This window comes from Streptococcus suis (genome assembly GCF_046032535.1).
Taxonomy (GTDB): Bacteria; Bacillota; Bacilli; order Lactobacillales; family Streptococcaceae; genus Streptococcus; species Streptococcus suis_AK.
Genome location: NZ_JARQPL010000001.1, coordinates 139,952 through 187,557, shown reverse-complemented (window position 1 = coordinate 187,557; position 47,606 = coordinate 139,952). Strand labels below are relative to the sequence as shown.

The 47,606-nt window shown below is 38.4% G+C and carries 36 protein-coding genes and 1 other annotated feature; of the genes, 2 read left to right on the top strand and 34 right to left on the bottom strand.

The genetic code is table 11. From position 1 onward, the window contains the following. From P7J58_RS00850 to P7J58_RS00810, 9 genes are all read right to left on the bottom strand, one after another. A partial coding sequence (locus tag P7J58_RS00850; RefSeq protein ID WP_408556360.1) for an isopeptide-forming domain-containing fimbrial protein occupies nt 1-1,946 on the bottom strand: 1,946 nt, incomplete at its 3' end. A gap of 124 nt (nt 1,947-2,070) precedes the next feature. Next, a complete protein-coding gene (locus P7J58_RS00845; RefSeq protein ID WP_408572531.1) occupies nt 2,071-10,692 on the bottom strand; it encodes a SpaA isopeptide-forming pilin-related protein in 8,622 nt (2,873 codons plus the stop codon). 812 nt (nt 10,693-11,504) lie between these two features. Beyond that, nucleotides 11,505-12,506, bottom strand: coding sequence for a tagatose-bisphosphate aldolase (lacD, locus tag P7J58_RS00840; RefSeq protein ID WP_408555289.1), 1,002 nt, complete (start codon nt 12,504-12,506; stop codon nt 11,505-11,507). Nucleotides 12,507-12,529: 23 nt separating this feature from the next. After that, entirely contained in the window at nt 12,530-13,675 is a 1,146-nt protein-coding gene (gene nagA, locus P7J58_RS00835) for an N-acetylglucosamine-6-phosphate deacetylase (protein ID WP_024395469.1), read from the bottom strand. A gap of 263 nt (nt 13,676-13,938) precedes the next feature. Next, nucleotides 13,939-14,277 carry a YlbF/YmcA family competence regulator gene (locus P7J58_RS00830; protein WP_024401417.1) on the bottom strand — a complete coding sequence of 113 codons (339 nt, stop codon included), beginning with the start codon at nt 14,275-14,277 and terminating at the stop codon, nt 13,939-13,941. A gap of 9 nt (nt 14,278-14,286) precedes the next feature. After that, nucleotides 14,287-15,390: a prephenate dehydrogenase gene (locus P7J58_RS00825; RefSeq protein ID WP_408555290.1), complete on the bottom strand. Its 1,104-nt coding sequence runs from the start codon at nt 15,388-15,390 to the stop codon at nt 14,287-14,289. 7 nt (nt 15,391-15,397) lie between these two features. Beyond that, complete coding sequence (aroC, locus tag P7J58_RS00820) at nt 15,398-16,564, bottom strand: chorismate synthase (RefSeq protein WP_408555291.1); 1,167 nt, start codon at nt 16,562-16,564, stop codon at nt 15,398-15,400. Between the two features lie 2 nt (nt 16,565-16,566). Then, on the bottom strand, nt 16,567-17,241 hold the full coding sequence (gene aroD / locus P7J58_RS00815) for a type I 3-dehydroquinate dehydratase (RefSeq protein WP_002940621.1): 675 nt from the start codon (nt 17,239-17,241) through the stop codon (nt 16,567-16,569). Further along, entirely contained in the window at nt 17,238-18,401 is a 1,164-nt protein-coding gene (locus tag P7J58_RS00810) for a class I SAM-dependent rRNA methyltransferase (protein WP_408555292.1), read from the bottom strand. Before P7J58_RS00810 ends, aroD begins: the two co-directional genes overlap by 4 nt. A gap of 116 nt (nt 18,402-18,517) precedes the next feature. Between P7J58_RS00810 and P7J58_RS00805 the strand changes: the two genes are divergently transcribed. Beyond that, nucleotides 18,518-20,692 carry an LTA synthase family protein gene (locus P7J58_RS00805; protein WP_408555293.1) on the top strand — a complete coding sequence of 725 codons (2,175 nt, stop codon included), beginning with the start codon at nt 18,518-18,520 and terminating at the stop codon, nt 20,690-20,692. 296 nt (nt 20,693-20,988) lie between these two features. Here the strand turns inward: P7J58_RS00805 and P7J58_RS00800 are convergent, their stop codons facing one another. The 6 genes from P7J58_RS00800 to P7J58_RS00775 form a co-directional block, all read right to left on the bottom strand. Continuing rightward, complete coding sequence (locus P7J58_RS00800; RefSeq protein WP_408555294.1) at nt 20,989-23,502, bottom strand: pneumococcal-type histidine triad protein; 2,514 nt, start codon at nt 23,500-23,502, stop codon at nt 20,989-20,991. 228 nt (nt 23,503-23,730) lie between these two features. Then, nucleotides 23,731-24,090: a 50S ribosomal protein L20 gene (rplT, locus tag P7J58_RS00795; RefSeq protein ID WP_044690226.1), complete on the bottom strand. Its 360-nt coding sequence runs from the start codon at nt 24,088-24,090 to the stop codon at nt 23,731-23,733. A gap of 49 nt (nt 24,091-24,139) precedes the next feature. Beyond that, nucleotides 24,140-24,340 (bottom strand): 50S ribosomal protein L35, encoded by a 201-nt coding sequence (rpmI, locus tag P7J58_RS00790; RefSeq protein WP_024375714.1) that lies wholly within the window; start codon nt 24,338-24,340, stop codon nt 24,140-24,142. 26 nt (nt 24,341-24,366) lie between these two features. Then, nucleotides 24,367-24,873 carry a translation initiation factor IF-3 gene (gene infC, locus P7J58_RS00785; protein ID WP_002940606.1) on the bottom strand — a complete coding sequence of 169 codons (507 nt, stop codon included), beginning with the start codon at nt 24,871-24,873 and terminating at the stop codon, nt 24,367-24,369. A 40-nt stretch (nt 24,874-24,913) separates the two neighbouring features. Beyond that, nucleotides 24,914-25,042: a sequence feature (ribosomal protein L20 leader region), on the bottom strand. 26 nt (nt 25,043-25,068) lie between these two features. Then, nucleotides 25,069-25,746 (bottom strand): (d)CMP kinase, encoded by a 678-nt coding sequence (cmk, locus tag P7J58_RS00780; protein WP_014637749.1) that lies wholly within the window; start codon nt 25,744-25,746, stop codon nt 25,069-25,071. Nucleotides 25,747-25,755: 9 nt separating this feature from the next. Further along, on the bottom strand, nt 25,756-26,232 hold the full coding sequence (locus P7J58_RS00775; RefSeq protein ID WP_029177964.1) for an SAG1386/EF1546 family surface-associated protein: 477 nt from the start codon (nt 26,230-26,232) through the stop codon (nt 25,756-25,758). A gap of 50 nt (nt 26,233-26,282) precedes the next feature. Between P7J58_RS00775 and P7J58_RS00770 the strand changes: the two genes are divergently transcribed. After that, complete coding sequence (locus tag P7J58_RS00770) at nt 26,283-26,477, top strand: ferredoxin (protein WP_014637747.1); 195 nt, start codon at nt 26,283-26,285, stop codon at nt 26,475-26,477. On the opposite strand, the gene P7J58_RS00765 is transcribed toward P7J58_RS00770, so the two are convergent. The 19 genes from P7J58_RS00765 to P7J58_RS00675 form a co-directional block, all read right to left on the bottom strand. Then, complete coding sequence (locus P7J58_RS00765) at nt 26,466-26,954, bottom strand: EbsA family protein (RefSeq protein ID WP_408555295.1); 489 nt, start codon at nt 26,952-26,954, stop codon at nt 26,466-26,468. The genes P7J58_RS00770 and P7J58_RS00765 overlap by 12 nt on opposite strands. 179 nt (nt 26,955-27,133) lie before the next feature. Next, the gene (locus P7J58_RS00760) at nt 27,134-28,339 is read right to left on the bottom strand and encodes a glycerophosphodiester phosphodiesterase family protein (protein WP_408555296.1); all 1,206 of its coding nucleotides are present in this window, start codon (nt 28,337-28,339) and stop codon (nt 27,134-27,136) included. Further along, a complete protein-coding gene (locus P7J58_RS00755; protein WP_408555297.1) occupies nt 28,326-29,114 on the bottom strand; it encodes a glycosyltransferase family 2 protein in 789 nt (262 codons plus the stop codon). The genes P7J58_RS00760 and P7J58_RS00755 overlap by 14 nt, the downstream gene beginning before the upstream one ends. After that, a complete protein-coding gene (locus P7J58_RS00750; RefSeq protein WP_024375708.1) occupies nt 29,104-29,460 on the bottom strand; it encodes a DUF2304 domain-containing protein in 357 nt (118 codons plus the stop codon). Before P7J58_RS00750 ends, P7J58_RS00755 begins: the two co-directional genes overlap by 11 nt. Then, a complete protein-coding gene (locus tag P7J58_RS00745) occupies nt 29,460-30,176 on the bottom strand; it encodes a glycosyltransferase family 2 protein (RefSeq protein WP_024375707.1) in 717 nt (238 codons plus the stop codon). The genes P7J58_RS00750 and P7J58_RS00745 overlap by 1 nt, the downstream gene beginning before the upstream one ends. Nucleotides 30,177-30,184: 8 nt before the next feature. Then, nucleotides 30,185-31,174, bottom strand: coding sequence for a glycosyltransferase family 8 protein (locus P7J58_RS00740; RefSeq protein WP_408555298.1), 990 nt, complete (start codon nt 31,172-31,174; stop codon nt 30,185-30,187). A gap of 26 nt (nt 31,175-31,200) precedes the next feature. Then, nucleotides 31,201-32,310 carry a UDP-galactopyranose mutase gene (gene glf / locus P7J58_RS00735; protein WP_408555299.1) on the bottom strand — a complete coding sequence of 370 codons (1,110 nt, stop codon included), beginning with the start codon at nt 32,308-32,310 and terminating at the stop codon, nt 31,201-31,203. Continuing rightward, on the bottom strand, nt 32,310-33,773 hold the full coding sequence (locus tag P7J58_RS00730) for a flippase (protein WP_024375704.1): 1,464 nt from the start codon (nt 33,771-33,773) through the stop codon (nt 32,310-32,312). The genes glf and P7J58_RS00730 overlap by 1 nt, the downstream gene beginning before the upstream one ends. Beyond that, nucleotides 33,774-34,532 (bottom strand): DUF4422 domain-containing protein, encoded by a 759-nt coding sequence (locus tag P7J58_RS00725; protein ID WP_024382925.1) that lies wholly within the window; start codon nt 34,530-34,532, stop codon nt 33,774-33,776. A gap of 51 nt (nt 34,533-34,583) precedes the next feature. Then, a complete protein-coding gene (locus P7J58_RS00720; RefSeq protein ID WP_408555300.1) occupies nt 34,584-35,882 on the bottom strand; it encodes a DUF2142 domain-containing protein in 1,299 nt (432 codons plus the stop codon). Between the two features lie 9 nt (nt 35,883-35,891). After that, nucleotides 35,892-38,381, bottom strand: coding sequence for an LTA synthase family protein (locus P7J58_RS00715; RefSeq protein WP_408555301.1), 2,490 nt, complete (start codon nt 38,379-38,381; stop codon nt 35,892-35,894). After that, a complete protein-coding gene (locus P7J58_RS00710; protein WP_408555302.1) occupies nt 38,381-40,126 on the bottom strand; it encodes a rhamnan synthesis F family protein in 1,746 nt (581 codons plus the stop codon). Before P7J58_RS00710 ends, P7J58_RS00715 begins: the two co-directional genes overlap by 1 nt. Further along, entirely contained in the window at nt 40,126-41,850 is a 1,725-nt protein-coding gene (locus P7J58_RS00705) for a glycosyltransferase family 4 protein (protein ID WP_408555303.1), read from the bottom strand. Before P7J58_RS00705 ends, P7J58_RS00710 begins: the two co-directional genes overlap by 1 nt. Nucleotides 41,851-41,867: 17 nt before the next feature. Further along, on the bottom strand, nt 41,868-43,094 hold the full coding sequence (locus P7J58_RS00700; protein WP_408547878.1) for an ABC transporter ATP-binding protein: 1,227 nt from the start codon (nt 43,092-43,094) through the stop codon (nt 41,868-41,870). Then, entirely contained in the window at nt 43,094-43,897 is an 804-nt protein-coding gene (locus tag P7J58_RS00695) for an ABC transporter permease (RefSeq protein WP_024375697.1), read from the bottom strand. The genes P7J58_RS00700 and P7J58_RS00695 overlap by 1 nt, the downstream gene beginning before the upstream one ends. 2 nt (nt 43,898-43,899) lie before the next feature. Next, nucleotides 43,900-44,832, bottom strand: a complete 933-nt coding sequence (locus P7J58_RS00690; protein WP_408555304.1) for a glycosyltransferase family 2 protein — start codon at nt 44,830-44,832, stop codon at nt 43,900-43,902. Then, the gene (gene cps2T / locus P7J58_RS00685; RefSeq protein ID WP_408555305.1) at nt 44,829-45,977 is read right to left on the bottom strand and encodes a beta 1-4 rhamnosyltransferase Cps2T; all 1,149 of its coding nucleotides are present in this window, start codon (nt 45,975-45,977) and stop codon (nt 44,829-44,831) included. The genes P7J58_RS00690 and cps2T overlap by 4 nt, the downstream gene beginning before the upstream one ends. Nucleotides 45,978-46,304: 327 nt before the next feature. Further along, nucleotides 46,305-46,733 carry a glycoside hydrolase family 73 protein gene (locus P7J58_RS00680; RefSeq protein WP_079267464.1) on the bottom strand — a complete coding sequence of 143 codons (429 nt, stop codon included), beginning with the start codon at nt 46,731-46,733 and terminating at the stop codon, nt 46,305-46,307. A gap of 77 nt (nt 46,734-46,810) precedes the next feature. Next, a partial coding sequence (locus P7J58_RS00675) for an N-acetylmuramoyl-L-alanine amidase (protein WP_398588749.1) occupies nt 46,811-47,606 on the bottom strand: 796 nt, incomplete at its 5' end.

The following is a 47,606-nucleotide window of genomic DNA, read 5'->3' as shown; positions in this document are numbered from 1 at the left end:
ATTGCACTCAAACCGACAACTGTGAAGACAAGGGTACCAATGCCACCAGTTTGTGGAATGGTAATCTTTTTGTTTTTGATTTGTTTGTGTCCATTAATTGATTGTTTCAAAGTAGTGTCTGTCCAGGTGTTTTCTCCAACTTCAAATTGAATTAAATTGGACGGTAGAGCGTAACCTTCTGGAGCTTTTGTTTCAATTAAGTCATAACGTCCAGCAGTTAAGCCTTTAACTTCAAAATTACCATCAGTACTTGAAATGAATACAAATGCTTCTTCTTTATTGGATACCCATTTCCACTGCATATTCAATTTTTCATATGCTGCATCACGAAGGGCTTTTTTATTTTCTTTTTCAGGGGAATCCACCTTAACAGCCTCTATGTAAGCAGCCTCTTTGGCCTTATAATCATTCTCATCTTGTACCTTGCTATCACCATCTTTCAAAGCAAGATATTCTTCTCTCCCATCTTTTCTAATGATAAATTCTGCACCTAATAGTTTTTTTACATCAGTAGCGTCGCTATCTTTATCATCAGTTTTCACAAAGCGTTTACCATAGGTGATTACTTTTGGTTTATCTGGTACTAACGGTGGTGGGTTATCTGATGGATTATTGGTCACAGTTACAACTCCATTAACATTAACTGTATAAGATGGTAAGAAACCTGAAACTGGTTGTTCAATAACAATATATTGTACGCCTGCTTTCAAATCAGTAGAATATTCAGCACTGTTTTGATTCGCTGGAAGAGTAACAGTCCCTACTTTCTTACCTGTCTCTTGTTCGTAGATATCGAACTTAACTTCTGGATGTGGACCAACTGCATTTCCCCAAGTTTTATTTACAACAATTTTGTTTCCATTTGGGTCTGGTGTAACTGGTTTTGGTTTTTCATCAGTAAATGTCCGAGGACGGTTACCATAATGGAAAGTTACTTGGTTAGGGATTAATGTTTCGACTTGAGCAGAATCATTAAGCATACCTTTATAAGTAACAGTGATAGTAATATCACGTTGCTTAGCAGCCTCTTCAATAGCTCTCAATCCTTCTTCGTTAGCCTTTAATACAAAGCCGCGTTTATCTTGTTCAACTTGTGAGAAGTGAGTATCTTTCGAAATTGAAACAAGTTCAGTAGAAGAGATAGTTATTGAGTTAACTACAAAGTCCAATCCCTCAAGCATGGTATCTTCCCAAACAAGAGTTTTATAAGAAGAACCTTTTGGAATCGTAGTAGAAATCTTATACTCAATCTCTTCGCCAATCGCAACGTTTTTGTTTTCCGTACTGCCATCTTTAAATGTCTTTGTTACAGTAGGTTTATTCTCTGTATTTTTGGGATAGATATGAAGTTTATGATCTCTACTAGTATCAAAGTAGCCTTGACCATCTGGACGAGTGATTGGCAGTTCGATTCTGAATGGTACAGCTTGAGCTTCCGTCAACTCTTTACCTGCATCGGCCCCGTTAGTTTTATTGTAATAAGGAGAATTAACCTTATCTTCTACAAAAATATACACTCCATTATCAAGCTGGAACTCTGCTCCAGATTCGCTAGTAGTTTTACTTCCGTACTCACCCTCTAACGGTACATACTTGTCATTATCACCTGAAATCCCAAGCGATTCACCCGTAACAGCCTGAGCATTTTCTTGTGTTATTTTCTTATAAACCTTAAATGTTACCCCTGAAATCTCTGTCGCAGATTGTCCAAAGTAACCAGCAAACTGATCTTTAGGTAATTCACTTCCGTTTCTTGTTTTCTCGTCATCCGTTTTTAATGCAAATGTATCAAAATCATTTTTGCTCATCAAAACTTTATGAACAACAACAGCTGTTTTATGTGGCTGCGCATCATTCGCATGTACTAAATGTCGAAGATTTCCCAATGGACCGAACATCGTCAGAAGAACGGTCAAGAGGGAGAATAATTTTGTTAACTTCTTCATTATTTTCTCCTTTTCTTTTTATAGTCTTTCAGTTTGCTTCTACTACTAAGCAACGAGTCACAGACTGTACTAAAGTACGTCAAAACCAGTTAACCAAGTAATAAAAGATAAACTGATGACTAGTCTATTTACGTATGCGTTTCCAACGTTTTTCTTTTCCTAGCTCGACGGCAAGAGCCAGTAACATCATCCCTCCTCCCAATGTGATATATGGTAGAACTCCAAAACCTCCTGTCTTCGGATACTCTCCTTTTTTCAGGTTCTTAGCAGTAAGCAACTGCCTATTGCTATCATCTAGGGACAAGAGGTCATCTCCGTCTAGGAGTTCCACTTGACCACTATCGGTAAGACGAAGTCGGTAAACTTTCGTATTGAGCTGATAGCCTTCAGGGGCTTGGGTTTCTTTCAGTTGGTAAATCTGACCGATACGGAGGTTGTCAAAGACAATTTCTTCTCCATCGGTCGCTGTCGTCTTGGTGGCAACAGGAGTCGCACCATTCTCTTCTTTCAATTCAAACACCGCAGCGAGACGACGGTCGCTGTCACTATAGGCACGCTTGGCCAGCTTAAACTGTCCTATCTTCCTCTGATTCTTCATGGTAAAGACAACCACACGGTCATTATCTGCCCCCTGTAGCGAGGTCATGTCATCATCGCTACGGAGTAAAACAGTTCCGTTGTGATTGATTTGGAAGATGTATTCCTTACCATTTAGGACATAGCCTGTTGGTGCTTGGGTTTCTTGTAGGATAAAGTAGCCTGGACCGACATCAATGTCGGCTAGTCCATTGGCAGTTACACCAGTCGCAAGCTGCTCTAATTTGCCACCCTCAGGACCTTGGGCACGGTAGAGGGTAAATCTCGCACCATCTAGCAAGGTCTGCTCATTGGTCGCATCTTGCTTTTTGATCCGCAGGCGGAACTTCTTGATGTTTTTAATCAGCAAAATTAGCTCTTGACTGTTTCCACCATTTTCTACCGAGGCAAAACCACGGTCGTTGACATCAATCTGCAAGCGTCCTTCTTCCGTGATGGTAAATTGAATCGGACGAATCGCTTCATAATTCCCAGCTGGTGCCGTTATCTCTTTCAAGACATAGGTATTCGGCAAGAGATTTGGAAGGAGTAGCTCAGAATTTGCCCCAGAGGTATTGCCGACTAGACCTTGGAGCAGTACTTCTTGGTCACCATCTTTACGGTAGAGTTGGAAGCGTGCATCCAGACCTCTACTAGTATCATCATAATCACGCTTACGGATTTTGACTGTAAATGGTGTCCGGTCATTTTTAACGGTAATTGGGATAATCTTATCCGCACCCTGATCTTGACTAGTGCCAATCTCAATCTTAGCATCAGGATTGTTAATCCGAGCCGAGCCATTATCAGCGATTACAATTTGGTATTTGCGAGCATTAGCCTGATAACCTGTCGGTGGTTGGCTTTCTTGCAAATAGTAGGTACCTGGTTCCAAGCCTGGAAGTGTGATTTCACCGTTGCTGCCTGTCGTCACTTCCTGACCTATCTGCGTATTTTCATTCGGTCCAAATAGCTTGAAGCGTGCACCTGCAAGCTTGCGGTTGGCGTCACGGCTGTCGACTTTGGTAATCTTTATCTTAGGCTTGAAAACGTTGGTGAGTTTGATATTGATACGACCATCTTTTCGACCCTGACTAACCTGCTCAGTATTTGTTCCCTGAGCAAGCTGGACACTACCATCTTCTGCCACAGTGATATCGAAAGGCTGTAGTTGCTCGTAACCTGCTGGTGCAGAGAGTTCGCTGATAGTATAGGTTCCTTGTGGTAGCTGGAAGACGGCATTTCCAGCAGTTGAGCTCGTCCACTCAAGGGCCTTTTCAGTGTCAATCACACGACCTTGATAGTTCGTTACGTGCCAATTTCGATCACTAAATTGTGGCATCTGATTGCCATTCTTAGCCTGAATCCGCAACCGCACTCCTGTCAAGGTTGTTTCGTTACTGCGTTTGTCCACCTTCTGAATACTGATTGGCGTAAACGGTCTATTCTTGATGGTTAGTTGGATAAGATGACTGTCATCTGCTGATTGAATAGCGATTAAGTCACTTGGTCCTGACTGGATAGTTAGCTGCCCTGTTTGGTCAATGGTCAAATGAATCGGCGCTATTGGATTGTAATTGGCAGGAGCCACTGTCTCTTTCAGGACATAGCTATTCGGACTCAGGTTTGGGAACGTCAAGCTAAATCCGTCCTGACTGGTATTTCCACGTTCGATAACAGTCGTACCCGTTGCATCATAGAGTTCGAAGCGAGCGTCGAGACCTGTCGCCGCATTATTGACATCTCGTTTGAGTATCTTGAGACGATAGGTCAGAGGTTCATTTTTTACGATGAACTTCAGCACATTTGCAGTATTGGTATCAATCCTAACCTTATCATTTGTTCCAACGAGGTTGAATCGTGTCACTGTCTTCATCTGGCTTCCGCTATGGGATTGCTGTAGTGTCTGCAAGTCTAGTAAGACTGGACTAGCTAAACCACGATAGCCAGTTGGCGGCGCGCCTTCGACAAGGGCATAGCGACCGAGCACCTTGGCTTCTAAGGTCTGACGAACTTGTCCATTTGTTAAGGTAAAGGTTTGGACAAGATTTTGATCTGTCAGAGCGCCTGTCACCGTTTGTGACGTTGCATCATCTGGAACTTTATAGAGCTTAAATGTCACTGCTTGTTGGATAGTACGGTTATTCATATCCTGCTTCTCGATTTGAATCTCAGGATGCTGGATATTGCCAATTGGATATCGACCAGTTGATAATGCGTTAACGGTTTCTGTAGCTTGAGCTGAGACGGTCAATTCACGAACCCCATACCATTTCTGCTCTACTCGGTCTTCATTTCTCACACGAATGTAGCGAGCCACTATGTCCGTGTTCAAATCGACCAATCCACTGACTGTATAAGTAGACAGTGGGAAATAGGTGCGTCCATCTATTGAGTACTCAAGTGTGAAGCGGTTGAATCTATCTAGCGGATTGCGCTGAGTGCCTTGCAAGTAGCGAATGTGGCGAACACGTTTCACGCCTTGTAGGTCAACCCCTAGATAGGCTCCAGCAGGAATATTATCTCCTTGACCATTGAAATTATGATAGGTCACAAAAGTTGTATCATTTCCATCAATGGCATTGCTCTCAGGACCACTCTGAATATTACTCAAATCAGGAGATGTGATTAGGCTCGCCCCTTCGACTCGACTTGGTGTCACTTGGTCACTTGTTCGATAAAGGGATACTCCTGCTCGACTGACCGCAACTTTATAAACAAGCGGTTCCACCATGTAGCCCGCTGGAGGCGCTGTTTCAACAAGGGTGTAAGAACCGTAGGTCAGGTTAGTAAAGACGAAGTCTGTATTCGCAGCTTGTGTGACGGTCACTGGTTGGAAACTTGTGTCGTTGTCTTTTGACAGCGTAAAGGTCATCTGACCTGTGATAAGACTCGGCAAGTTTTCCAATCCCTTGATGCGTTTGGAAATACGCAAGGTTTTTAATCGGTCGTTTTTGACCGTCAGTTGAAGCGTATTGCCACTTGATGCACCAATTTCTAGAAGGCTCCTATCTCCTGACAAGATTTGTAATTGACCCGCCTGCGTGATTTCAATTCGAACTGGATCTACTTGAATATAACCTGACGGCGGCGTCACCTCTTTGAGGACGTAAGTGCCAGGGCGCAGATTTTGGAAGGTGAGGCTATTTTCTGCCTGTGTGGTATTACCTTGACTAATCACGGCTGTTTCATTGGCATCATAAAGTTCAAAACGTGCATCAAGTCCTGTATTTGGATTCGCAAGGTCTCGTTTCAATAGCTTCAAGTTGAAGGTATTCCGCACGTTTTTGACAACCATTTTCAGGGTATTGTCCGTTGCGGCGGTACTGTCATCAACCGTTACCTTGTCTGTTTGACTGAGCACTCTAAAGCGTGTGACTGCCTTATTGAGCTGAGTGTTATGCGGTTGACTGGCTTCGTAAAGTTCCAAGAGCACTGGGGCTGACAGTCCTGTATAGCCTGTCGGTGCTTGCGTTTCGACCAGAGCGTACCGACCTAGCACCTTGGTTTGTAGATTCTGACTTACCTGACCGTTTGTCAACTCAAAAGTTTGGACATGGTCAGCCTCTCGAATGACAACGTTATCAGCTGTTGTTGTATCATCTACCTTATAGAGTTTAAAGGTGACATTTTGTGAAATGACTTGCCCATTTGTATCCTGCTTTTCAATCCGTAATTTTGGATTTTGGATATTTCCGATAGTAAGTGTCCCATCTGTCAACGGAGTGATTGAGTTTCTTGTGGTAATCGTCATTTCCTTGATGGCTAACCAGACGTTCGTCTTGAGACGGAGGTTGCGAACACGGATATAACGTGCCATCACTTCGGTATCTTTCAATACTTCTCCAAGAGAACCACCAGTCGGTGCATTATAGGTGCCTAGGCTTTGGTAGTTTTGACCATCGACAGAATACTCTAACGCAAGACTATCCATTCTATCCTTATCACTTCCATTTCCTCCTGCTGGACCTTGGAGGTAGCGGATACGGGAAACATTTTTTATTTCTCCCAAATCAACTCCCCACCATTGACCTTCCTCTAGTCGGTTATTGGCAAGTTTGTAGAGAGCAACAGTTGAGTCGCTTCCGTCCAAGGCTCTACCTTCGATATTGTCTCCCCAGAGTGGCGCATTGTCAAAGTGGTTTGACTTGATGACCGTTAGTCCCGTAGCTTGAGTCGTTGTTCCTTGACCAGATTGGTACAAGCTAGCTCGTCCTTTGTCCACGATAACGGTATACGGTGTTGGGGATTTGACATATCCTGTCGGTGGTTCGGTCTCTTCTAAACGATACACGCCTTTTGATAAATTGTTAAACACAAATCTTGTATTAGCATTCTGCCTTAAAGTGATTGGATTAAAGCTTGTATCGTTTAATTTGGTCAACTTGAACGTAACAGGCGAAGTAATCAAATCGTTCAGACTTTCGAGTCCCTTGATTTTCTTAGTGATGACAAGAGTGGCTAGGTCAGCTCTGTTTTTCACCTTGAGAGTGAGATTATCTGATTCTAGACTGGCATTGTTTCCACCTGAAACCAGTTGCCAAACATAGTTGGAACCATTTTGGACCAACTTCACTTCGATACCAGTTGTCAGGATACGATAGCCTGCTGGTGCAGTCTCTTCGACAATGCCGTAGTTAACATTGGTCATAATGTTTGGAATAACAACCGCTTCTGACTCACCGTAAAGCGTAGCGGTTCCATCCGCTTTTGAGGTTTGAATGGTCGCCACTGGTACGGCTCCAGTATTTGGTCGGATAGTGTTGTTATTGTTCGTGTAATCACCTGATTTATAGACTTTGAAGGTAGCTTTGTCCGATGTGATGAGACGACCATCTTCGTCTGTCTTTTTAATCTTGAGGCGGACGACATCATTGACAACGGAGTAGAGGAGGTTGTTTGCATCTACAATTGATAATGGATCAGTCGCGTTTGATATCGGAGTTCCATTCACATCTGCAATCGTAATCTGTCCAGTAGCGGTTACCGTTAAGCGGTAGACTTTTGGTGTACGTGTATAGCCTACCCTTGCGGAGGTTTCTTCCAATAGATAGGTATGTCCAACAAGCAAGGATGGGAAGATGGCATAGCCGTACTCGTCCACTTCATGATCGAAGACAAGGCCTGTCACTGTGTCGGTAATCCTGAAACTAAAGGTCTCTGTTAGTTTTGGACGGATACGAGTTGTGGAGATTTGGAGCGCAGAAATCGTATAAAAACCACTACCCTGTGAGGTGACTTGCGCAGGTCCCCAGCTTCCTGATCCAGGGTCAAATTTCCAAGCGTTCAAGCCTCCGGTCGTTTTTTGAATACGTAATAGATTTCCAAATCGGTCTACGACTTCAAGAATACCATTGTTGTACTGACTGGCGAGTGGGTAGACCTTGCCGCCACTATCTGTCACGACTGTCCCCTCTACCTTGATAGTGACATCGTAATCTTTGAGGAGTGGTCGTGATGGTCTGAAGACCTTGCCATCTGGGCTGATATAAATATCTTCCTCGCCAGCCTTTTTACTATAGACAATACCAGTATCATCTGTATAGGTGATGGTGCTGCCATTTTTCTTCTGGGTAAAGACTTTGTGGAGGTTATTTTCAAAGAGAAGATTGCCTTGATTGTCTGTCTTCTGACTTAAACTTTGTCCGCGATTATCTACAAATTTTTTGCTTAGGCTATTATAGGTATAGGTATTTCCATGGTCATCCTGATACTGAATAGCATCCCCAACCTTTTGGTAGTTGGGGTAAACTACTGCTTTATTTGGGTCAGTTTTCTGAATCTTGAAATTCCCCAAAAGGTCTTTAGGCTCCTTAGGGACTACCCAACCTGCACCAAAGCCTTCCGTCGGTACATAGTAGTCAACGATTTGCCGTGTAGCAAAAACACTCTGTCTAGAATGAACTCCCATGTGGTAGCCCAAACGGTTGAGGTCAGCTGCTTCAGCTGATGGAGTCTTCTTTTTAGACTTGATAATTGCTAAGTAGGTTTTATTGTGTTCTGGACCACCCCAGTTTGCCATCCACTCTGTCGCATTGTAGGGATTAAATCTCTTACCAGTGGAAACTTGCTGACCTGCTTCAGGATTGTTTGGGTCTACGGTAGCCATCGGTGGCACCATAGAGGTCACTGGACTGTTGGCATATTGACCGTTGTAGCCTTCAAAGAGCTTGATATCGACAATCTGGAGTTCCGAACCTGTAGGTCTTAGATAGACTTCCCAAGCACCTGGACCAGTCGCATTTCTATTTCCATTATATACGAAGTAGTGGTACAGATAGTTCCGATCTTCGTAGACGGGGAAGAGTGCATCACGACCATAGGAGGAGGTCTGTTGAGCACCTGCTCCAAAGTCATGGGTGGTTTCAAAAAGCTGTGTTCGCTGATTGATATAAACACCACTTTTACTAGGATCACCATTAGCGTCTTCTAAGTCAATTGGAGTTCCGTTCATATATTGGGAAGTGTAGATGATTTTCCGACCTAAAAACCAAGGGTTACCATTGGTCGGAGTCGCACCCGCTTGCTCGGTCATCAGCATATAGTTGGGATAAAATCCTTCATAAAAGTCATACTTTTTGATTTGATCATCCAAGTCGTTGATATCCCAGTCCAACCTACTATCGGTTGCTCCGTTACCAGCTGGTCGGATACGCTTGCTACCACGGTGGCGACCATTACCATCTGTAACAGCGGTTAGATTGTATTTATCAACTAGCTTACCGATAATGGCATCCCCTTCAATAGGTCCTTTGTCATTCGCATACTTCTGGACAACGAAGGTCAGCTCGCCTGCCTTGGTATAGTAGACATTGAGAATCGGAATCCCTGTTGGTTCTGTCGCACTTTGTCGTGTCACAACTGTAAAGAAGAGGTTCCCGATATGTGTATCAGGATAGCGGTCCTCTACACTGTCTAGTCTATCGTAGGGAACTGTCTCATTATCATCATACATAGGAGCACGGTTCAGCAAAATCTGGTTCCCAAACTTCAAAGTGAAGTAGTCCCCTTCCTTGGCTTCTGCCGGTAGTTTCCACCTGATATCCATACCAGCACCATAAGTAGAATAACCATCTTGGAATTGATAATAACCAAAGGTATCAATATTGGCGTAAGTGATACCGTAGGTCTCTACACTTGGAGAAAGCGTCGTATTGACTGCAGCCCGTTCTGATACAGAGCGTGTGCGTCGTACTGCACGTGATAAACTTTCTTTTGGTTGGTTAATGACGAGAACTGTCTTAGCAGGCTCTGATTCTGTTAGTTCTACCGCTTCTATTTGTTCAGCGAGATTATAACTTGAGGTAGAAGTGAGTTGCTTGATGGTGTAAGTCCCTAGTGCGATATTTTCAAAGGTCACATTTCCGTTTAAATCCGTCTTCCCTTTCGTCGTTTGTTCGGGATGGTCCACTGGGGAAATTTCAAACTCACTTTCTGTCAGGGGAACCTTTGGGTCTGGATTATTCTCTTCATATGCTCTGAGCTGAATGGTCAGGCTACCTGGGGCTCTTGGCATCTCGGTTGATGCAGTTATCTCTGTCGTTTCCTGATTAGTAAACACCAATTGATTTTCTTTGAGAATGGTCAGGTAATGTTCGTTGGTCATTGCGACCATTTCCCCAGTCTGAACCTCGGCAACCTTTTTGAAGACAAAGACATGTTCTTCAAATCGCTTGCTACTGTCATTTGGGTCTGTATTTAAGGTGACAGGGCGGTCAGCACTGGGTTTGATTTTCAGTGAATAGTAGCCTTCGCCATAAACCGGTAATTGTTCGAGGCCGGCCGCGAGTGCGTCGCTACCTGCTGCTGCAACCTTCCTATCATTTTCATTATAAGCCTCATCTCGGTAGAAACCCTCAGGAAGTATATCCTGACCTTGGTCATTTTGTTGCAAAGCCAGACCGCTTTGTAGCACCAAGGTCAATCCTTGCTCGTTGATTTCTCCTTCTGCAGCTTTGAGTTTGACAACCAGCTGCTCGGTGTTTGTTTGTCCCCTATCAATGGTAAGCGATAACTTAGAGGCATCCTCTTGATAGTCTTTTATGTAAGTATCGCGTATCCTTACTCCTTCTGAAATCGTTTCTGATAAGGCAAGGACTGGCGTTGCCACAGAATCTACTACTAACAAGGCGAGTAACCATTGACTCACTGCCTTTTTCCACGACTGCATTTTTCTTTCCTCTCCTATGCTTAGCCACTTGCTGAATCCATTGTGTCTATACAACTCCAATGGTGAACAGTCTAACGTTTCGCACTTCTATTGATTTTTATATCCTAAATGACAAAAAAATGGTATCAAGCTTTACAAGACCCTGCTCGACTACTTTGTCTCTTTTTTTAAAACTGATTTCGTCCAAGATGTAGTGATAAACTTTCTTTGTGCTGAAATGACGGTTGCGGGTTCATTCTTTCTCTCAAAAAAAAGTTTCTCTTTACTTCTATGGGTTCCTGTTTCCGACAATTGCGACTTCCTTGCTCACATGGGAACAAGGCGCAGAAACCATTTTTACATCGTGACGCTTTTAAAAGCTCTCTTCCATTATACCCCCCCCCCCCCCCGAAAAATCAAGTAGTTATTCTCAATTTCCACGACCGGCGCGAAAACCTAAATCCTTAAACCTGTAGTATTTTAGTTTGCTTTTAGTACTAGGCAACAAGTCACAGGCATAACTGATACTCTTCGAAAATCGAAAGCAGACGTTGTTAACTTGATTGGATGAGTGAGGCCGGCAAAAAGCCCAGCTCCACTTCTTAGAGTTCTTGTCAACATCTCAGCGCCTACTACCTGAAAATGCGAAAGTATAGTGATTTGAATTAGGAAAAGGACAACTTTAAGTTATAGTGTCAATAACCTACTCCTAAAATAACTTTAAAGTTTTCAAATTGATAAACTTAGATATGTCCTGCTTCATTTCACTATAAATGAATATATTTGATGGCACAAAAAAAGTCTGAACCTAAGCCCAGACCCTACTAAAACAATTATTTTACTTCAACTTTTTCAGTCCAAGGACGCGCTGTAGTTGCTAGAACCTCGTTGAGTTCTTCTACGTTGCGGCGACCTTGATCCGCCAACCAAGCTTTGGCTGCTTCTTCACCCTCGCTTGCAAAGATGGCTACTGCATCCTTCCAAGTCGCCCGACCACACAGGACACCATTAAAGCTTGAACCAGCTTCTTTGGCAAAGACAAGGGTTTCTTGGAAAAGTTTAGCAGATACGCCAGCGCTCAAATAAATGAATGGCAAGTGAGTGCTGTCTGTTTGTTCCTTGAAGAAGGCCTTAGCTTCCTCAACTGTATAAACTGGCTCTTCATCTGTGTAGCCTTCTACAAAGTTCATATTGACAGGCACTTCAACCTTGAGCACGTCGGCATTATAACGTGACTTACTAAATTCACGCATGGCACCATTGACCTTGTGTGGTTTGAGGGCTGCGTATTCACGAGAAGTCACATCCATATCGCTGGCATCGTAAGTCAAGATTTCGACGAAGTAAGGAATATCTTCTGCGATACACTCACTACCAATGCGTTCTACCCAAGCATGCTTAATGTCGTTGATTTCTGGCTTGTCATCTACATCATAGTAAAGCAAGATTTTTACGGCATCCGCCCCCAATTCTTTGATACGTTTGGCTGACCAATTTGGCAAAAGGTCTGGCAAACGACCTGGTGTGGACGCATCGTAACCTGTTTTTTCATAAGCTGCAATAAAACCGCAATCTGCATGGCGCAATTCTGAAGCTGGAACACCGTATTCCGCATCCAAGAGAATGGAGCTTGCATAAGGAGTCAAATCGCTTGAGATGACTTTCTTGAAGTCAATCAAAATATCATCTCCAAATTCGCCACCACCTGCTGCAGTAGCAAGCAGGCGTTTCAATGCACCACGTTGGTCAATCGCCAAGGCCGCAATCACCTGATCGCTGTTTGACAAGCGGGTCATGTGATTGAATTTAGCTTGAGAAAGTTGTAATTTTGTCATTAGTTTCCTCCTAAGGAATTTTATTAACCAAATCGTTTCACGCCATCTAGATAGGTCGCTTGTAAGCGTCCTGCATCATCTACGACGATAAAGTCTGCAGCTCGACCTTCTGCAATCCGACCACAAATATGGTCAATATTGACAGAGCGAGCTGGTGCCAGAGAAGCCATACGAAGGGCATCAGGCAGGGATACCAAGCCCCATTTCACAACATTCTGCACTGCTTCGATCAATTCTAAGATAGAACCTGCCAAACTACCACTTTCTTTTAAACGAGCAGTTCCATCTTTTACAACAACTTCAAATTCACCGAGGCGGGACTCCCCTTCACCCATACCGCCAGCTCGCATACAGTCCGTAATCAAAACAGTTTCCTCTGCTCCACGTGCTTTGACCACGATTTCTGCCGCAGCTGGATGAACATGGTGTCCATCACAAATCATTTCCGCATAGACATTTTTTAAATTCAAAGCAGCTCCGACCATACCTGGTTCACGGTGATGAAGCCCACTCATCCCATTGTAAACATGGACGAAGATATTGGCACCAGCTTCTACTGCCGCTTCCGCTTGCGCATAGGTCGCATCGCTGTGAGCCAAAGCAGTATGAATTGCCTTGCTGTTAGCAAACTCGATGAATTCTTTGACGCCTTCACGTTCTGGAGCAATAGCAATTTTATTGACTAAACCTTTAGATAAGCTGTGCCAGTTGTCCAACTTTTCAATGGATGGATCGCTCATGTACTTAGGATTTTGTGCTCCCTTGTATTTTTCTGTAAAGAAGGGACCTTCTAAGAAAATACCTTGAATCTTGGCGCCTGTTTCCTGCCCTGCATAGGTCCCAATCGTTTCACAAACTGCATCTAAATTTTCAGTCGTATCTGTTAAGGTCGTTGGAAGCCAAGAGGTTACCCCACAAGACAAGAGGCCTTCTGAAATTACCTTAATCCCTTCAAAATCATTGTCCATAACATCGTGAGAAGCGTAGCCGTGGATATGTGTATCAACTAGCCCTGGAGCTAAATGAAAGTCAGAATAATCAACAATCTCCCCTTCAGGCTTTTCAGTCACAATCCGTCCAAACTGACCCTTGTCAGTAATTTCCAAATAGGCTGATTCGACCTCACTCTCTGGTAAAATAATAGATTTTGCTTTTATAAATACTGTCATATTATCTCCTTTATTGATATATACACTTGTCAAACTGGTTATAACCATATACTAAATATATTGTAGAACTTCTATTAGAAAATGTCAAGTAATTACCATAACTTTATAAGAAATGGATGCTGTGAGAAGGTAGAAAAAAGAGTTCTTACTCCCCAAAGTACCGTTTCTGAATCTGTACTTGGAGATAAGAACTCTACGTAAGCAGTGTATACTAAGCGTCAATCCATGACCTAATACCCTGCCTCCTATCAAATATAAATATATTACAACAATTCGTTGAGAGGCTTGAAGATGATACGTTCCAAATCAGCTACATAAGTTCCCAACTGTTGTTGCTTGCTGAAATATTCCGTCAAAAGTGGATTTCCCTGAACTTTCTTGTTGAAATCCAACATTTTCTTTTGGTCAGCTTCAGTAGGAATTTCACCAGCCTGCAATTTAGATTGGATTTCTTTTTGGAAAGAAATATAACTTTCCAATATTTCTTTGGCTTCTGAATCCCCCTCAACTGAGACCTTAACGGCTTCCACCGCCTTATATTCAGGCAGGTTACGGATTGCACGTTCCAATTCATTTGCTATATCATAGATATTTGTTGACATAATTTTCTCCTAATCTAAATGAATTTTGTAAGTCGTCTGCTCTCTTAAACGTTTCGCAGCGTCTTCCAAATTTCCTTTGTTTTTAAACGTAATTTGTAAAATACCGTGTATATCTTCACGGTTCTCTTCATTGATACGAATATTGACAATGGAAATACCCCGTAAGACTTCCAAAACCTTCAAAATCGTATCTTCCTCATCAGGAACACTAAGGAATAAATCGTAGAAAGAATCAACACCTGCACGCTTGTGAATTTCCATGGCTTTACGAGTTTGACGTCCCTTATCAAAAAATTCCCAAATTGCTTTTTGATCGCCAGATTTGAGCACGTCTGAAATTTCTGAAAGACGTGCTTGAAATTCCTCGATTCGATTTAGAATAGAATCTGCATTGGTTAGCAAAATGCTAGTCCACATGCTCGGCTCACTTTCCGCAATCCGTGTCATATCTCTAAATCCTCCAGCTGCAAAATTATTCGTAAAGGGATGATCTTGGGCATACTCTCCAGCTTGGTGCATCAAACTAGAAGCCAATACGTGTGGAAAATGTGAAATTTGACTGGTCACACGGTCATGTTCTGCCGCATCAATCTGAACAAAACGTGCCCCCGTTCCAGATAACAAGTCTGTCAATCGGGGAACCGCATCCTGATTGGTAGCCTGACATGGTGTCATAATGTAGTAAGCATTCTCAAATAGATGGAGATCTGCTGCACTGGCACCAGATTTATGACTACCTGCCATAGGGTGTCCACCGATAAAATTAATTTGTCTTGGCGCCAAATGTTCCTCAGCAACAGCCACAATTGCAGACTTCGTTGAACCTGCATCTGTAATCAAGACCGTATCCTTCAATTCAAGGGCACTAAATTCTTCAATCAAACGCAAAGAAACTTGAATTGGAACACAAAGAAGAATCACATCAGCCTGCTTTGCTACACCCTCCAATTCCGTTGATACCTCATCAACCATCCCCTTGCCCAAGGCAATTTGGCATGATTGTTCGTTAGGATCAAAGCCAATGAGGTGATAGTCAGGATGGTCTTTGCGAATACAGAGTGCAAGTGAACTTCCAATCAACCCTAAACCTACAATTAAAATCGTTTTTTTCATTAATTACCTAGAAATTTTTGACATAGTCGCGATGACTGGCTACTGCAGCTTTCAATTCCTCCATATTATCGGAAGAGAACTTCTCTAGGATTTCTGTCGCTAGAGTTGTAGCTACGACTGATTCCATGACTACACCAGCTGCTGGGAGAGCCGTTGGATCTGAACGTTCCACAGTAGCTTTATAAGGCTCATGAGTATCAATGTCAACCGACATCAATGGCTTATAGAGGGTCGGAATTGGTTTCATAACACCACGAATAATCAGAGCCTCGCCATTGGTCATACCACCTTCGAAACCACCTAGATTATTGGTTCGGCGTGTATATCCTTTTTCTTGGGACCAGAGAATTTCGTCCATGACTTGACTCCCTTTGAGATAGCCAGCTTGGAAGCCTACTCCAAATTCTACTCCCTTAAAAGCATTGATTGAAACAACAGCCTGCGCTAATTTTGCATCTAACTTTTTATCCCATTGCACATATGACCCCAAGCCAGCTGGAACTCCTCCAACAACAGTCTCAATCACTCCGCCAATAGTATCTCCATCTCGCTTGATTTGATCAATATAGGCTTTGATTTCTTCTTCACGCTCTTGGTTGACAATGGATACTTCTGACTGGGCTGCACGCTCTTTGATTTCTGCTACGCTTAAACCATCTGGGACATCAATTTCCTTCCCTCCGAAAACGACTACATGGTTAGCCATTTCAATATCCAACTCAGCCAAAATCCGTTTGGCAACCGCACCAACAGCCACACGCATAGTTGTCTCACGCGCACTAGAACGCTCCAAGGAATTACGCAAATCATCAAAGCGATACTTCATACCACCAACTAGGTCAGCATGTCCTGGTCGTGGATGTTTGATACGACGCTTACTTTTGAGCTTCTCTTCGATGTCCTCAATTGCCATAATATCCAACCATTTTTGATGGTCTTTGTTGGTCACATTCAATGTAATCGGGGCACCGGTCGTCTTACCGTGACGAACACCAGCCGTAATCTCTACGCGATCTGTTTCAATCTGCATCCGACTACCACGACCGTATCCCCCCTGGCGACGTTTTAAATCTTCATTAATATCCTCAGCTGTTAAAGGAAGACCAGCTGGAACTCCCTCAATAATGGCTGTCAAACGTGGTCCATGAGACTCACCAGCTGTTAAATAACGCATACTTAATTCTCCAAAATTTCCAAAAACTTACGAGTATTGCCTAAAGACATCTGTCCAGGTGCAGATGTTTCATCTAAGCTGGCAAAAGTCCAGCAGGATCCTGTAATCACACCTGCAATACGCGTTAACTTCCCTAGTTCACCCATAGCGATTGTCGCAAATGTCTGCTCGGTGTTCAGCGATTTAAAACCACGAGTATAATTCATAACATCTAGGACATCCTGCTCTGTCTTAGCCATTACAGCCATTTTAACAACAGCTGGTGACAGGCTAGTCAGTTCAGACATGATTTCCATATAATTAGACGGTGTTTCCTCAAAATTATGATAACTCAACACAAGATTAGGAAACTCCAACATCTGCTCAAAAACCGACTTATAAGAATAATATTCAAAATCAATATAATCTGGCTGATAAAGCGCTGCAACTTCTTTGATTAAATTGACATATTCTTGATCGTCCAAATCCAAGTGGCCACCTTCACGTGTTGTTCGAATGGTGAAAACCACTTCCTTACCATTACATTTTTCAAATATAGCAGGTGCTACTCTTAAAATATCATCTTTCGGAAGGTAGTCTGCTCGCCATTCAACAATATCTGCCTCTGCTAGACGTTCTACATCAATGGCCTCTACCTCTTCCAGATTTCTAGGCATAATAGGTACTACTATTTTCATTTTTCTACCCTTATCGTAAAGACCTTGAGGTAATTACTACTTTCATCATTTTTATTGATTACAAAATCGGCTGGCAAGCGGTAACTTGCCTCATAACGGTGTTTTCTAACACCAAAACCTTTTTCAATCTGCCTCTTAAATTTTTCAACAGAAACATTTGCGGCGTTGGTCGAAGCGATAATAGTTCCACCTGTATTTAGTATTTCCAAAGATTGAGAAATCAACTTGTGATAATCTTTGGCTACAGAAAAGGTTTGTTTCTTATTTCGTGCAAAGCTTGGCGGATCCAAGACAATCACATCATAAGTCAAGCCTTTACGTTTGGCATATTTGAAATATTCAAATACATCCATTACCACAAAGTGATGATTATATAAGTCTAAACTATTAACCTTAAAGTGAGCTTTAGAAAGTTCTCGCGAGCGTTTGGCTAAGTCAACAGAAGTCGTTTCCCCTGCTCCGCCCATGGCAGCAGCAATAGAAAATGCTGCCGTGTACGAAAACATGTTCAAAAGTGACTTGCCTGCCACCAGGCCATCCACCAAGGAACCACGTACCTCATGCTGATCCAAAAAGATGCCCGTCATCAGTCCATCATTCATAAAGACCTGATAGTGAACTCCATTTTCCAACACAGTGAAATACTCAGGGGCTTCTTCTCCATAAAGATGAGCAGACTCAAAGGCCAAAGCTTTAAAACGAATCTTCTCATAAGCTCCTCTTACTTCTGGAAATACCTGTTGAAAGGCAGCAACAATCATCTCTTTAACAGAATAAATAAAGGTATTATACCATGAAAAAACTGCGTATTCATCATACAAGTCAACCGTCATTCCACCAAAATTATCTCCATCTTGATTAAATAAACGAAAAGCGTTCGTCATCTCAGATTGATAAAAATGTTGACGTTTCTGTTTCGCATCCACGAATAATTTAACAAAAAAATCCATGGTCAAGTCTTGATTGCTTCTACTAAACAGCCAGCCTATCCCCTTATTCTGTTTGGATAAATAAGCCTGGCCCAAGTATCTTCCAGACTCTGAATACAAAACAGCCAGCCTGTCTTCATCAAACGAAAAACCTGAAAAATCAGCGCTATCCAAGAGTTGAATCCCTCTGTTTATTTTCTGTTCTGCAATACGGTTTACCTTTATTTTCATAGAATTATTATAACATGTTTCTTCATACTATGCCAAAAAAACTCTAAACTTTGAGGCTTATTTTAAAATTATGGTATAATGAACTAAGCTTTTAGAAAGGACCATGAGGTTTTATTGTGAAAAAACTAATTGACTACGTCAAGAAGAGCGGACAAACTCGACTTGGCTTCGTCTTGATTTTGCTAATCATTTACTGGCTCAAAACACTCTGGGCCTACTATGTTGATTTTAATTTAGATACCCAAGGATTTTTCCAAAATTTTATCGCTATTATGAATCCTCTACCAGTAGGAATTTTATTGCTTGGCCTCTCGCTTTATATAAAGAATACGAAGGCATTCTATAGTGTAGCGATGACCATTTATATTGTTCTTTTCGCCTGGCTCTTTTCAAATGCAGTCTATTATAGAGAATTTTCCGATTATATCTCCATTTCTACCATGATGGCTACCTCTAGCGTATCTGCTGGATTAGGAGAAGCAGCTCTTAAGTTATTTAGGCTATGGGATATTGTCTATTTTCTTGATTTTATAGCTTTTGGTTTCTTAGTCTACCGTAAGGCATTTCACTGGGACAAAACTCCATTTCATAAAAAATCTAGCTTTGCCATCACAGCCTTTTCAGTATTATTATTCTCTATCAATCTCTTTTTAGCAGAAATTGATAGACCTGAGCTACTTACGAGAGGATTTTCTAATACTTATATCGTCAGAGCCCTTGGGTTACCAGCTTTCCTTGGCTACAATGCTAATCAAACCTACAATGCCCATAAGGATCGCTCTGGAGCAACAGCTACAGATTTGGAGCCTGTAAAACAATATATTACAGAACATTATGCTCAGCCGAATGACAACTACTTCGGTATTGCCAAAAGACGAAATGTTATCTATCTCCACCTAGAAAGCTTACAACAATTTGTTATTGACTATAAGTTGAACGTCAACGGTGTCGAATACGAAGTCACACCTTTCCTCAATTCTCTGTATCATTCTAGCTCTACTCTCGCCTTTTCTAATTTCTTTAACCAAGTGAAGGCAGGTAAAACCTCTGATGCCGAAACCATGATTGAAACCTCACTTTTTGGACTCAATCAAGGCTCTTTCATGGTCCAATATGGCGGAAGCAATACCCAGCAAGCTGCACCATATATTCTCTCTCAAAATGGTGGCTATACATCTGCTGTATTCCACGGTAACGCAGCTAGTTTCTGGAATAGGAACAACACCTATAAACAATGGGGTTACAATTACTTCTTTGATCAATCCTATTTCTCTAAAGCCACTGCTGAAAATTCATTCCAATACGGTCTGAATGATAAAATCATGTTCGCCGACTCTATCCAATATCTGGAACATTTACAGCAACCCTTCTATACCAAATTTATCACAGTTTCCAACCACTACCCCTATACAACCAGCTTGATTGGGGATGAGATTGGCTTTCCATTAGCCAATACAGATGATGAAACCATTAATGGCTATTTTGCTACTGCAAACTATCTCGATGCGTCCATAAAGGCATTTTTCGATTACTTAAAAGCGGCTGGCTTGTACGAAAACTCCGTCATCGTTCTCTATGGTGATCACTATGGAATTTCTAATTCACGCAATCCTGACTTGGCACCGTTGATTGGAAAAGATTCTCAGACTTGGTCAGATTTTGACAATGCCATGATGCAACGTGTTCCATATATGATTGTTGTACCTGGAATGACCAACGGTGGGATTTTTGATACCTATGGTGGTGAGATTGATGCACTTCCTACTCTCGAACATCTTTTAGGAATCAAATCCGATAACTATCTTCAAGTTGGTCAAGACCTACTTTCCAGCCAACACAGCCAAATTGTGGCTCTTCGAACCGCTGGCAGTTTCATCACACCAAAATACACTAGCTACGAAGGTAAAATCTACTATACAGAAACTGGTCTTGAAATTACAAATCCAGATGAGACAACTCAGAAAGAAATTGATGCAATTAAAGAAGCTACCGCAGCACAACTGGCGACTAGCGATGCCATTCAAACTGGTGATCTTATCCGTTTCTTCGACAATGGATTGCCTGCCTTGGATTCAAGTCAATATAACTACATTGACTCATTGGCTGCCGAGATTGCACTGGAGAATAAACTTGGTACACAATCGACAAGTTTGTATAGTAAAAACGGCAATAAGTCAACAATTGAACTATTTAAAGCACCAAGCTACCTAGAACTTCACGGTAGTACAACTGCTACTAGCACACCAAATACTGGTACTAGCTCAACAAGTACCAGTTCAAATTCGCAGTAATACACTAAAAGGCTTAGAATCATGTCAGTTACTACATTGATTCTAAGCCTTTTTATACTCAATGAAAATCAAAAACAGACTAGCTCCAAAGGTTTGGGGAACCTTTGGAGGTTGGAGATAGAGCGAACGTAGTTCGTTTCTACTTAGCAGATAGAACCCTGTTACTATTTTGTTTCAAGGTAACAGGCTGAAAGGCTCCACTGGAGCCTTTCACTCATCAAATCAAGTCAACAACGTCTGATTTTGATTTTCGAAGAGTATTAGACCACTATTTCAAATCACTCATATCTATTGCATCAAGGAAATATAGAATCCTCGCTAGGCTCTTCCTCTGCTGACAGATTCTTAGGGACATCTATGGGTGCAACAGTACTACTTTCTGTTGCTTTTGTATCTTCTGTTGTAGTTTCAATGTCTGTTACAGTTTCTACTTCTGTTACAGTTTCTACTTCTGAACTAGGTGTCAACAAATCATCTAACCAGCCATCTACGTCCTCTTCTCCATTCGGGACATCTGGAGTATTCGGCAATGGATTCCCAGGCAACCAAGTGTTCCCTTTCTCAACTGTCCCATCTTTGCTATCACTTTCAACTTTATCGAAATGAATATCGTAGACAGTATCTTCCAAAATAGGTGTGTCCCATGCTACATTTGGAATAACAGGTTTTGTATAATCTCGTTTATAACCTGTATCACTCTTCAAAGATGGCGGAAAAATTCCAGCTTGGTTCAATGTTAACCCTTTTCTGACAAGGTAAACAACTGTTTTACTAGTGCCCAAATGGGTCTGAAGTTGACCGCCGTCACCTGCTCGAAATGCAAGAGCTACATAATTCTTTGGATCATGCCAATGGTAATTTGGATGTCTACTTGGATCATTGATGTCCGTTGGATTATCCGTATTTTCGGCAATATATGGCCCTATACGAGGAGCTGTTGTCCCAAATGCTGCCAAACTCGTTGTGGCACTAACATAATCTGTATCTTTTTCTCCACCGGTAATAACTGTCCTAAACTCGATGAATTCATAATCTTTACTTGGAACCGGTTCTGGTACAACAAGCCCCTGCTCCTTAGCTTGTTTCCAAGTTAAGTCAGATTTCACAAAGTATATGAACCCTGCTCGAATCTCACCATTTAATTTTAAACGACCATTAGCTATCGCACTATATTTAACAGGTACATAGTCTGATAGATCAATATTTGAAACATCATCACTTGGAGTGTAAATATTTTTTGTCGGCTTACGATAAACATTATCAAAATCAGCATAAAAACTTTGATGTTCTCTTGCCATCTTGCCAGACTTTGGCAAAGTAGCATTCCAACCATTAAAGACGCGTCCCTTTTGTTGAAGGGTCTGCGGATAGACGATGTTCAAAGCTTCCCAGTTTAAATCTTTACGAACCAAATAATAAACTCTCTTCGTTTTTTTACCATTAACGACAAAATCACCAAAATCACTATTTGTACTGAATGTTACTAGAATGAAATTTTTAATATCCTGAAGCCCTTCTGGATGATACTTTTGATGGACACCATTACGTGTTAAATTTTCTGTTGAACCTTCTGTATAAAAAGGCCCATATACCGATTGTTGCTCAATTGCAAGATTTACCGTTTCGGTCTTAACATCACGCTCAGGATCATCTGGCAAACTAGGATCAATTTTATAAACGTGCGCATGGTCCCCATGGCGTACACTCATATAGTTCCCGTCAATTGTAATGTCCTCACGCTTGACTTTAAAACGCTCCATGTACTGCTTAATGAGACGTTCTTTTCTCTGTTCAAGAGTTTCTCCATCCTTTTGCTTAAGAATACGATCCTCTGGACTTTCAAACGGCTTCCTTGTATCAATTTCCTTTAATAAAACAATGTGTGTGTGATCTCCATGCGGATACTCTAATCCAATTTGACCGTCAACGATGACTTTCTTAAAACGTGACGGTTCTAAATTCAGTTCTTTTGCTAAGTAGTCCAATTTGGTTTGATACTCAGTATTTTCTACCTCAGGTTGTGACTTCTTATCCGATTCAACATTTGGTTTATACTGATTCACAAGATAAGACCATTTACTCCTTTTCAATGTTTCAAAATGAATAAGATGCAAATGTTTCCCATGCCTTACTAGAATCCCAGTTTCCGTTACACCGCTGATATTTTGCCCATCAAACAAGAAACCATCACTCGTTTGAAAATCAATCCCCGGAATCCCTTCCTGTTGGTGAACGACAGGAAGAGTTGACGATTGACGACTATCAGAGGTCAATTGTCTGTGTGTAGTGCCACCTAAGCTTGATTTTAAAATATAGTGATAATGATCCCCATGCCGAACAGTATAGCCATTTGCATCCTCTGCGACAATATCTTTAGGATCAAAAATGTATTCATCTTCGGTCTGCTTCGAACCAGATGGTCGCTGATTTCTATTAGGTTGAGAAGAATGTGTTTTTTCTTGATAGTTCTCAGGAATTAAATAGGACCATTTTGTATTCTTTAAATCTGAGTAAAAGAAAAAATGCTTATGATCACCATGATTGACAATAATTCCTAAATCAGTTTTTTCCTCAATTTGTGACTCATCAGTGAGTAAAAAACCATCATCTGTCGCCTTATCAATCCCTGGAACTTCCTTTTTCGGATCTGAAGGAATCTCTCTTGATTGCTTTGATTGCGATGTTTCTATGCTTGTTATTTTTTGATGGCTCGATTGCTCTTTATAATTTGACACTTGATAGGTTACCAATGCTACAGCACAAATAAGCGATACTCCTGCTACACAAAGCAAAGTCTTACCTTGTTTCATATCTATGTTTCTCTCCTTACTTACTATTATATTTATATTATTGACATGATAAATGGATTCTACCATTGTAGAATGCCATCGCCATATCTATTTACTTTATAAAATAAAATTTGTCGCCTTTTTAATTTACCAGTTAAGTATATCATTCATATTGAAATTTAGCAAGCTCTGAGCGAATTAAAACAAAAAAGAGCTTGGCACACAGACCAAACTCTTTATTTTATATACTTATTTAGCAAGTTTTGCTTTAGCAGCATCTGCAAGAGCTGTGAAAGCTGCTGAATCGTTCACTGCCAAGTCAGCAAGCATTTTGCGGTTTACTTCGATTTCTGCCAATTTCAAACCGTGCATCAATTGTGAGTATGACAAACCGTTCATGCGAGCAGCCGCGTTGATACGAGTGATCCACAATTTACGGAAATCACGTTTCTTCTGACGGCGGTCACGGTATGCATAGTAGTAAGAGTTCATTACTTGTTCTTTCGCAGTGCGGAACAAGAGATGTTTAGCTCCATAGTAACCTTTAGCTAATTTTAAAATACGTTTACGGCGTTTACGAGAAACAACGCCACCTTTAACACGTGCCATTTAATTTTCCTCCAAATAATTCAAATAATAAGTAGTGCTATATCAGTGCTTAGCGCATTTGAGTAAGCATTGACTTGATACGCTTGAAGTCACCAGCATGTACCATACCTGCTTTACGAAGGTGACGACGTTGTTTTTTAGTTTTACCGTGGAAACGGTGTGAAGTATAAGCGCGGAAGCGTTTCAATCCACCAGAACCTGTACGTTTGAAACGTTTAGCTGATGCGCGGTGAGTTTTTTGTTTTGGCATGTTAATTCTCCTTTTGCTTAAAAAGCTTATTTTTTATCTGAAGCTGGGGCCAATTGCATAAACATTTGACGTCCGTCCATCTTAGCGCGTTGTTCGATAATGGCAATATCTTGGGTTGCTTCAGCGAACTCAGCTAATACTTTCGCTCCAACTTCTTTGTGGGTAATCATGCGACCCTTGAAACGGATCGAAACCTTAACCTTATTTCCTTTTTCAAGGAATTTACGGGCATGACGAAGTTTTGTCTCGAAGTCCCCTTTATCAATAACTGGACTTAGACGCACTTCTTTTACAGTGACAACACTTTGTTTTTTGCGTTGTTCTTTCTGTTTCTTCTGATATTCAAATTTGAACTTACCGTAGTCCATAATTTTCGCTACTGGTGGTTTAGCTTGTGGTTGAATCAATACTAAATCCACGTTGGCGCTATCAGCAATGGCCTGAGCCTCATTGAGCGGTTTGATTCCCAACTGTTCACCCTCAAGACCGATAAGACGAACTTCACGCACTCGAATTTCATCATTGATGAACAAATCTTGCTTTGCTATGGCTTTTCACCTCATTTTATATTTTTCGAGAAAAACGAAACGGACTTGCTAAACAAGTCCGCACTACACCATTATTCTTTCCGAAGAAATCTTAATCCGTAGAGCCAGACAACGTTAGTCGCAAGGCGAGAAGCTCTCACTTCTGCTTTTCTCAATATGACTATTCTAACATGTCCAAAACTACTTGTCAAGAATTTCTTTCGCTTTTTCGGAAATAAATTTCACTACACCTTCGATGGATACTCCTGTTGTATCAAATGTGATGGCATCATCTGCCGCCTTTAAAGGAGAAACTTCTCGATGAGAATCTTTATAGTCACGAGCCGCAATTTCCTGCTTTAGAGATTCCAAGTCGGTCTCAATGCCACGTTCCGTATTTTCCTTAAATCGACGAAGGGCACGCTCTTCAACAGAGGCAATAAGGAATATTTTGAGTTCTGCCTGTGGTAAAACAACTGTTCCAATATCGCGACCATCCATAACAATGCCGCCAGCCTGGGCAATTTCCTGTTGCAGGCGTACCAATTCTTCCCGTACTAGAGGAAGTGCTGCTACTGCTGATACATTATTTGTAACTTGGTTATCACGAATAGGCAAAGTGACATCTTCATCACCCACAAAAACTAATTGCTGGCCATTTTCATCACGACCAAATCGAATAGGATACTGAGCAAGCAAGGCCACGATTCTATTTTGATCTGTGACCTCTATGCCGTTTGTCAAGGCTAGATAGGTAGCCGAGCGATACATAGCTCCTGTATCTAAGTAAGTATAACCAAAATTTTTAGCAATAATTTTAGCAACCGTTGACTTCCCACTTGAAGCTGGACCGTCAATTGCAATTTGAATTGATTTCATAACCCCTCTTTATCTAATACGGACTACATCACCTGGATGCGCAAGCCAAGACCCTGTGGTCATTTTCTCTGGATTTAATCGCTCTAGCTCAGCAATTGAAATCCCGCCACGTGCGGCTAATTGCCCAACACCTTCACCTGCTTGAACAGTAAGGGTAGAGCCATCCGTAGCTTCTGCTAGACTGGAACTTGTTTCTGTTTCTGTCGTGTCAGTCGAAGTAGATTCTTGTGTCTCAGCAGCCGATGAAGAGCTCTCTGCTACGACTGTTGTAGTGCTTGGGGTATAAAATTCTTTTGTTGAATCTGTTTTACTACCGCCACCGATTGAGAGATAGACAGCCATAATTCCAATAATCAGTACGATAACAAAGAAAATAATTGCCAAGACTGTAAATACTGTTGTACTTGCTACTCCCTTGTTTAGACGTTCTTTTCGACTAACTGTTTCTGTTTGATAAACTTCTTCATTCCATGGCTCTTGTGACATTATCGAGAAAACTCCTTGTATTTTTATTAAAATATGATTACAATACTAATATGAAAATAAAACTTATTCCTGAACGGTGCATTGCCTGCGGGCTCTGCCAAACCTATTCATCTATATTCGATTATGATGACGACGGTATCGTTGTTTTTTCAGACGACTCACAATTTGAGAAAACGATTGAACCCAATCCAGATATTCTCAAAGCCATCAAATCATGTCCTACAAAAGCCATTTCAGCGGATTGATTTGGCTTTATTTGTATAATACTCTTCAAAATAATCCTGTTTTATTAAATGGTCTATTAATTCAATCTCACCCTTGAAGCAATTATGAATAGCTAAATGGTTAATAAAGTATTTTTTCGGCCATTTGCGCATGTGATACACCTGCCCATTGGGAAATTCTTGTGAAAATATGCGAATGGCTAGATAAGAAACTTCAATTTTTTCTATGGTAGCAATTTCAATTTTCTGTACTGCAAAAGGATTAGCCGAAGCAATCCGTAAATGCTTTTCTTTTATCTCGAAATAGCGATGTAAGCCAAGCACTACTAATACAACAAAGAGAGAGAGAAGTAAGATAAATAATCTTGAAACTCTCAACTTTTCCAATAAAAGTGTCATACCAATGAAAATAGGCGTGAAGGTAAGTGACCAGTAAATAATGGCCCATGATAAATCCGGTTGCCAATGGTAACGAATTTTACCAAAAATTTTGATCATATCGGACCTCCATCTATTATTCTAGCACAAAAATAGAGATTTTCCTATGAAAACCTCTATCTTTTGAAATTTTTATTACATTTACATGACAATATTAGTTTGTTTGTAAAACTTCTGAAATGCTTTTGAAATATTTTTTGATGATATGATTAAAATAGTGCCATCAGTAATAATAAAGATTACCTCAAACTCGATAATCTCTCCATATCACTTGGCAATAATAGACCGGTATAAAAACCATCAATTCCAAGCGCAGAGTATTTCGTCAATTCATCATATGTGTGAATGGTATGGGTATAAACTTTTTTATTCACCGCGTGTAAGCTAGCAAAAAACTCTGTACCGAATCTCGGATCACCCGTTGACATTGTAACGACCTTTATTTCAGGATTTGCGTTGGCAAATTGAGTAATTGCCTCCGCAGAACTCTGAGTCGCATATAAGGTATAAATTACACTTGGGAACTTAAATATTGACTGAATACTATGAAACATGTCTTCATTGTATACTTGAGGAACGATCCTATTTAATAATTTCGGATCACGTTTCATTGCCTCATTATATATTTCCGTAAACTGAGTAATCATCTCTTCTTTAGAAACTTCAAATGATTTAGTATCCGTCACTAAGAACATATCCTTATTTATCAGCATTTGATCTAACACATCACCAATAAGCATCGTTGTAAAACGTGAATCAGTGACTGGTGATCCAAAAGTTTGAAAATTTTTCCATTCATCTGAGCTCAAAGCTACACCATTCATATAGCCGAATTGGTCCCAATCGTGGACAGCTGCCATCTTCCCATCACTAGTTAAATAGAAATCCATTTCAAATACTCGGTGACCCATAGAATAGTTTTGTTGTAACGCTTCTAAAGAGTTCGTATAAAAAGTATTGTAGGACTTTTCACGATAAGTACCACCAGCATGAGCAATAAGATTTGGAAATTCCTCTGTCCACTGATGTTGTGAAAATTCAATATCTTGAATATCTACAAAAATTCCACTGGAAGAAACTTGAACATTGAATATTTCCTCAATCTTATCTGCTGATAGATAATCCATCCATAAAAAATGCTGAATATCATTGCTAATATCAAATTGATATCCTGCTTTAGTCACGCTGTTTTTATCTGTATCAATCAGCAAGGAGTATGATAAATCACCGATTTTTTTCTCATACTGCCCATCAGAAATCTTTTTAAATAATTGCTTTTCTAAAACTGTATTCAATGGAATATAACCATCTCGTAATAAGGAAAAGTGTTTGTAGCCAATTAGCAAACACATAAATAATGATAGAACCACTACTATATGCAGATTCGCCCACCGATGCGTTCGCTTGCGAGTTCGTGTATTTCCTTCTATTTTATTTCTCCCCATTGTTTCCTCCATTCGTTTCTTGACTCTTAACATAGTATCTCAAGAGAAATTTGGCAATAAACTCTGGCCAGAACAACAAATACATTTCATAGTCTTCTTGTGTACGAATATTGTTTTCAATGCTATTTGTCGTCTCAGATTCCTCATGGATACGATGATACATCAAACTCTCATCTACAAAGGTAAAGCTCCCATTTTTTTGTGCAATCTGATACCAAGCAAACCAATCAAGAGAAACTTTCATTTCTTCATTAAACTTGAAATCATTCAGTTTCTTCAAATTATAGGTCACAGCTGGACAAGAAATTGGATTACCAAAGGCTAAAACCCTATTCCGCCAAAACTTCCATTTGGGAAACATGGCCATTGTCCGTAACATGAGTTGCTTGATTTTCAAATTTGAAGTTAAGGGAATAGCCACACCTTCCTTAACTTCCTGGTAATCTGAATAAGCAATCAACGTTTCCTCTGTCATCTGAGACATTATTTTTTCACAATAGTCTGGTAAATAAATATCATCTTGATGAGCAATTGTAGCATAAGGGGTTGTTACAAAAGAGAGTGCTAAATTCCAATCTTTTCCAATACCTCCTCCTTGTGCGGTATGCATTACGATTGCATTCTTTTGGCAAATTTGTCCTATATATTCACTTGGAGTACTAGTGTATAGGATAAGTTGTGATTGAAGTGTTTGCTGCTTTAACGAATGGATGCATTCTTCTAGATACTTACTATCTCCATAAGCACAGATAACAAATGTATGGTTATTCTGCATGATGCTCCTCCAACTCAGCAATTCTTTTTTTAGCCATTGATACTTCCTGAATTAAATTTTTAATCTGCTGCTTTTGTTGAGATAAAGCCATACTATGCAAAAATCCAATCACCAAGAGAACAAAAATTGCCACAGATAACAAGAAATTGGAAGTCAGACCAAACCCGAATAAGTAAGCCAATTTAATAGGAATAACATCAAAGAGCGCAAAAACAATCAGTCCGAAGCCAATAACAATCCACATAAAGGCATGTTCGAATAAGATCTTATTTTTATTAATATTCCTAAAAATAAAATACAAAAAACCTAGTGAAGCAAGAAACATAGCTAATGCTTGTATGGTCATTATTCTCCCTCCTTCATAAGCGAAGCAATCAAAATAGATGAGCAAACTTCTACCATGTAGCGGATGGACTTAAATGGAGTAATCGAAGAAACCCCTCCCGCTCTTTCAAACATATTTGCCGGTGCTTCTACTACTTGGAAATTTTGCTTTAGTAAATGAACAGTTGATTCCGGTTCCGGATATTTAATCGGGTATCGTTTTGCAAATTGTGCAATCACTTTTCTATTTCCCAAACGATAACCTGATGTTGTATCCCAAATTCGGTTTCCAGTTGTTAATTTAATCATATTTGAAATGACACCTATTCCAAAACGTCTCATAAAGCTAGTTTGAAATTCCGACAAAGTATCACCAACAAAGCGTGAGCCAATCACCATATCAGCCTGACCAACTAAGATTGGCTGAATTAAGCTATTTAATGAACGAATGTCATGCTGACCATCACCATCAAATTGAACTGCTACGTCATAGTCATTGTCCAAGGCATATTTATATCCCGTCTGAACAGCTCCACCAATACCTAAATTTTGTACTAGGTGAACAGCATTTAATTTATTTTGAATCAAAATTTCTTTCGTGCTATCTGTTGAACCATCATTGATGACAACATAATCCAATTGGAAATTCACACTATTTCTATAATCTATAATTCCCTGAACCGTTTGAAGAATACTTTCTTCTTCGTTGTAGGCAGGGATAATCATTAATACTTTCATAAAAATATTTACCTATTTTTTTGTAATTTCATTTTTCTAAACTTCATAAACGCCGGGATTAGAGAATTAATTATTCTATATCTCAGCATCGGAAATGGTTTCATTACAAAATTGAATATTTTAAAACATTGGAAGTAAATGAACCAGCCTTCCTCCATTGGAGTGTTGTCCCAAGGAGTTTTTTCTAAATAAAAGTGATATTCATTCCTATACTTATGTGTGTTCCAACGCCTCCATGGACGTTCCTCACCTAGATAATGGATAACGACTGGCTTCGCTTTGGCAAGATTGTATGATTCTTTGTCAATAAAGTTTGCTGGGCTACTTAATTTCTCTAATGTTTTGTAAGGATAAGTATCGTAGATATTAAAATAGTTATATGCAATTGATAACGTTTTAATATATTCCTTAACACCACCATTAATCGCATCTTGGTCATTTGCAAACAACTGACCATTCTTATTTTGGTAATAACTTAATATTTTACTACCAATATTATTATCGCGCCACCCTCTTAAATCAATTAGCATCACACCTGCATTATGATAAGAATGGCTACCTAAATCTAAATCAGCCCTTCTATTCGAATCAACTGTTGGCTCAGGCGACATACCAATAATTTTCGCTCCAAGTTCTTCTTCCCATAATTGGAACAAATCTCCTAAGACAAGGGTGTCACCATCAAGATAAATGATACGTTCAACTTCTTCTGGTAAAAGCTTGTCTATCAGAAGTCTGGCTAAAACAATGGAAGACCAACCATTTGTATCAAAAGAGAATTCAAAGTAATTTTCTAGCTTCTCTAACTCAATAAAAGAAATTGAAGCACCGTATTTTTCAACAAATTCTAAAAGTTTCTTTTGATTAACAGACGATATTCCTTCTGAAAGAAGATAAAAATGTGCTTGTTTGGGCATGGAAGAATTTTCTAAAATCGAACACATGCTCGTAGCAACTTGTGGCACAAATCCATCATTTAGTGTATATACTATATTCATTAGTCACCCTAATCATTACTATTTAACTATGAGAGTTCATTTCTCACACACTGCAAGGCTGCTCCGATAACCTGGTGCATATCGTAGTAACGATAGTGACCCAGACGGCCGCCGAAAATAACATTTTCTTGTTGTTCTGCAAGGCGCTTATAGGCAGTATAGAGTTTATTATTACGGTCATTGTTAACTGGATAGTAAGGCTCATCACCACGCTTCCAAGTCTTCGAATACTCACGAGTAATAATGGTTTTTTCTTGAGTTCCGAACTCAAAATGTTTGTGTTCGATTATTCGAGTATATGGTGTCTCGCTATCTGTATAGTTGACAACCGCATTACCTTGGTAATTTTCCATATCCAAGACTTCAGTTTCAAAACGAAGGCTACGATATTCCAATTCACCAAGCTCATAATCAAAGAACTCATCAATCATACCCGTAAAGACAATCTTTGGATAGGTTGCCAAGTATTCTTCTTTATTGGCAAAGAAATCAACGTTTGTCTCCACATCGATATTCTCATGTTCCAACATTTTTTCAACAATCTGCGTGTAACCACCGATTGGAATGCCTTGATAGGTATCGTTGAAATAGTTGTTATCATAAGTCAAACGCACTGGCAAACGACGGATGATAAAGGCAGGCAACTCCGTACATGGTTTTTCCCACTGCTTCTCGGTGTACGACTTGATCAATTTTTCATAGATGTCTGTACCTACAAGGGAAATAGCTTGCTCTTCCAAGTTCTCAGGTGTTTTTCCACCCAACACAGCACGTTGCTCTGCAATTTTAGCTTCAGCTTCAGCAGGAGTCACCACCCCCCAGAGCTTGTTAAAGGTATTCATGTTGAATGGAAGGTTGTAGATTTCACCCTTGTAGTTGGCAACTGGAGAGTTTGTGTAGCGATTGAACTCCGCAAATTGATTGACATAGTCCCAGATTTCCTTTTCAGATGTATGGAAGATATGTGCACCGTATTCATGAACCTGGATGCCTTCTACTTCTTTGGTGTAGATATTACCCGCGATGTGGTCACGTTTTTCGATCACTTTTACCTTTTTACCTTTTTTGGCTGCTTCATGGGCAAATACTGCACCAAACAAACCTGCACCAACTACTAGATAATCGTAAGTTTTCATCAGTTCCCCCTTCTATTTTGTAAACTTTTTAAAATATCCAAACTATTACTCTCTCTCAGTAGCAATAACAACAAACAATAAATTGAACCATATAAAATTGCTGATATCGCTAAGTTAATAAAATAAGAATTATTGCTATGTAAGTTTGCAAGCAAAATAACTGGAACACTCGCTACAATTGCTGCAAGCAAAAATTTATAAAATTCTATTTGGCGATTTATTTCTTTCAAAATATCTTTCAAAATAAATGCTTGATAACTAGTAACAAAGAACTCTGCAACAAGTGTACCGAGAGCCGCACCTACTACTCCAAGTATTGGAATAAATATGGAATTTAATACTAGGTTGACAACCGCACCTATAAAAACAGATTTTACTACGACCGTTTCTTTATTCATGGGAACCAACATTTGAATACCGAATAGATTTGACAATCCTATAAACAACAATGTAGGCATTACAGTTTGCATAGGAACGATAGCTCCCGTATATGACATCCCTGATAAAAAATAAACTGCCCAGTCTGCAAAATAGATGAAAAAAATAGTTAATGGTAGACTAGAAAATATAACAAATGTTAGTGCTTTTGAAGTTAATGCTTTAAATTCTTCCTGTTTTTGTTGCTGAATATATACAGATAGACGAGGTAATAGTACAACGCCAAGCGATGTAACTAAACTCACTAAAACATTTTTTATATTTATAGCTGCATTATAGTACCCAACCGACTCATCGCCTAGCATAAATCCTAGCATAACAGAGTCTAAACTTGTATAAATTGTAGTTGCCACTGTCATCATAAAAAAGGTAAGTGTCGGTCTTATGTGTTGTTTTATGTCCAAATTGTCATAAGGTTGTATCTTAATTAAAGTTCTTAAATTGACAAAATTAAAAATATAAGAACCTACACTAGCTAATATAGTGATTATTGCATAAGCAATATAATCACCTTGCTCTTTAACAAATAAAAACATCAAAATGACTGCAATCACTTTAAAAAGAACTGAACGCTTAGTAATATATTGGTACTGCTCCAACCCTTTATATAACCAATCACAGCCTATTAAATTTAAGACTAAGACTGCTATATTTAGCATAAACAGTCCTTTATCTTCTGCAAAGCGAGGAACAAAGTTAAATGCAAGTATATAGAAAAATAGTGCTACAGTCATCATGATAAAATTGATTATCATCAATTCTTGAACTGTTTTTGATAATTTTTCTTTATCATCTCTTACTTTTGCACAAGCTCTAATTCCATAAGTAGGAATACCAAGCATTCCAATCATCGTAAAATAGGAAACTACTGAGGTAACAAAAGCTACTTTTCCTGTCCCAACCGGCAATAAAATTCTAGATGCGTATGGAAATGTTATTAATGGAAAAATTATTCCTGATAGAGTTAAAATAAAGTTCATTACAAAATTCAATTTGACAGAACTAACTTTTGCCTCATTTGACATCTACTTCTCCAGTCTTCTAGTAATTAATTGTTTCATATTGTCCATGAACGAAATAGGTTCCGTAAAAATAACTGGTGCTTCTTTCACCCTCATATTGTGATACTTCACCCAAAAAGTTAATAGTCTCTCAGATAAAAAACCAAACATTCTCTGATTATATTTACTATAACACTTTACATCAATCTCTTTCTCTAATTGAAATAGGATATCGAATAACCATGTGTGGTAAGAATCGAAATCGGTCTTGTTCATAATACACATATTATAAAAATAACCTTCTCTATCCTTTTCAAACTTATCAAATGCTGATGACATTTCTGGAAAACTATTTTTTATTATTCTAGCACAAGCCTCCCATGCTTCCTTACCTTCTCTACCATGCCCGGTAATGAAGTGCATTTTGGCTCCACAAGGAATTTTACAAAAAGTTCCAGTAATTTTCTCTGGGAGAATAATATCGTATTCTTGAAGTTCTTGTTGAATTTCATCCATACTAAGTGCATTGCCAGAAGCATTCGCAAAGAATCGTCGATAGTGTACCAAACCGACAATGTCATCTTTACTTTGTTTCATAATCCAATAGGCACCTGTTAATTCACAATAGTTGCTATTTTTAGAAGATAAATTTCCTATAAAATCATTGTCGCGTTGATAATTTGGTAACCCTTGATTCTTATCTGCTCCAACTAACAATGTTTTATAGTCATTAAGTTCTGTGAACTCTTCAAAAACTTTATGGGTAATAATATAAATTGACATAGTCTCTCCATTTTAATTTAATCTCGTCATAATCTATTACAAAAACACTCTCTAAAACCAGTAATATACTCCAATCAAAATAAGATATACTATAAAATTAAAAGCTAGTGTTCCTACTATCAAATTCACTTTTGTCTTTTCGACAATATCTATATTTATATTTTTTTTCCAACCTGCACAGAGAGGATATAGATATAACAAAAATGGTGTAAAGTATCTTCCTTGAGTTCCTACTGAAATAGAAGCATTTTCACCCAAAATTTGTGGCGTCCATAAGAAGTACATAATTGCAATAATAATAGCTACTTGTACTGGAAAAACCATGCCTAGCACGATTGCCTCTGATTTAGGCAGTTCAAAACTATTATCCACAAACAATAAAAGTGTTAGGACAAATATGTCAAAGAAGACAACCCATAATGGTAACGGGATTGTTAACCAACCAAAGTAACCAAAAATACCTGTAGTGAGAAATGTATTCAAAGCTCCATTTAAATTATTGTTCATCAAGGTATTAAACATCATTGTAGCAAATTGTTTCACCCCAACGGTTTGGTGGATATAAACACCTGCTACCACTGCAACCAAGAGAGAGAGTAGTGATAGGACAACTAGACGATGTTTCTGAAACCACTTCAGAAACGGATTGAACAATGTCAGTCTATCTATACATTCAAAATTGACAAAAGCAAGAACGGCTAATAAGAAAATATTATTTAATTTTACAACTGCCAATAAAATTGCTATAGCCAAAAGCTGAAAAAGATGTTTTATTCCAAATGTTCTTCTATCCAAAAGATTGATAATGAAGGTAAAGAAACCCGCAATAGCAACATGATTTAATACATCATATGAAAGTGAACCTGCTTGTTGAATCATCATCGGCAATAGAGAAACAAATAATAGAACTTCTTTCCCTGAACGAATAAATTTAATGAAGTAGAAAATCGCAATAATATAGACTGCAGCATTTACTAAACGACCAAATGTCAATATAACCCCCAAGGAAGGATAGATTAACTTACCTATATACATCCCAATAAATTGAGGAAGATATGAAATACTTTTTAGTTCAAAGTTAAAGCGTGATGAAATTTGTTCTGTATCAATCTTTTCAACAAAAAACTGCTGAAATAGACTCCAGTTTACGTCTGCATCAGCTGGCTGGGGATTATTGATAATATCATTCTTAGCTTCCCAATCCATAATGTGATCTGAATCCGGATACAAAATATGCCATGCTATATCCGCATGTTTCACCTCATCTGGAACTTCTGTAGCTGGCATGAAGAAAACAGAAATACCAATCATGCATATCGCTAGATATAAGAATATTTTTTCGATTTTCATATGTCTCTCCTAGTTAATTTCAAAAAAAGATAAATAATCTTGAATATATCCTTTCCCTACTGTTATATCATATTGTAATAAATACAAATCATCTGCAACAGTTTTACCTTCTTCTGTTAAATCTATTTTATCAATGGACGCTTTATTTAATACTTCTGTCAATAATGCAACATAAGGTGAGACCCTAGAATTAGTATGTTCAAATAAAGCTGCTGTAAAATCACTAGAGTTCAGATACGGATAGTTTAGTTTTTGGGTATCTTTATTACTCCAAATGAAATAATCCGTTTGAAACTGACTTTCTGGTTTTTCTTTAAATGTCGCTTGTGGATACAAGCCTGGCAAATGGTCACCGTAAAATACTAATGTAACTTTTTTATCCAACTCTGATAGACGATTTAAAAATTCTCTTGTTGCCTCATCTGTATAACTAAGCAATCGAGAATAGCTTGTCAATTTTTCATTTTCTTCTGTTGTAAACCCTACACCTGTTGCAAGGATTTCCGAAGGTTCACTTGCAATCCATGGTGAATGATTTTGCATCGTAATGACAGAGAAGAACTGACTTTTATCTTGTTGAATGTTATCTAAAACATTTGAATAGACAGTCTGATCGCCAATCAAAGCACCTACAGCAACAGGATTACCTATTGGGAAATCCGTGTCTGACTGTGCAATAAACTTGCTAAAACCTAGATCCTTATAAATATTATTTCTATTATAATTTTTAGCACTTGCAGGATGAATCACTATTCTGTCCTCTGGAGCAAAATAATTACTAATAGACGGAAAATAATTCAATTTTGGAACAACTTCAATATAGGCCAAAGAAACAGAGGATGAAAAATTATAGAAAGGCAAGCCACTCAAAGATTGAAATTCCATATTTGCAGTTCCACCACCATAGGCATCTGATTTCATTATCCCACTTGTAGTTTGACTCATTATTTCTTCAATATTAGGTATTACATTTTTGGAAACTTGTACATTTGGGACACGTGCTGGATTTGAAAAACTTTCACTAAGAACAAATATTAACGTCTGTTCTTCTATATTACTTGTTCTTGACTGATTAATTTCAGATGCTAGTTTACTGTATTTATTAACAATTTCTTCTATTTTTTCTTTACTGTACGCTTCTGGTTTTATCATTATTTGCTTCGTCAACTGCTTTGTCCAAACATACATTAACGACTTGTAGCGAGCATTTGTCGAAAAACCAAACCAAGCTATATCATCCTTGTTATTCAAATTGGAAATTATGGGAATATTTTCCTTTATTTTTCCTTGATCACTATTTGAAAATATATTAAAAATCATTCCCAGAATTCCTAGCAACGAAACTGCTAGTGCTAGACGCTTTTTCCAATACCCAATCACTTTTCCTTTTAAAATAGTAAAATGCAGCGCTATTGTTATCGATACTAATAGAACAGAATACTGTATAATTTTGCCTATGATATTTCCATCAACGAAACCAGCAACTGTACTTAGTTCTGTTATCCAAGTAAAATCACTTATCAATAGCGGCTCGTTTCTCATTGTTTCTTTAACTGCATTGACAGTTGAGATAATAGAGAAAACAAAAATAATTAGGAAAGTTGAAGAAATATACCTATTTACTACTACATAAGTCAGTAAAAAAATAATAGATAGAATCAGAATCTGGTAGCTAACTGCCCCTTGAAATATATAACGATCTAATAGCTTTTCCTCTCCTTTGATTCCGAGTTGAAGAGTAAAATTAAAGATAACTGCAAGAAAAACACTGGTAAAAGTTGCCGTCCAAATACTAGACCTATTTTCCCAAAAATCACAAACTGCTTTATAAGTAACAATTGATCCGCACCATGCCAAAATAAATGGTAAGAATAGAATATTTTTAACCTCATTAAAAAATTCAAAAATACCAAAAGAAAGACTGTTACCAATCTGTTGATTGAAGAAGTCAATAAACAAACTATTGCTGAGGATGCAATAAACTAATATAGTTGAAATCAAGAATGTTTCATTCAGACAGATTATGTATTTTTGAATAAGTGCGTTTAACCTTGGACTAAAACGGACAACGTATGCCAATAAAAGAATAGAGAATATTGTTCTAATAACTTTTAACTGGAAAAATCCATTTCCACTGAAATCCCACATATCAATAGTAGGGTTATTAATATTTATCCCTAAAAAAATACCATAAGATATAATCAATATAAAAAAGTATGCAAGTAGAAACTGCAAAAAATTTTTTAGATTTAATACTCTAGAAAACAAACTTGCAAAATATAAAATAATTATACCTGATAGCCCCAACCAGAAAGGTAACTGAGCTGAAAAGGTCTCTTGGCTAGCCAATAATGATTGAACTGGTATAATCGAACCAATAAAAATTAACAAAAAAATAGCTACTATAACAGAGGTGTAATACGCAAATTTAGAGTAGGGAATCGATTGGAGAAAATTCTCATAGTTTTTCAAAACTAATAAATCTTTTAACTTGTTCATCATCGCTTCAATAACCGTTTCACTACATATTTTGCAATTGACTTATTGATAAAGAAGAAATATTTCAAGGCACCTGTTAAGCCTCCGAAATAAGTAAAATCAACTGGTGCAACAGGGTTAAAGCGAATTCCTTCTCTCTTATTCAATAAAGTGACATCTACAAAAGGTGGCAAGGTAACTGGATTTTTTGAAATGAGGAAATCATAGTCATTGCCCCAAGCAATATACACCAGCATCCTCTCAATAGAATGAAGAATTGTTGCAAGAGGCAGAGGCTCTTCTGGCACTTCTTCGTCTTGAATATCAATATCAAATAATGGTTTTAGGGCATCATACCTAAACCATACATAGGTACCATAACTCATGACATAGGTAGAAAATTCCTGAAAATCCAACTCTTTCTTCATTCCCATTCTTTCCCATAGCACATTCATATCCGTAGATAAGGCACCTTCATAAAATGGATCCAAAGAGATATAACGGAAATAAGTTGGAATATCAGCAATTACTAGTCCTAATTTATCATTCTGAGCAAGTTGTGAAACAATCGCGTCCGATGGTTTCACTAACATTTCTAGCAACTCTCTTCTCCATGATTCTCCAGCCCAAAATTCAGCTTCAAGTGATTTTTTTGTATGAAAATGCCCGATAAAATCATAATTCGATAGCTGTTCTTTCAATTTTAGCATTGGAAGAACATCTCTTCCACGGTTTCCAGTGATGTGGACAGAGGCAATCGCTTCTCTTTTTGATAAAATCTCTCGAATTTGATCAGCTTTGTCTTCCTTATCAGTTGTCAAATATAGATCATATTCAAAAGTAAAGGTTGAAAAAATATCTAGAAAACTTTCCAAAAGATCAACATAATAAGTATGTAGGTGAATCGCTACCTTTTTATCCAAAAATTCAGGTTGGATATTCTTATCTAAATACTTGTACTTTAATAAGTTATAGGCTGCTGGAGTGAACATGTTTGACATATGTTCAACAATAAGCTCGGTAGGATACTCTGAAATCTGTGCCAATTCATCAATTACAAAAGAAGTTTGCTGGGGATTTCCTTCCAAGGCTTTTACTTTGATAAAAGGTACCCTTTTTTCAATTATCTTCGCAACATTATAATATGAAAAATCTGGTAAAGGCATATGATGTAGCTCTTCGGTTGTTGTATCAAAGACTGCCTTATAGTTAAATCCAGCATCCACAAAAATATTGGTTACTGGCGATTCCAAATAATCAATAACATCCTGTACAATTGTATACTCCCGTACATTCGACCAGAAGTTTTTAAATTCCGGCGATTGAACAACTTGCTTTTTAAAAGTGACAAAGTAACTCTGGAGGTGTTCTTTAAAACGTTCCGTAGCTCGATGATTTGTCATACCCCAAAAATCTGTAGACAAGTCACTTTCAAAGCGTTCAAAAACTTCCTTGATATCCCAAATTGGACCATAGCAAGTATCGTTCATAATGGTCACAGAGTCATAGCTTGATACATGCTCAAAACCTAACTTTTGAAATCCATCTTTCCATGCGACAAAGTCAAAACCACTATTTTTTCTTTGCAAAAAATCAGTAATTAAACCAGATGTTTCTAATCGTTCTTGGTCTAACTTTGATAATTTACTATTTGAAATGAATAGAACTTCTTCAAATAAGGGACGCATTTTCTCCAGTTGGTAAACAACATGGGAACTTAAATTGTCATACTTATTGTAATGGACATACAATAGTAATCGTTTCATTATTTTCTCCTAAAAAAATTAATTAGTTTCGTTGCAATAATCCATCGGCGAGATGTAACAATAGCCTGATAATCCTGTCGAACTTTCTCAAGTTCTCTTTCTCTCTCCTTAAGACTTTCCTTTAAAATTTCGACAGCTTGAAACTTATTTCTAATTGACTCTAGAATCTCAGTTCCACCACTTGAGGCTAGGTTGCCCGACATTACGGATGCATATTCGATGCAGGCAGTTTTTCCAGCATAGGCCCTAACATCATAAACAAGATATGGATCTAATTCTAAGAATATGTATCCATTTTTATATTGGAGACCGTTGGATTGTATCGGATTTAAATAGTTATCATTTCCAGCTATAGAAACTCTAACATCTGAATAAATTGAAGGTAGTTCAGATAAATCTACCCTTAATTCCGTAATATTATCATCTATGAAAATTTCAATTTTATCTTCATACCTTAACTGATAAACTTTCTTATTTTCTTCAGAAAATGGCTGCTCCTCCGTTGAAAAATAAATTGAAACTTGATTTTGTAATCTATTCAAGAACTCTTTTTTAGATATAGAAAAATCCAACAAGAAATTAATATCGCGAAGTGATTTCTTAACAGGCACTTGTTCTAATGTTATATCTAAAATCAATGTTTTATAAACATTCTGCACTTTGTAAAATTTTCGATATTCTTCAACTACTGCTCTTGCCTTAGCTTTATAAAATGAAAATTCCTCAATCAACCTATTAATTTCAATCACCAAACTATCGCAATCCCCCAAAGGGTAGAGGGTTCCATTTTGAAAAATATCAAATACAGATAAATGACCTGGATTGTTTGAAATAATTGTTGGGATAGCATTTAATAAAGCCTCTATATATACCAAACCAAATGTCTCTAACTTTGAAGTAAATACGCAAATATCTTGATCAGTTACCAAACTCCATGGCTCTTTCTGATAGCCTAAAAAGTGTACATTGTTCAACTCATTATTCTGGATATATAAGTCACACTTTTGCTTGTAGTTTTCCTCCCAAGCTCCAATAAAGACAAGTGGTATGTCCGGTCTACCTAGTTTATGGTACGCTGTAATAAGCTCTAATTGATTCTTACGTTCAGTCAATTTTCCTATAGAAACAATTCGAGTTTCTTCGCCAACTATATTTTCATAGTATTTTACAGCAGAGTAGGGAATAAATTCTTTCAATTTCTCCTTAGAGAAATAATTACTTAAGTTATTAAACAATTCTCCTTTAACTGCATAAATCGCATCTGAATATTGATCTATAAACTCAATTTTATTTTTATAATATTCAAACTCACCAAATGGAAATTCATGAATTAAGTAGATATGACGGACATCTTCACATGCTGCAGCAACAGCGCCTTGAAACACATTGACAGTATTACTAATGACTAAATCTATTTCCTTATCACGAATGATTTGTCGTATCTTTGAAACTGCATGTTGGTAAGAAAATGATAATAAATCTGGACGAATATCTTTAGAGTTTGGCGCCTCTTCCCACCACCATTGAACAGTTGAAACTGGGTGTCCAACAATCCCATACTCAAGCATTGTTTCTGTATATTTCTGAGAAGTAGAATGTTGGCTCTCTGGAAATACATTGTGAACATTAATCCCAACTTCACTTAAATACCTCATTAGATTTACTATAGAGATCTCCGCACCATTATCTAATGTACCAGTTGGTGAAATAAATAATACATTCATCTGACGCCTCCAAAATTTCAATCCGTCGTTTCCCATGCTCCGTTTCTATGTAGCATACCTGTATTAGAATCATATTCTGAAAATAGAGTAATTGGAACCTTTCTTTCCAAAATGAAAACTGGTGGTTTTTCTCCTGAAGAAATTGCCAAATCATTTTGTTTTTCATCTCTGACTCTGGCAATCAATTTCAATTTAGCTCTATTAAAGTATGGTAACTTACATTTATAAATCAACTTTTTATGTCCTGCACCACTTTGCATATTATCCCATGAATTATCATTATAGACACCAACATTAGTATCTACATCAATAAATGAAAAAGCTATATGTGTCTTCAGATCATTCTCTAATACTTGATATGAGAACTCAAATACAAGCTCGTCTATCGGTGAAACTGTCTGTGAAGATAACATTTCAACATGAAAATTTTCAACTTTTGGCTTTGCTTGTTCCTGAATAGTTTCTTCTGCTTCAACCGTTTGTTGAATTTTAACAGGTTGAGATACATTATCCAAACTATATTGATTTGCTACATCGTCTGGATTTCCAAATGTCTTCACTAAACCATTCTCAATCAACACAGCCTTATTACAATACTTTTTCACCGCTCCCATATCGTGCGTTACTAAAATGGTTGTTTTCCCACTTTTCTTGCGTTCCAAGAAATAGTCATTACACTTCCGTTGAAAAGCTTCATCCCCAACTGCCAAAACTTCGTCGAGAACCAAGATGTCACCTTGGGCCTTGATAGCAACTGAAAAGGCTAGACGCACCTGCATACCACTAGAGTAGTTTTTTAGTTTTTGATGCATGAAGTCACGGAGTTCCGCAAAATCAACGATGTCATCATACATGGAATCGATTTCTTCCTGAGAAAAACCAAGAAGAGCACCATTCAGATATACATTTTCACGACCCGTCAATTCAGGGTTAAAACCAACTCCCAACTCAATGAAGGAAACCAGTTTTCCATCGACAATAACAGAACCTTTTTCAGGGACATAGATTTGAGAAATGATCTTCAAAAGTGTCGATTTCCCCGACCCATTTCGACCAAGAATACCAAAAAAATCACCCTTTTCCACTTCAAAAGAGACATCTTTTAGGACATGATGCTCCCTATATCCTTTTATACCTCTCAGCCGATTGACCATTGTTGTTCGCAAGCTCTGTGTTGCCTCAGTTGGTAACTTAAAAAACTTGCTGACATGATCTACTTTTACTGCAATATTCTTTTCTGTCATTAGAGAATCTCCGCAAATTTCTTAGAATGCTTGTTAAAAACATTGACACCAATCACAAAAACGATAATCGGAATCAAATAAGGAATCAAAACAATTGCCTTATTACTAATGACCTGCCATACTGGAAGGTTGGCCTTATCAATAACGAAATAACGCATGTCTTGAATAATCTGTGCCATTGGGTTTAGCATAATCAACTTGGCAGCCAACTCACTCTGATTCATCACGAAAGATAATGAGTAGATAATCGGTGTTGCATACATGCCTGCCTGCATAATGACTTCCCAAATTTGTGATAAATCACGAAATCTAACAAAAAATGTTGACAAGATAAAGGCAATACCCGTGGCTAAAAGAAATAGTTCTAAAAACAATGGAATAGCCAAAAGAATTGTCCATGAAAATTGAACGCCATTAAAGATTGAAAAAATCAATACAACAACTAAGTTAATAGAAAAATTAATGGCTGCTCCAAAAATAGATGACAAGACAATAATTTCTTTAGGAAAATTTAACTTTCGAAGCAAGTCACCACGATTTACAATGGAAACCATGCCCATATTTGTCGCTTCTGAGAAAAATGACCAAATGACATTTCCTAGTAATAGTGCGACTGGAAAGTGTGGTACATCTCCACCTAAGCGTAAGAAATGAATGAACACCACATACATAATTGCAAATAACATGAGTGGTTTTAAAATAGACCAAAGGTAGCCAATGACTGACCCCTGATACCTGAGTTTAAAATCAGTTTTAATCAATTCTTTCAAAAGAATTCGATTTTTTGTGGAAAACAATTCCATATTTACTCCTTAATATAAGCAAACTTTGTCACAATCAGTGTTGTAAACACGAAGGTGTGAAAAGCCTTATTTTTCCTCAATCCATATTTTCTCAAAATCCTGAATCGTTCTAGCATTGGTTTATCCATAATGGTTACAAATGCTTCAATTAATTCTCTATTTGACTGAGATAGAGGCATTTGTAGTAAGTGTCGGGCTTGTTTTTGACTATTTTTTATCAAATCCCAATAGACTGCAAATAAAATATGTGGACGAATCCATTTTTTAAAGCGTTTTGATAGAGTTCGAGCTCCTAAGACATTATCCGAATGTTGACGATAAAGTTCCCCTGGTAGATTAATAAACACCAGGTTTCCAAAGGCTGACGCAAGCAGGGCCAGATACCAATCATGCATCAAAATATCCTCAGTTACTTGCCACATTTCAGCAAGATGATGATTAATCATGGCGACACCGCCAGTCACAGTATTCTCAGTCAACTCTTGCACCAATTCCGTATTGGCATGATGAGATTGAGATTTTACCATGCTTTCTACCATAACCTCTAGATTTTGATTGACAACTTTGAGGTCCATATAAACCATCAATGGCAAATTTGTTGGATAGGCTTGTGCTTTTTTCAGGCTAACTTCCAGTTTATTTGGCAGCCAAACATCATCTTGGTCACTGAAAAAATAGAAATCAGCAGTATCATAATGAACTAGCCTATGAAAACTTTTGATGACACCGAGATTTTCGTCTGTCTCAACATCTATGAAGTGAATTCGCTGATCTTGTTCAGCAAAATCTTTAATAATCTCTCTAGTTCGATCACTGGAACCATCATCACGAATGAACAGTGTCCAGTCTGTGTAAGTCTGTTCTTGAATAGAACGAATTTGCTCAGCTAAGAACTGTTGACCATTGTAGGTCGACATGAGTATGTTTACTTTCATTGTAAAAATAATTCCTCGTACTCTTGGACGATTTTTTCCCAGGTGTATTCATCCTTCATGTGTTTTTTCGCAATTTCTCCTAATTCCACCGCTTCAGCATTCTCATCAATTTGGTTAATTAATTGACTCAGGCTACCTGACTCCTTACTCCAATACCGAGCACCTTCTAGGGCAACTTTGCGGTTAAAATCAACGCCTAAAACCAAATTTTCATTGGTTTGCGCCAGCGCTTCTAGGAGACTAGGATTGGTTCCTCCAACTTCATGTCCATGAATATAAGCTCGACATTCTTGGCGCAGATACTTAAGTAGTTCTTGGTCATATACTGTTCCTACAAACTTAATCCTCTTATCGGATATAAAGCCTGTCTCATCTTTCAATTTTTGAAAATAGGCAGAGCCTTCATGGTTTGCAACGATGACTAAATCACGTCTCGTGTTGCTTGCCATAAACTCCTTAATTGCTATCACATAGTTATTCTCAGGTACAAAACGACCGATAATCAGATAAAATTCTTTCTCTTTAATGTTCCAATTTGTAAAATATTGACGAACTTGTTCAGATTCTTTTATTAACTTAGTCGGACTTAAATCTGTACCATAGGCAATAAAGCGTGTATTGGTAGCCGAGTATTCAGATTGAATATAATCCTCAATTCCCTCATTATCAGCAATAATCAAATCAGCATATTTGACCATCATTTTTTCAGAAAATTTTAGATACCTTTGGACTGGCTTAGCCCACTTGGCCCGTTTCCATTCCAAACCATCTGGATTGACAAACAAGGTACCTCCAACAGAGTGAATCTGTTTCGCAAAAGGTACTATGAAGCCACCTATGGTATTTCCCAAGATATAGAAAATTGGTCGCTCTATCTGCTGTTCCTTAATGATTTTAAGGGCATAAGTGATCGCCATCATATCATAAGCAATCACACGAGCTGGTCCAAGTTTTGGTGGATTAATGGTGAAGCAATCTGCACCTAGGTAGGTCGAATGTTGGTGATGACTTGTATCCGATAAACAAGCCACATGATAACAAATCTTCTCAGATTGCTGGTGACTGACCAATTGTTGGACAAAGGTCTCAAAGCCACCATATTTTGCTGGCAGTCCACGACTACCGATAATAAAAACGTGTTTCATGAATCCTCTCCATCAAATTGCAGTTCTTTTCATTATACCATTTTTTAGTTTTTTTTCCTAATTCTATCCTAGTTTGCTGACAAAAAACAGAATGTTCTATTCATTTTATATTGCTTTAATATATACTTCAATTACTTATATTTTACATTCAAGTTAAATACCATTTAAACTTATTTTATTATTTTAGCAATAAAAAGACCACTTAATATGACAGTCCACTACAATTTAACTGCATACCATAAGTAGTCTTTTCAAATTTTATTTTAAATAGAAAAAATTTATTATAATTTTACCCCGATAGGCGAATAGTCAAGACAATTTATTGAGTTAGCTATCAAGATAGTATAATTTATAATTTTCAATAATTGATCGTAATTTTTCACCATATTTCGGATCAGTAGCATATCCTGATTGTCTTAGCGCAAGAATCGCTTGTTGATAATCAGTTGCCTCTCTGAAACTCTGGTAATTTTTTATTCTCCACGGAGTAGAGGTAAAGAACTTAGCATAGTCTGCTACACTTTCATTCCATGAATTATATTTTCTAAACAAGTGCTTTTCTTGCTTCTTCTCACCATCACGGTATTCATTGGTAATGATTTCAATTGTAGCACCCGTCCACGCAGCATCCGCTTTGATGCCAAAAAGATTATTCCCATGAGTCGCCAAGTATGACGTTCCCCATGCACTTTCGAGGATGGCTTGAGATAACATGACGCTCGAAAGGATAGAATTAGCTTTTGAACTTTGCTCAATTGCAGGTACTAGATTAGCTATGAAACTTTTTTGATCATTAGAAAGTTTTCCTGTTTCAATACCTGTACCTGCAGTTCCTACTTTCCCTCAACAGCACCATACCAGTTCATCACACCTTGTGCCAATGCTTTCGCAAGGCGAGTGTGATAAGAGTCTTGTTTGATAACTTGTAATTCCGAAGGATTATCCATAAATCCTAGCTCCACTAGAATGGCAGGAATTGCTGTCTCGCGAAGGACTGCAAAAGTTTCTCTTCTTACACCACGGTTAACTGCACCTGTTTCTTTAATTAAACTCTCCTGAACCTTGTTGGCTAAAATCTCACTTTCAGCTAAACGAGTAGGGTTATTATGCATTTCTTTATTAATTTTAGGTTGGTATTCCGGATCGTATTGATACCAGTATGTTTCGATACCAGTCGCATTCGAAACTCCTGCTCCCGTCGCATTAAAATGGATACTAATAAATAAGTCTGCGTTGCTTGCATTCGTCATTCGTGACCTCTCTGTTTTGAAGTCTACATCATAATCGCCTGTACGGGTCATCAAAACATTGATTCCATATTTCAAGAGATTTTCACGCAACTTATTTGAAACAGACAATGCAAGATTTTTTTCATGTACACCTCCATAAGAAGCTCCTGAGTCTCGCCCTCCATGTCCTGGGTCAATATAGACTGTGTAGGAGCGTGTTGATGGCAATTCAACACTAGTACCGCCAACTGCTGTCATACTTCCATCTGTTCCGCGGTAGTAAACGTGCGAAATGTACTTCCCTGAACTATATTTATGTTGGTTTTTGTTAATTCTTGCAAGGTAGCTACCGTCTGACTGGCGTGATGCTTCATGCCAAACAATATCATCCTGACCTCCT

Bases quoted from the DNA above. Each gene is read 5' to 3' on its own strand.
- P7J58_RS00845 (WP_408572531.1), bottom strand. From the start codon at position 10,692: ATGCAGTCGTGGAAAAAGGCAGTGAGTCAATGGTTACTCGCCTTGTTA.
- lacD (WP_408555289.1), bottom strand. From the start codon at position 12,506: ATGACAAAATTACAACTTTCTCAAGCTAAATTCAATCACATGACCCGC.
- nagA (WP_024395469.1), bottom strand. From the start codon at position 13,675: ATGACAGTATTTATAAAAGCAAAATCTATTATTTTACCAGAGAGTGAG.
- P7J58_RS00830 (WP_024401417.1), bottom strand. From the start codon at position 14,277: ATGTCAACAAATATCTATGATATAGCAAATGAATTGGAACGTGCAATC.
- P7J58_RS00825 (WP_408555290.1), bottom strand. From the start codon at position 15,390: ATGAAAAAAACGATTTTAATTGTAGGTTTAGGGTTGATTGGAAGTTCA.
- aroC (WP_408555291.1), bottom strand. From the start codon at position 16,564: ATGCGTTATTTAACAGCTGGTGAGTCTCATGGACCACGTTTGACAGCC.
- aroD (WP_002940621.1), bottom strand. From the start codon at position 17,241: ATGAAAATAGTAGTACCTATTATGCCTAGAAATCTGGAAGAGGTAGAG.
- P7J58_RS00810 (WP_408555292.1), bottom strand. From the start codon at position 18,401: ATGAAAATAAAGGTAAACCGTATTGCAGAACAGAAAATAAACAGAGGG.
- P7J58_RS00800 (WP_408555294.1), bottom strand. From the start codon at position 23,502: ATGAAACAAGGTAAGACTTTGCTTTGTGTAGCAGGAGTATCGCTTATT.
- rplT (WP_044690226.1), bottom strand. From the start codon at position 24,090: ATGGCACGTGTTAAAGGTGGCGTTGTTTCTCGTAAACGCCGTAAACGT.
- rpmI (WP_024375714.1), bottom strand. From the start codon at position 24,340: ATGCCAAAACAAAAAACTCACCGCGCATCAGCTAAACGTTTCAAACGT.
- cmk (WP_014637749.1), bottom strand. From the start codon at position 25,746: ATGAAATCAATTCAAATTGCAATTGACGGTCCAGCTTCAAGTGGGAAG.
- P7J58_RS00775 (WP_029177964.1), bottom strand. From the start codon at position 26,232: ATGTCACAAGAGCCATGGAATGAAGAAGTTTATCAAACAGAAACAGTT.
- P7J58_RS00770 (WP_014637747.1), top strand. From the start codon at position 26,283: ATGAAAATAAAACTTATTCCTGAACGGTGCATTGCCTGCGGGCTCTGC.
- P7J58_RS00765 (WP_408555295.1), bottom strand. From the start codon at position 26,954: ATGATCAAAATTTTTGGTAAAATTCGTTACCATTGGCAACCGGATTTA.
- P7J58_RS00760 (WP_408555296.1), bottom strand. From the start codon at position 28,339: ATGGGGAGAAATAAAATAGAAGGAAATACACGAACTCGCAAGCGAACG.
- P7J58_RS00755 (WP_408555297.1), bottom strand. From the start codon at position 29,114: ATGCAGAATAACCATACATTTGTTATCTGTGCTTATGGAGATAGTAAG.
- P7J58_RS00750 (WP_024375708.1), bottom strand. From the start codon at position 29,460: ATGACCATACAAGCATTAGCTATGTTTCTTGCTTCACTAGGTTTTTTG.
- P7J58_RS00745 (WP_024375707.1), bottom strand. From the start codon at position 30,176: ATGAAAGTATTAATGATTATCCCTGCCTACAACGAAGAAGAAAGTATT.
- P7J58_RS00740 (WP_408555298.1), bottom strand. From the start codon at position 31,174: ATGAATATAGTATATACACTAAATGATGGATTTGTGCCACAAGTTGCT.
- glf (WP_408555299.1), bottom strand. From the start codon at position 32,310: ATGAAAACTTACGATTATCTAGTAGTTGGTGCAGGTTTGTTTGGTGCA.
- P7J58_RS00730 (WP_024375704.1), bottom strand. From the start codon at position 33,773: ATGTCAAATGAGGCAAAAGTTAGTTCTGTCAAATTGAATTTTGTAATG.
- P7J58_RS00725 (WP_024382925.1), bottom strand. From the start codon at position 34,532: ATGTCAATTTATATTATTACCCATAAAGTTTTTGAAGAGTTCACAGAA.
- P7J58_RS00720 (WP_408555300.1), bottom strand. From the start codon at position 35,882: ATGAAAATCGAAAAAATATTCTTATATCTAGCGATATGCATGATTGGT.
- P7J58_RS00715 (WP_408555301.1), bottom strand. From the start codon at position 38,381: ATGAACAAGTTAAAAGATTTATTAGTTTTGAAAAACTATGAGAATTTT.
- P7J58_RS00710 (WP_408555302.1), bottom strand. From the start codon at position 40,126: ATGAAACGATTACTATTGTATGTCCATTACAATAAGTATGACAATTTA.
- P7J58_RS00705 (WP_408555303.1), bottom strand. From the start codon at position 41,850: ATGAATGTATTATTTATTTCACCAACTGGTACATTAGATAATGGTGCG.
- P7J58_RS00700 (WP_408547878.1), bottom strand. From the start codon at position 43,094: ATGACAGAAAAGAATATTGCAGTAAAAGTAGATCATGTCAGCAAGTTT.
- P7J58_RS00695 (WP_024375697.1), bottom strand. From the start codon at position 43,897: ATGGAATTGTTTTCCACAAAAAATCGAATTCTTTTGAAAGAATTGATT.
- P7J58_RS00690 (WP_408555304.1), bottom strand. From the start codon at position 44,832: ATGAAAGTAAACATACTCATGTCGACCTACAATGGTCAACAGTTCTTA.
- cps2T (WP_408555305.1), bottom strand. From the start codon at position 45,977: ATGAAACACGTTTTTATTATCGGTAGTCGTGGACTGCCAGCAAAATAT.